This window comes from Methanomassiliicoccales archaeon, assembly GCA_014361295.1.
Classification (GTDB): Archaea; Thermoplasmatota; Thermoplasmata; order Methanomassiliicoccales; family JACIVX01; genus JACIVX01.
Genome location: JACIVX010000001.1, coordinates 1,728,268 through 1,781,021, shown reverse-complemented (window position 1 = coordinate 1,781,021; position 52,754 = coordinate 1,728,268). Strand labels below are relative to the sequence as shown.

At 46.8% G+C, this 52,754-nt stretch carries 55 protein-coding genes and 1 pseudogene (1 of these 56 running past the window's edge); 34 read left to right on the top strand and 22 right to left on the bottom strand.

Going from position 1 to position 52,754, the window contains the following annotated elements; all coding sequences use genetic code 11:
- Positions 1-19: 19 nt before the first annotated feature.
- The 6 genes from H5T41_08895 to H5T41_08870 all read right to left on the bottom strand — a co-directional run bounded on the left by H5T41_08895 (position 20) and on the right by H5T41_08870 (position 6,345).
- Positions 20-1,579, bottom strand: coding sequence for a PAS domain S-box protein (locus H5T41_08895; GenBank protein MBC7108881.1), 1,560 nt, complete (start codon positions 1,577-1,579; stop codon positions 20-22).
- 496 nt (positions 1,580-2,075) lie between these two features.
- The gene (phoU, locus tag H5T41_08890) at positions 2,076-2,738 is read right to left on the bottom strand and encodes a phosphate signaling complex protein PhoU (GenBank protein MBC7108880.1); all 663 of its coding nucleotides are present in this window, start codon (positions 2,736-2,738) and stop codon (positions 2,076-2,078) included.
- A 1-nt stretch (position 2,739) separates the two neighbouring features.
- Positions 2,740-3,522, bottom strand: coding sequence for a phosphate ABC transporter ATP-binding protein (gene pstB, locus H5T41_08885; GenBank protein MBC7108879.1), 783 nt, complete (start codon positions 3,520-3,522; stop codon positions 2,740-2,742).
- Positions 3,498-4,349, bottom strand: coding sequence for a phosphate ABC transporter permease PstA (pstA, locus tag H5T41_08880; protein ID MBC7108878.1), 852 nt, complete (start codon positions 4,347-4,349; stop codon positions 3,498-3,500). Before pstA ends, pstB begins: the two co-directional genes overlap by 25 nt.
- Positions 4,346-5,224, bottom strand: coding sequence for a phosphate ABC transporter permease subunit PstC (pstC, locus tag H5T41_08875; protein ID MBC7108877.1), 879 nt, complete (start codon positions 5,222-5,224; stop codon positions 4,346-4,348). Before pstC ends, pstA begins: the two co-directional genes overlap by 4 nt.
- 140 nt (positions 5,225-5,364) lie before the next feature.
- Positions 5,365-6,345 (bottom strand): PstS family phosphate ABC transporter substrate-binding protein, encoded by a 981-nt coding sequence (locus H5T41_08870; GenBank protein MBC7108876.1) that lies wholly within the window; start codon positions 6,343-6,345, stop codon positions 5,365-5,367.
- A 211-nt stretch (positions 6,346-6,556) separates the two neighbouring features.
- Here H5T41_08870 and H5T41_08865 point away from each other — a divergent pair, with 211 nt between their 5' ends.
- Complete coding sequence (locus H5T41_08865; GenBank protein MBC7108875.1) at positions 6,557-7,567, top strand: phosphate uptake regulator PhoU; 1,011 nt, start codon at positions 6,557-6,559, stop codon at positions 7,565-7,567.
- A gap of 32 nt (positions 7,568-7,599) precedes the next feature.
- On the opposite strand, the pseudogene H5T41_08860 reads toward H5T41_08865, so the two are convergent.
- Positions 7,600-8,004: pseudogene (locus H5T41_08860) on the bottom strand (Lrp/AsnC ligand binding domain-containing protein).
- Positions 8,005-8,169: 165 nt separating this feature from the next.
- On the opposite strand from H5T41_08860, the gene H5T41_08855 reads away from it, so the two are divergent.
- Entirely contained in the window at positions 8,170-8,349 is a 180-nt protein-coding gene (locus H5T41_08855) for a rubrerythrin family protein (GenBank protein MBC7108874.1), read from the top strand.
- Between the two features lie 401 nt (positions 8,350-8,750).
- Here the strand turns inward: H5T41_08855 and H5T41_08850 are convergent, their stop codons facing one another.
- The 4 genes from H5T41_08850 to nifV are packed head-to-tail and all read right to left on the bottom strand — an operon-like array spanning position 8,751 to position 12,697.
- Positions 8,751-9,764 carry an isocitrate/isopropylmalate dehydrogenase family protein gene (locus H5T41_08850; protein ID MBC7108873.1) on the bottom strand — a complete coding sequence of 338 codons (1,014 nt, stop codon included), beginning with the start codon at positions 9,762-9,764 and terminating at the stop codon, positions 8,751-8,753.
- A complete protein-coding gene (locus tag H5T41_08845; GenBank protein MBC7108872.1) occupies positions 9,751-10,263 on the bottom strand; it encodes a 3-isopropylmalate dehydratase small subunit in 513 nt (170 codons plus the stop codon). The genes H5T41_08850 and H5T41_08845 overlap by 14 nt, the downstream gene beginning before the upstream one ends.
- Positions 10,260-11,516: a 3-isopropylmalate dehydratase large subunit gene (locus tag H5T41_08840; GenBank protein MBC7108871.1), complete on the bottom strand. Its 1,257-nt coding sequence runs from the start codon at positions 11,514-11,516 to the stop codon at positions 10,260-10,262. The genes H5T41_08845 and H5T41_08840 overlap by 4 nt, the downstream gene beginning before the upstream one ends.
- An 8-nt stretch (positions 11,517-11,524) precedes the next feature.
- Positions 11,525-12,697 (bottom strand): homocitrate synthase, encoded by a 1,173-nt coding sequence (nifV, locus tag H5T41_08835; GenBank protein ID MBC7108870.1) that lies wholly within the window; start codon positions 12,695-12,697, stop codon positions 11,525-11,527.
- A 16-nt stretch (positions 12,698-12,713) separates the two neighbouring features.
- Between nifV and H5T41_08830 the strand changes: the two genes are divergently transcribed.
- Positions 12,714-12,983, top strand: a complete 270-nt coding sequence (locus H5T41_08830; protein MBC7108869.1) for a hypothetical protein — start codon at positions 12,714-12,716, stop codon at positions 12,981-12,983.
- A gap of 68 nt (positions 12,984-13,051) precedes the next feature.
- On the opposite strand, the gene H5T41_08825 is transcribed toward H5T41_08830, so the two are convergent.
- Entirely contained in the window at positions 13,052-14,089 is a 1,038-nt protein-coding gene (locus tag H5T41_08825) for an mRNA surveillance protein pelota (protein ID MBC7108868.1), read from the bottom strand.
- Positions 14,090-14,408: 319 nt separating this feature from the next.
- Here H5T41_08825 and carA point away from each other — a divergent pair, with 319 nt between their 5' ends.
- Both carA and carB read left to right on the top strand, forming a co-directional pair.
- Entirely contained in the window at positions 14,409-15,488 is a 1,080-nt protein-coding gene (gene carA, locus H5T41_08820; protein ID MBC7108867.1) for a glutamine-hydrolyzing carbamoyl-phosphate synthase small subunit, read from the top strand.
- Positions 15,485-18,724 (top strand): carbamoyl-phosphate synthase large subunit, encoded by a 3,240-nt coding sequence (gene carB / locus H5T41_08815; protein ID MBC7108866.1) that lies wholly within the window; start codon positions 15,485-15,487, stop codon positions 18,722-18,724. Before carA ends, carB begins: the two co-directional genes overlap by 4 nt.
- Here the strand turns inward: carB and H5T41_08810 are convergent.
- On the bottom strand, positions 18,660-19,436 hold the full coding sequence (locus H5T41_08810) for a DMT family transporter (GenBank protein ID MBC7108865.1): 777 nt from the start codon (positions 19,434-19,436) through the stop codon (positions 18,660-18,662). The two genes, carB and H5T41_08810, sit on opposite strands and share 65 nt — an antisense overlap.
- 141 nt (positions 19,437-19,577) lie before the next feature.
- Positions 19,578-20,078, bottom strand: coding sequence for an ACT domain-containing protein (locus H5T41_08805; protein MBC7108864.1), 501 nt, complete (start codon positions 20,076-20,078; stop codon positions 19,578-19,580).
- A 278-nt stretch (positions 20,079-20,356) separates the two neighbouring features.
- Here H5T41_08805 and H5T41_08800 point away from each other — a divergent pair, with 278 nt between their 5' ends.
- The 12 genes from H5T41_08800 (at position 20,357) to H5T41_08745 (ending at position 32,422) form a co-directional block, all read left to right on the top strand.
- Positions 20,357-20,884, top strand: a complete 528-nt coding sequence (locus H5T41_08800; protein MBC7108863.1) for a hypothetical protein — start codon at positions 20,357-20,359, stop codon at positions 20,882-20,884.
- 514 nt (positions 20,885-21,398) lie between these two features.
- Positions 21,399-22,193 carry a class I fructose-bisphosphate aldolase family protein gene (locus H5T41_08795; protein ID MBC7108862.1) on the top strand — a complete coding sequence of 265 codons (795 nt, stop codon included), beginning with the start codon at positions 21,399-21,401 and terminating at the stop codon, positions 22,191-22,193.
- 4 nt (positions 22,194-22,197) lie between these two features.
- Positions 22,198-23,241 (top strand): 3-dehydroquinate synthase II, encoded by a 1,044-nt coding sequence (locus H5T41_08790; protein MBC7108861.1) that lies wholly within the window; start codon positions 22,198-22,200, stop codon positions 23,239-23,241.
- Complete coding sequence (gene aroE, locus H5T41_08785) at positions 23,241-24,707, top strand: shikimate dehydrogenase (protein ID MBC7108860.1); 1,467 nt, start codon at positions 23,241-23,243, stop codon at positions 24,705-24,707. The genes H5T41_08790 and aroE overlap by 1 nt, the downstream gene beginning before the upstream one ends.
- A complete protein-coding gene (locus H5T41_08780; GenBank protein ID MBC7108859.1) occupies positions 24,704-25,576 on the top strand; it encodes a shikimate kinase in 873 nt (290 codons plus the stop codon). The genes aroE and H5T41_08780 overlap by 4 nt, the downstream gene beginning before the upstream one ends.
- Positions 25,573-26,841, top strand: coding sequence for a 3-phosphoshikimate 1-carboxyvinyltransferase (gene aroA / locus H5T41_08775; protein ID MBC7108858.1), 1,269 nt, complete (start codon positions 25,573-25,575; stop codon positions 26,839-26,841). Before H5T41_08780 ends, aroA begins: the two co-directional genes overlap by 4 nt.
- On the top strand, positions 26,838-27,914 hold the full coding sequence (aroC, locus tag H5T41_08770; protein ID MBC7108857.1) for a chorismate synthase: 1,077 nt from the start codon (positions 26,838-26,840) through the stop codon (positions 27,912-27,914). The genes aroA and aroC overlap by 4 nt, the downstream gene beginning before the upstream one ends.
- Positions 27,907-28,983, top strand: coding sequence for a prephenate dehydrogenase/arogenate dehydrogenase family protein (locus H5T41_08765; GenBank protein MBC7108856.1), 1,077 nt, complete (start codon positions 27,907-27,909; stop codon positions 28,981-28,983). Before aroC ends, H5T41_08765 begins: the two co-directional genes overlap by 8 nt.
- A complete protein-coding gene (gene asd, locus H5T41_08760; GenBank protein MBC7108855.1) occupies positions 28,984-30,048 on the top strand; it encodes an aspartate-semialdehyde dehydrogenase in 1,065 nt (354 codons plus the stop codon). It abuts the gene before it with no gap.
- A gap of 72 nt (positions 30,049-30,120) precedes the next feature.
- Positions 30,121-31,284, top strand: a complete 1,164-nt coding sequence (locus H5T41_08755; GenBank protein MBC7108854.1) for a homocysteine biosynthesis protein — start codon at positions 30,121-30,123, stop codon at positions 31,282-31,284.
- A gap of 2 nt (positions 31,285-31,286) precedes the next feature.
- Complete coding sequence (locus tag H5T41_08750; GenBank protein MBC7108853.1) at positions 31,287-31,694, top strand: 4Fe-4S binding protein; 408 nt, start codon at positions 31,287-31,289, stop codon at positions 31,692-31,694.
- The gene (locus tag H5T41_08745) at positions 31,688-32,422 is read left to right on the top strand and encodes a UPF0280 family protein (protein ID MBC7108852.1); all 735 of its coding nucleotides are present in this window, start codon (positions 31,688-31,690) and stop codon (positions 32,420-32,422) included. The genes H5T41_08750 and H5T41_08745 overlap by 7 nt, the downstream gene beginning before the upstream one ends.
- A gap of 130 nt (positions 32,423-32,552) precedes the next feature.
- Here H5T41_08745 and H5T41_08740 read toward each other — a convergent pair whose 3' ends face one another.
- Positions 32,553-32,939 (bottom strand): hypothetical protein, encoded by a 387-nt coding sequence (locus H5T41_08740; protein ID MBC7108851.1) that lies wholly within the window; start codon positions 32,937-32,939, stop codon positions 32,553-32,555.
- Between the two features lie 92 nt (positions 32,940-33,031).
- Between H5T41_08740 and H5T41_08735 the strand changes: the two genes are divergently transcribed.
- The 11 genes from H5T41_08735 (at position 33,032) to pheA (ending at position 42,024) form a co-directional block, all read left to right on the top strand.
- Positions 33,032-33,841 carry a winged helix-turn-helix transcriptional regulator gene (locus H5T41_08735; GenBank protein MBC7108850.1) on the top strand — a complete coding sequence of 270 codons (810 nt, stop codon included), beginning with the start codon at positions 33,032-33,034 and terminating at the stop codon, positions 33,839-33,841.
- A 184-nt stretch (positions 33,842-34,025) separates the two neighbouring features.
- Positions 34,026-34,889 carry an ATP phosphoribosyltransferase gene (locus H5T41_08730; protein ID MBC7108849.1) on the top strand — a complete coding sequence of 288 codons (864 nt, stop codon included), beginning with the start codon at positions 34,026-34,028 and terminating at the stop codon, positions 34,887-34,889.
- Positions 34,890-34,899: 10 nt separating this feature from the next.
- On the top strand, positions 34,900-35,949 hold the full coding sequence (gene hisC, locus H5T41_08725; protein ID MBC7108848.1) for a histidinol-phosphate transaminase: 1,050 nt from the start codon (positions 34,900-34,902) through the stop codon (positions 35,947-35,949).
- Positions 35,946-36,539, top strand: coding sequence for an imidazole glycerol phosphate synthase subunit HisH (gene hisH / locus H5T41_08720; protein MBC7108847.1), 594 nt, complete (start codon positions 35,946-35,948; stop codon positions 36,537-36,539). Before hisC ends, hisH begins: the two co-directional genes overlap by 4 nt.
- Positions 36,536-37,243: a 1-(5-phosphoribosyl)-5-[(5-phosphoribosylamino)methylideneamino] imidazole-4-carboxamide isomerase gene (locus H5T41_08715; protein MBC7108846.1), complete on the top strand. Its 708-nt coding sequence runs from the start codon at positions 36,536-36,538 to the stop codon at positions 37,241-37,243. Before hisH ends, H5T41_08715 begins: the two co-directional genes overlap by 4 nt.
- A complete protein-coding gene (locus H5T41_08710; GenBank protein ID MBC7108845.1) occupies positions 37,243-37,797 on the top strand; it encodes an imidazoleglycerol-phosphate dehydratase in 555 nt (184 codons plus the stop codon). Before H5T41_08715 ends, H5T41_08710 begins: the two co-directional genes overlap by 1 nt.
- A gap of 2 nt (positions 37,798-37,799) precedes the next feature.
- Entirely contained in the window at positions 37,800-38,552 is a 753-nt protein-coding gene (hisF, locus tag H5T41_08705) for an imidazole glycerol phosphate synthase subunit HisF (protein ID MBC7108844.1), read from the top strand.
- A complete protein-coding gene (locus tag H5T41_08700) occupies positions 38,549-39,154 on the top strand; it encodes a bifunctional phosphoribosyl-AMP cyclohydrolase/phosphoribosyl-ATP diphosphatase HisIE (protein MBC7108843.1) in 606 nt (201 codons plus the stop codon). Before hisF ends, H5T41_08700 begins: the two co-directional genes overlap by 4 nt.
- Positions 39,151-39,810: a histidinol phosphate phosphatase domain-containing protein gene (locus H5T41_08695; protein MBC7108842.1), complete on the top strand. Its 660-nt coding sequence runs from the start codon at positions 39,151-39,153 to the stop codon at positions 39,808-39,810. Before H5T41_08700 ends, H5T41_08695 begins: the two co-directional genes overlap by 4 nt.
- A complete protein-coding gene (locus H5T41_08690; protein MBC7108841.1) occupies positions 39,807-41,183 on the top strand; it encodes an aspartate kinase in 1,377 nt (458 codons plus the stop codon). The genes H5T41_08695 and H5T41_08690 overlap by 4 nt, the downstream gene beginning before the upstream one ends.
- On the top strand, positions 41,176-42,024 hold the full coding sequence (gene pheA, locus H5T41_08685) for a prephenate dehydratase (protein ID MBC7108840.1): 849 nt from the start codon (positions 41,176-41,178) through the stop codon (positions 42,022-42,024). The genes H5T41_08690 and pheA overlap by 8 nt, the downstream gene beginning before the upstream one ends.
- A 137-nt stretch (positions 42,025-42,161) precedes the next feature.
- Here the strand turns inward: pheA and H5T41_08680 are convergent, their stop codons facing one another.
- The 3 genes from H5T41_08680 to H5T41_08670 form a co-directional block, all read right to left on the bottom strand.
- Positions 42,162-42,776, bottom strand: a complete 615-nt coding sequence (locus H5T41_08680; protein ID MBC7108839.1) for a pyridoxal phosphate-dependent aminotransferase — start codon at positions 42,774-42,776, stop codon at positions 42,162-42,164.
- 173 nt (positions 42,777-42,949) lie between these two features.
- Complete coding sequence (locus tag H5T41_08675; protein MBC7108838.1) at positions 42,950-43,099, bottom strand: hypothetical protein; 150 nt, start codon at positions 43,097-43,099, stop codon at positions 42,950-42,952.
- 1 nt (position 43,100) lies between these two features.
- The gene (locus H5T41_08670; GenBank protein ID MBC7108837.1) at positions 43,101-43,622 is read right to left on the bottom strand and encodes a flavin reductase family protein; all 522 of its coding nucleotides are present in this window, start codon (positions 43,620-43,622) and stop codon (positions 43,101-43,103) included.
- Between the two features lie 285 nt (positions 43,623-43,907).
- Between H5T41_08670 and H5T41_08665 the strand changes: the two genes are divergently transcribed.
- Positions 43,908-44,696, top strand: a complete 789-nt coding sequence (locus H5T41_08665) for an S-methyl-5'-thioadenosine phosphorylase (GenBank protein MBC7108836.1) — start codon at positions 43,908-43,910, stop codon at positions 44,694-44,696.
- A gap of 103 nt (positions 44,697-44,799) precedes the next feature.
- On the opposite strand, the gene H5T41_08660 is transcribed toward H5T41_08665, so the two are convergent.
- The gene (locus H5T41_08660; protein ID MBC7108835.1) at positions 44,800-45,321 is read right to left on the bottom strand and encodes a flavin reductase family protein; all 522 of its coding nucleotides are present in this window, start codon (positions 45,319-45,321) and stop codon (positions 44,800-44,802) included.
- 188 nt (positions 45,322-45,509) lie between these two features.
- Positions 45,510-45,893, bottom strand: coding sequence for a glycine cleavage system protein GcvH (gcvH, locus tag H5T41_08655; GenBank protein MBC7108834.1), 384 nt, complete (start codon positions 45,891-45,893; stop codon positions 45,510-45,512).
- A gap of 402 nt (positions 45,894-46,295) precedes the next feature.
- Here gcvH and hypF point away from each other — a divergent pair, with 402 nt between their 5' ends.
- Positions 46,296-48,485 (top strand): carbamoyltransferase HypF, encoded by a 2,190-nt coding sequence (gene hypF, locus H5T41_08650; protein MBC7108833.1) that lies wholly within the window; start codon positions 46,296-46,298, stop codon positions 48,483-48,485.
- Positions 48,486-48,828: 343 nt separating this feature from the next.
- Positions 48,829-49,329, top strand: coding sequence for a dCTP deaminase (locus H5T41_08645; GenBank protein ID MBC7108832.1), 501 nt, complete (start codon positions 48,829-48,831; stop codon positions 49,327-49,329).
- On the opposite strand, the gene H5T41_08640 is transcribed toward H5T41_08645, so the two are convergent.
- On the bottom strand, positions 49,297-50,328 hold the full coding sequence (locus tag H5T41_08640) for a class I SAM-dependent methyltransferase family protein (protein MBC7108831.1): 1,032 nt from the start codon (positions 50,326-50,328) through the stop codon (positions 49,297-49,299). The two genes, H5T41_08645 and H5T41_08640, sit on opposite strands and share 33 nt — an antisense overlap.
- Before the next feature lie 9 nt (positions 50,329-50,337).
- On the opposite strand from H5T41_08640, the gene dph5 reads away from it, so the two are divergent.
- Positions 50,338-51,132: a diphthine synthase gene (gene dph5, locus H5T41_08635; protein MBC7108830.1), complete on the top strand. Its 795-nt coding sequence runs from the start codon at positions 50,338-50,340 to the stop codon at positions 51,130-51,132.
- A gap of 38 nt (positions 51,133-51,170) precedes the next feature.
- On the opposite strand, the gene H5T41_08630 is transcribed toward dph5, so the two are convergent.
- On the bottom strand, positions 51,171-52,094 hold the full coding sequence (locus tag H5T41_08630; GenBank protein ID MBC7108829.1) for a hypothetical protein: 924 nt from the start codon (positions 52,092-52,094) through the stop codon (positions 51,171-51,173).
- Between the two features lie 138 nt (positions 52,095-52,232).
- Between H5T41_08630 and H5T41_08625 the strand changes: the two genes are divergently transcribed.
- Both H5T41_08625 and H5T41_08620 read left to right on the top strand, forming a co-directional pair.
- Positions 52,233-52,460, top strand: coding sequence for a hypothetical protein (locus H5T41_08625; GenBank protein ID MBC7108828.1), 228 nt, complete (start codon positions 52,233-52,235; stop codon positions 52,458-52,460).
- Between the two features lie 138 nt (positions 52,461-52,598).
- Positions 52,599-52,754, top strand: the beginning of a protein-coding gene (locus tag H5T41_08620) for an ATP-binding protein (protein MBC7108827.1). The gene runs 1,392 nt beyond the window's last position; only the first 156 of its 1,548 coding nucleotides appear in the window; it begins with the start codon at positions 52,599-52,601; its stop codon lies off the right edge, out of view.

Sequence of the window (52,754 nt, the reverse complement as noted above, 5' to 3'; positions counted from 1 at the left end):
TTCTTTTTTGTGTTAGTTTTTAAGAATTTTTGTTTCTTTGTTTTTTCAGTACCGATTTCACCCCCCCCCCCCCAACCTCTTCTGTAATATCGTGAGCTGTGCAAACAAGCATCCTCACATTGCCTTTCTCGTCTAAGACCGGTACCTTGGTTATCGCGAGTTTTTTCTTTCCCCTTTTCGTGCTGATCCATTCAATGCTTCTATAAATTCGCTTTTCCTTAAATGCAATGTTGTTGCCTTGAATACAGATTTCTGCCGTTTCAGATGGTAAAACATCACGTATTTTCTTTCCTTTTAAATCCTCTTTCGTCATTCCTAAGAACTCTGCACGCGCCTTATTGACGGGTCCATAAGTTTCTGGATCGGTTGCACACCAAATCTGTGTATCAATGCTGTCAAGTAGTGTTTCCAGCTCTCTCGTTTTTTCTTTCAACTCTTCTTCCATCAATTTTCGATCAGTGATATCAATAACATTGCCCAGGATTGCAGGCCTCCCATCGAAATTGAATATTGAGGGAATAAGTTCAACCCATCTCTCCTCGCCATTCTTCTTGAGTGCAATGAACTCGACCCGCATGGGCATCCCTTGTAACTCGCCTCTAAGAGCCCTCTCCGTGAGTGTCTTCAGCAATTGCCTATGACTAGAATGGATCAGTTCTAAATAATCGATACTCATCAATTCTTGCTCGGAATAACCTGAAAGTTCGATCATTCTTCGATTTATGAATTTGAATCTACCATCCTGGAAGATATAAATACCACACGGAGAAGATTCAGTTACGGCCCTATACTTTTTTTCGCTTTCTTGGAGGGCATACATCATTTTTCTTAGCTCCGTCACGTCTCTGGCAGTGAAGATAAATTCGGTTTTGCCTTTTGGATCGATGCTTCCCTTACCAGTGACTTCAAATACCTTCCATCCGTCAATCTTCTGACGGAGCCTCAAATCAAATCGGTCGATGACACCTGGATTTGTCGATAATCGTTCTATTGATCTTTCAAAGATTCGGACGTCATCTGTATGCAACAGTTGTGACAAATTCATCCCTATCAATTCTTCAGGATCATATTCAAGTATCCTCTTAACAGATGGGCTGATATAATTGATTACATCCATCGGGCTCATGATAATGAAAATATCAAATGATTCTTCGATCAGTGATCTAAACCTTCTGGCATTATATTCTAGAGCTTCCTCCATATCGCGTTTGATTGCCGCTTGGCGGATTAGATGGACAAGCTCTGCAAATTGTGATTTCAGATCTCCCCCCTTCTTGACATAGAAGTCCGCTCCTTTATTGAGGGCATCGATTACAACTTCCTCCCTTCCTTTTCCTGTGAAGAGTATGAATGGGATTCGGCTATTCCTTCTTCTGATAATTTCGAGGAATTTAATGCCATCGATGTCGGGCATCTGATAATCACACACAATTACATCGAATCTACTGCGATCGAGTTCTTCAAGTGCCTCCCGCGGTGATTCACAGACAGACACTTCGATATCCGCCTCCCTTTCAAGATAGACCTTCCCGATTTCTAGAAGTGCTGACTCATCGTCGACAAGCAGGACCTTCAACATGACATACCCCGTGCATCATCAAACGATAAATGTAAACGAAAGATGGAGAATTAATGAATTTCTGTAAGATTCTCATCCCTGATAACATGAGGGCGTGAAAATCGTAAAAGCGACACTCAAGATCGAAGTCACTATGTATTGAGAGCTTATTCAATCTTCCCAGTTAACATAGCTAAGGACTCTTTTGATGATTTGAGCGATCTAAGAAAATGTAACCATCATCCTTTCGTCTATTTTTGCAAGTGCACCTTAATGTCACGATGGTGAATGACAATTAGACCAGAACGAAGTCGACTATGAAAAGGTTTTGATTAATACACATCACACCCCAAGGCGTCATCCGATAATGAGATCACACACGTCGAAACGCTTCCAAACTCATGGTAATGGACGGCCGATGTTTGTTCAATGTCTTTTCATGTCGAATCATCTTACCCTACAACCTGTTTGCGCAAAGATGCCTGATGCCCTCATCCGATCTCATCGTAATTTCCTCTTAGATCTGTTTTACCCGGTCAACACGCTCACCGGTTATCATGTAAACGACCCGTTCCCCAATGTTACACGCATGATCCGCAATTCTCTCGAGATACCTTGCGATCAGAATAAAGCGCATGCCCATCGGCACTTTCTTTGGGTCTTCCATCATGTATGTGAGAACCTCTCTGAAAATACTTTCATAAAGCGCATCAACTTCATCATCTCGCGCAAAGAGGTTGAGTGCCTTTTCAACATCTCTTTTGATGAAGCTCTCAACAGCGTCATCGACCATTCTGATCACTAAAGAGGCCATGTGGGGAATGCTGACGAGTCGTTTGAAGTACTTCTGCCCTTCAAGAAAATCGATCACTTCTGCAATATCTCTGGCATACCTGCCAATCCTGTTGAGGTCTGTGATCATTTTGAGAGAGGTAGATACGATTCTCAAATCGCCTGCAACAGGAGAATGAAGAGCGATGAGGTCAATACAATGTTTTTCAATTTTCAAATCCCACTGATAAATCGCATCATCGAGCTTTCTTACTTCATCCTTGAGAGCGAACTCCTCGTTGACGATCGCCCTAATTGCCTTATCTATCGCTTCTCTTGCCAATTTCCCCATCTCAGCGACTTCCTCATTGAGCTTCGCAAGCTCATCACTCAAAACAATCCTTGTCAACTCAACCAAACCTCCCTGTGATATATTGCTCAGTCAACTTTTTTTCAGGCTTCTCGAAAATCCTCCTCGTTTCGCCAATTTCAATGAGCTCTCCCATGTAAAAAAAGGCAGTCGTGTCCGCAACCCTCGCCGCCTGCTGCATGTTATGTGTCACGATTACCACCGTGTAATCCCTTTTCAGATCGACCAATAGATCCTCAATCTTCGCGGTTGCGATGGGATCTAGGGCAGAACAGGGCTCATCGAAAAGAATGATCTCAGGTTTGACGGCTAATGCCCTTGCGATGCAGAGTCGTTGTTGCTGCCCTCCTGACAGATCGTACGCAGGCGCATCAAGCCGATCCTTCACTTCGTCCCACAGCGCCGCTCTTTTGAGACTCCATTCAACAAGCGCATCCAGATCAGTCTTCTTTTTCACGCCGTGAATGCGCGGTGCGAACGCGATATTCTCGTAGATCGACTTCGGAAAAGGATTAGGTTTCTGGAAAACCATCCCAACCTTCTTTCTCACCTCGACGACATCCGCCTTCATCTGGTAAATATCGAAACCATCAATCCAGACATGACCCTTCACGATGCACCCAGGGATGAGATCGTTCATCCTGTTGAGACTTCTTATGAATGTTGTTTTGCCGCATCCCGAAGGGCCAATGATTGCGGTTATTTCATTCCTCTTAATCTTCATCGAGATATTCTTGATCACGTGGTGATCGCCAAAAAAGACATTTAAATTCTCAACAACGATTTCCAGTGCCAAGATTACCACCTGTACTTTTGCCTGTATTTTTTCCTCAGCAATATAGCAATGAGATTCATTCCGATGACCAGCATGAGAAGGATGAGCGCCGTGCCATACTGGATCGGTCTCGTCGCTATGAGATCAGAGGACTGCGTTGCCATCGTATAGAGGTGAAAGGGTAATGCCATGAACTGTGAGAAAATCGAATCGGGAAGACTTCTCATGAAATACGCTGCTCCGGTCATGAGAATCGGAGCAGTCTCCCCAGCAGCGCGGGAAAGCGAAAGTATAATGCCCGTCAGAATACCAGGCATTGCATACGGAAGCACATGATGTCTGATCGTCTGCCATTTTGTAGCGCCCAGGGCAAGTGACGCTTCCCTAACAGATTCTGGGACTGCAAGAATCGCCTCTCTTGCAGCTGAGATGACAATGGGAAGCACGAGTAGGCCGACAGTGAGACCAGCAGCGATGAGACTGAACCCAAAATCCAGGGCCATAACGAAAAGCCCGAGACCAAGCAGACCATAGACGATCGAAGGCACACCCGCAAGATTATGAACGACGATCCTCCAGATTTTCTTGACTGTCGAATTCTTTTCATACTCAACAACATAGATTGCAGAAAGCACTCCAACTGGAACAGAGAACGCGAGAACGATCGCACAGAGATAAAATGTTCCGACGATGGCGGGAAAGATTCCTCCTTCACTCATTCCCTGCTCTGGGAACTGTGTAATGAAATCGATGCTGATACTTCCAATCCCGCCCATGATGATGTATAATAACAGGATGACGAGAGCGAGGACAACAAGCGCGCCACAGACCCTGAAAAAGAGGAAATAGATTCTTTCTTTCGTCCGTCTGTTCAATGATAGACCTCCGTGAATTTTGCAAGGATCAGGTCTGCAATGAAATTGATCGCGAATGTAATGACAAAGAGGACGGCACCCACTGCGAAGAGCGCGTGATAATGCAGACTGTTGAAGCTGACCTCCCCCATTTCAATCGCGATTGCCGCAGTCATCGTCTCGACGGATGAGAGCATATTCCAGGTGATAATTGGTGTGTTGCCGCATGCCATAAGAACGGTCATCGTCTCTCCGACCGCCCTTCCAATCGAGAGCATGATCGCCGCTGTGATGCCAGAAAGTGATGCTGGAATAACAACACCCTTCAAGGTCTCCCACCTTGTTGCACCTAGCGCATAGGCAGCTTCTTTTAATTCCTTGGGCACCGAATTCATCGCGTCCTCGGCAAGACTCACCATGATCGGTATCATCATCACCGCAAGCATGATTGCGCCGTTGAGCGCGTTAAGACGATAGGTATTGTGAAAGATTGCAGAGATCCAGTCCGAGAGAATAACAAGCGCGAAGAATCCGTATACCACTGATGGAATTCCTGCCAGTATTTCTATAGCAGGTTTCAGAAAAGCTCTGATTTTCGGATGCGCTATCTCAGCGAGATAAATCGTGCAACCGATGCCGATAGGGATCGCAATGACGGACGCTCCAAGACTAACAAGAAATGTGCCGCAGAGAAGTGGCAAGATCCCATAAGCGGGATTCGTCGGCGATGTGGGATTCCACACTGGCCCTGTGATAAATTCGATGATACCAATTTCGCCAAATGCCGGAAGCGCCTCAGAGAAGATAAAGAAAAAGACGGCACCGAGGGTGAATACTGTTGTGAGTGTGACAGCAAAAAGAATCGCCTTGATCGCGTATTCCTTTTTACTGTAGATTTCCGTGCGATGCTTTGAATCGCGCCGCGGCTTCAATCCTCTTATGAAGCTTCGGATTCTCAACAGGGCCTTCATCGCCATTCAACTTTCACCCATCGTACCAAGTTTCCGATGTTTGAGGAAATCCGATCGTTCCTCGTTCAACCGAGCTTAGACAGTTCCTCCGCAACTACCTCGGCAGGTAAGGCATAGAAACCGATTTCTTCAGCGATTGGCTGGCCGTCCGTGAGAATCCATGAAATATATTCTTTCACCGGGCCAATCGGTGCACCATTTGTGTATAGATACAGATATCGTGCCAGAATATAGTCTCCGGAAAGAACCGCGCTTTTATCGAGCGGAGAATATCCCTGCGATGATTCATCATTCTTGAGTTCGAGCACCTTGATTCCTGAGGCTTTTTCAGCGTAACCGATTCCTACATACCCTATTCCACCTAGGTCGCTCGACACTGCACTAACTATCGCCGAATTCCCTGTCAATTGCTGCATATCTGTTCTGTAGTCCTCATTCTTCAGCACATGTTCCTGAAAGAACACATAGGTTCCAGAAGTGCTCTGCCTTCCATACGTAACAATCACTCGATCAGGTCCACCGAGCTGTTTCCAGTTCGTGTATGTGCCGTTGAATATCCCGCGCAACTGATCCAGCGTCAATTCCGTTATTGGATTTGACTGGTGCACAATGATGGCGATACCATCGATGGCGACCCGGAATTCAACGGGTGTCACTCCAGCTGCAATTGCCTGATCGATTTCGCTCTGCTTAATTTGCCTGGATGCTTGTGCCACGTCGATGTTTTTCGATATCAACGCTGTAATACCTGTACCGCTCCCTCCTCCTGAAACGATGACTGAAATGCTCTCGTGGTCTTTGTGGAAGCGTTCCGCCCACACCTGACACAGTTCAAGCATCGTGTCCGATCCTTTCTGTTTGATCGTCACGGGTTTCTCGCCGCCGTTCATGACAAGGGCGGCAACCAATCCCACAACGATAACGACCAGAATTATTCCGATTCCAATCAATCCCCTCTTAATCATCCAAATCACTCCCTTGTGCTTTATCGTGTACGGCGTATCCCAGATTGCAAAAGATCTCTCGAGAAAGTTTGTTCGATCCATGCTTCAAATTACAAGATTCTTGTTCTACACTGCAACCGCAACACGATTCCACGGAATCTCAGATTATGGCGGGCTCTTATGTATTTTTCAGAATTAGAATATATTTGGACGAAAAGAATATATAGATATATATTCTGAATAGAGAAACCTATGCAATACTTACATAGGTAAGGCGAATCATTTCACTTTGGATATCATATCGGCGAGGTTGATGAGAATGAATGTGAGAAAAATTCAGAAGACTGGTGTCTCCACAATGACGATCTCACTTCCCAAAATTTGGATTTCCGAGCATCGTCTCAAACCAGGCGATCCTGTGATCGTTCGCATCATGAATGATGGTACACTGCACATCAGTCCGAGCACTGAAAGGGAGGAAGAATCAACAAAGAAGATCATCCAAATTGATAGTGAAGCGAAAGAACATCTCACTAGAAAGCTCGTTGCGGCGTATCTCGCGGGGTACGATATCATTGAAGTGAGAGCTAAGGATCGATTTGATCTCGATCTCAAGAGAACGGTGAAGGATTTTTCAAAGATGGTCATTGGTCCCGAGGTCATCGAAGAAACGAGTAATTCAGTATTATTGCATGATCTATCCGATCCCATGGAGTTACCCCAGCAGAAATGCGTGAGACGCATGCATCTCATCGCGAAGTCGATGCACATCGATGCAATGAGATCTCTTGAAGAAAGTGATGCCGATCTTGCGAGAGACGTTATTGATCGGGATACGGAGATCGACAGACTGTATTGGATGGTCATCAAGCAGTACAATCTCATCCTTAAAGATCGCTACCTCGCGGAGAAAATGAATATCAACGTCTATGACGGTATGGACTATGCGGTCTCTGCACGGGGGATCGAAAGAATAGGCGATCACGCAGAGAAAATCGCGAGGAACACTCTACTTCTGGCCGATTCCGATATTGAAATGAAAGAATACTTAGAAATCGGAAACGCTAGCAATGCTGCGATCGAGATTTTTGATAGGGCGGTCGAGGCACTCTTTTTAAAGAACATAAGGACAGCGAATGAAGTCATCGATCGCGGAAATGTACTCGTTGAAACCTGCGAAAGGATGCGGGCTCGTATCGATTCGTCGATTCCGATTGAACTCATCGCTAAAACGACAGTCATCGATAGCATCACAAGAACAATCATGTACTCGATGGACATCGCTGAAATCGCAATCAACGGTGCTATGAGGAGTCCAGACTAAAAAACGCGGAAGATCCTTTTGATCCTCATTTCTTAATCCTTCATTTTTTCTAGGATAATCGATGGGCATATCTTTCTGACAGCATCGATCGTCCCGATCTTCTCGGTTATGAGTTTAGCGAGTTCCTTTCAGTCCCTCGTCCATATTTCAACCATAATCATGTGATCGCCAGTGGACGTAGCGACATATCTCGCTTCTTTGATTTCGCAGAGCTTCTGCGCAACCTCGAGCAATTTCGAAGGATCAACGTCAATGCTGATGATTGAGACTGTATTGTAGCCGATCTTTGAAGGATCAATAACAATAGTGAATTTTTTGATGATTCCTTTCTTCTGCAGATTCACAACTCTTTTTATGATTGTCGATTCATTTAGCTTCAGATTCCGTGCAATTTCCGTCAATGGAAGACTTACATCCTCTTCCAAGAATTCAATGATTCTTTGTCTAAATTATGGCGCTCGGACTGATACGTGGATCGGTAGACAATCTCCAGATGGGATCGGCGGCGCGTATTATGAAGTCGAGGAAATGTAACCCGCGTTCACTGCAGTAGCGAAACGCCAGGAAGAGAGAGCTGCTCAGAGAACGAACGTGTGGCTCTCGTGGCCGAGAAAATACATACAGGCATGTATCAGAATACAAAGCAGGCGGTCGAAAACGGGAAGGACGTCAGGCTAGACGATGTATACATATGCGATGCCCGTGGCTATACGATTGATGGAGAGGCGCCAGACCGGTGTTCGATCCGTGACGCTACAAGGGAAAGATTCGGGAAGTTCTAGACCGAATAGTGAAAATCTATCTTAGATGATTACGGGACTCTCGTTTATTGATTAATCTCGTTAATGAAAAGAATAGTGGAAAAGCGTACGCAATTTGATTTAAAAATACGACCGAATTCAATAGTTAATAAACCCGTCCGGATCAATACAACATTCATACGGAAGAATATGAGTTTGGATAGGTATCCTATTGACATCCATTGGTTAGTGATGAAAAGGATCTCTAAAGCCAACTGAAGACCTGCTGAAATTTCTAGATTCCCGATAGATAATCTCAATATCATCTTTAAAAAAAATTAACAGCGCAACTGAAAGGAAATTTCGCTGAAGAGAAAGAATTGGATATTATTAGAGAGAACATGAAAAGGAAAGATCCTTTAAAGACGAAATAATGCCAAAAATTATCCCAAAGCGGCGATCACCGCTTCCGTAAATTGCTCGGTTGTTGCACTTCCACCCATGTCAGGTGTCAACACCTTCCCTTCTCCAAGCACCTTATAAATTGCATTCCTAATCTTATCAGCCTCACTTTTCATGCCGATATAATCGAGCATCCACGCAGCAGACAGGATGATGCCAGTAGGGTTCGCGATACCCTTTCCAGCAAGATCGGGTGCGCTTCCATGAGCTGCTTCAAACATGCCGATGTTCTCGCCGAAATTAGCCCCCGGCATGAGCGCGAGTCCGCCGATGAGACCGCCACACAGCTCTGAGAGTATATCTCCATAGAGATTTTGCGTCACGATCACGTCGAACTGTGAGGGATTTGTGACGAGCTGGAATGCGGCATTATCAACGAGCATGTCTCTGAATTTAATGCTTGGATAGCCGGACGCGATCTCGCCAACGCATCTTAAGAAAAGACCATCACCCTTCTTCAAAATATTTGCCTTGTGAACCGCTACCACTTCTTTTCTGTCGTTCGCAAGGGCATATTCGAAAGCAAACTTCGCGATGCGTTTACTTGCCTCGGCAGAAGTGATCTTAACACTCTCTACCGCACCATAACTCGATTCTCTCTCCACGCCAGAGTAGAGACCTTCCGTATTCTCTCTCACGATGACAATATCGACATTGCTGTGGAGTGCCTTGACGCCTGGAATCGATTTGACAAGCCTCACGTTCGCAAAGAGGTTGAGGCGCTGTCGGATTGTTACATTCACGCTCTTGAAGCCAGATCCAATTGGAGTTGTGACTGGCCCCTTGAGAACAACGCCCGTCTCGATTGCCCATTCAAAGAATCTCGGCGGTATCGGTCTCCCGATCTCCTGCATGACCTTCGCACCGGCCTCAACCTTTTCCCATTGGATCTTCGCGCCGCTTGCCTCGACAACCTTCACTGCGGCATCTGTAATTTCGGGGCCGATGCCATCACCTGGAACAAGTACAACTTTTCTCATCTTATCCCTCTTCATTGATTTTGAATCCGCCATGCTTCCTGAAATGCTCGACGAGCCCGCCATCTTCAAGGATCCTGACCATCACGGCGGGAAGAGGCTTCGCCTTGATGATCGTTCCCTTTGCAACGATCCTGATCAACCCCTTCCTAAGATCCACCTGGAGCTCGTCGCCATCCTCGATACTCGAGGTGTCACATTCCAATACTGGCAAACCAACATTAATGCAGTTTCGATAGAAAACCCTTGCGAAAGATTCGGCAATGACAGCTCCGATACCCGCGGCTTGCAAAACGAGCGGCGCTTGTTCTCTGCTTGACCCGCATCCGAAATTCCGCCCTGCGACGATAAAATCGCCGTGTTCGATTTCATCATAAAATCCAGGTCTCAGATCCTCCATCACATGCTTAGCCATTTCGTTTATGTCTAAAGTCTTAAACTTGTACTTCCCCGAAATGATATAATCGGTGTTAATGTTGTCTCCAAATCGATGGGCTCTTCCCCTCAGCAGATTCATTGAAACACCTCTCTAGGATCAGAAATCACGCCGTTGATCGCCGAATAGGCAGCCGTTGCAGGACTCGCCAGATAGATGAACGCCTTCGAATTGCCCATGCGTCCCTTGAAATTGCGGTTTGCTGTCGAAAGAACGTTTTCGCCGTCAGCTGGTATACCACCACCAGTGCCGACACACGGGCCGCAACCAGGCGTAAGGATGACCCCTCCAGCCTTCACGATCTTTGCAAGAATTCCCTCTTCCAACGCCTTCAAATAAATCTCTCTTGAGGCTGGTGCGACGATCAACCTTGTTCGGTTCGCCACCTTCTTGCCATCGAGAATTCTAGCTGCGATGCGCAGGTCTTCGAGCCGTCCATTTGTACATGTTCCGATGAAAACCTCATTGATCTCGACGCCAAGAACATCATCAACTGGCACAACCTGATCGACCTGATGCGGCTTCGCAACCTGCGGTGGAAGTTTAGAAAGATCCTCTTTAATCACTTTTTCATACACTGCGTCATCCGTCGCTTCGACTCCTTTGATCATCTTAGATGTCCGACCCCTGAGATAATCAACGACCTTTCCATCGCATCGCATCAGTCCGACCTTCGCACCTGTCTCAACAGCCATATTAGCTATTGTCATTCGCGCTTCGACGGACAAAGCGTCGATGACCTCTCCATAGATTTCCAGCGCCTTGTATGTCGCACCATCAGCGGTCAACGATCCGACCATATATAACGCGACGTCTTTCGAAAAAACACCTGGCTGCAGAATGCCGTTGTAGATGAGTTTAATCGTTGAGGGCACCTTCAACCACGTTTTCCCACTGATGAGTGCTGCAGCAACATCCGTTGAACCCATCCCTGTTGCAAAGGCGTTAAGTGCACCATAAGTACAAGTGTGGGAATCGGCACCGATGACAATGCTGCCTGGCAGAGCATGGCCCTTTTCTGGCATCAACTGATGGCATACACCCTCGCCCACATCATAGAGAATTGTGCCGTGTTGCGAAGCGAAGCGCCTCATTTCTTTGTGTATATTCGATACACCTTCGACCGGTGATGGCGCATTATGATCGATGACGATCGCGTATCGATCTGGCGCATAGACGGATTTCCCACCCATTTTCTCGAATGCCTGTATTGTCAACGCAGTGGTTCCATCCTGGCTCATAATAAAATCAACTGGCACCACGACGATGTCGCCAGCTTCAACCTGTGCACCAATATGATTTGATATGATATTCTCCGAAATCGTTCCCATCATCTTCACCTTTATGTCTTTTCGAACATGCCAGCCTTGTAATCCTGATAAATATAAACAAGCTCGTTTTCAGAAAGGCTCCGCTTCAGGCTGATCGATGTCGCCCTCACAAGTTCTAGGAGGTCGGTTGCCGTCTTCTCATCGATCTCAATGCCCTTAGACTTAAGAACCTGAATAATCGTGTGCCGCCCCGAATGCTTGCCGATGATGATCTTCCTAGTCATTCCGACTTCTTCGGGGGAGTAGGGCTCATAATTGCTGAGATACTTCATCACACCATCGGTGTGAATTCCCGCTTCATGCGCGAAGCAGTTCGAACCAACGATGGGTTTCCAATCAGGTATTGTTCTACCAGCTGCTCGCGCCACGTACTCTGCGATCTCGCGGAATCGCTGTGTCTCGATGCCCGTATCGATCTTCAGCAAATGCTTCGCCGCCATAACGATTTCTTCAAGTGGAGCGTTTCCAGTCCTTTCCCCGATACCAAGAACCGTTGTACTTACGAAGGTTGCACCAGCCTGAACGCCAGCGATGGCATTAGCCGTCGCCATACCGAAGTCGTTATGTGTGTGCATCTCGATTTCCAGATCGACTTCTTTGATAAGTGAGGCAATCGCATCGAAAGTCCCGCGGGGCTCCAGAATCCCCAGCGTATCGCAATAACGGAGCCTGTCCGCGCCAGCATCCTCGGCTGCTTTGGCAAATTGAATGAGAAACTCCTTATCCGCACGGGAAGCGTCTTCAGCATTTGCCGAGATATAGAGACCATGAGATTTCGCATACTCGATTGATTCAACTAATCGCTCGATAACCCACTCCCTAGTTTTTCTCAGTTTGTGTTCAATATGAATATCGGAAGAGGACATGGAGATCGCAACCGCATCAACATCGCAATCGATGCTGTGCGAAATGTCTTCGATGTTTGCCCGATTCCAACCCAAAACAGACGCATTGAGGCCAAGTTGCGCGATTTTCTTGACGCACTTTTTCTCATCACCACCCATTGCTGGAATTCCGGCTTCGATTTGCTGGACACCGATCTCGTCAAGCAGCTTTGCAATTCTAATTTTCTCGATATTCGCAAAGACGATGCCTGCAGCCTGTTCTCCATCCCTCAGGGTGGTGTCACAGATATTGATCGGACTCTTGCTCAATTTGGCAATGACCAATTGCTTATCCTTCATCATCTCACATGCCTCTTTGATTTCGATTCTTGTAATTTGCAGTCAGGGAGCAAATGGCAGGGTCATCGAACAACATATAGATAGTTCTTTCCGCACTATTGTTCAAATATTTACCCAATTTGATAGTTATTCGACATATATTCAAGCAAATAGTCCATTTATGGACAAGATCCCTCCAGCGCAACTTGAATGCCCAGAAATCAGGGCAATTGCACTACAACAGGGACTGTCATTCGTTTCTATGCTAATAGAAAAATCATATAATAATGTTGCCCTGAATGATTGAAACGATTTAAAATTAACATCTTGATATGGGGTTGTTTATGGAAATAAAGAATCATTCAATTCTAAATATCATTCAATTTTAAATCGCAGAAGGGCCGCGATTCCGCCGAGTCCCTTGAGTTTCTTACCTGCCTCATGATGCTCGCTGACGATCACGACAGTGCCCCGTGCCTCCTCGACTTTCTTGATGATGTCCTCCATATAATTTTCCCTCAACAATGAATCGACGATCAGAAGGATCCGAACAGCACCAGAGGTGACAGCGTTTTCGACGTTGCGAGGACCATACGCCACAGGGCCATTTCTTGCGATTTCCGTCAGAACTTCCTCAACGAGTTTCGTTTCCGCTGCCACTCTTGAATCTTTCAAAACGTCAGCGCCTATGCCTTTCTTCATGATCTCATGAATTCCCGCCATTCCAGCTTGACCAGTATGGAAAATAAAGGATTTCGTGAAAATCTCAGGTGCACGTCGCTTTCCCTCAGCAAGAAGCGCTTCCTTCGCGAAACCAGGACCGAGTATGATAACTGGCATCTCTCCAGTATGAACCTGTTTAAGCTTGTCGATCACATCACCATAAAAATCCTCTTTCTCGCTTTGCTCATACATCTTTCCGGCAGATTGACGCGTTATTCTGGCAATCTCCTTGATACCGAACTGAGTGAGCATTGCGACGAGTGCTTCATCGTATTCGATCGATACAAAAATCAAACGCGGGCGTCGCGTATCTTCGACGGCCCTCTGCAATCTTTCAAGCGCTGATCGAGGCCAATTATCCTTCGTGATCGTAACAACTTCGCCTTCTTGTAAATTGAATGTATGATGGGAACCGAGGTCTTGAGGACCTTCCACGATCGTACCAAGAATTCTCAACCTCGAATCGCTTTCATGGAATTCGAGTTTCTCGACAGCAATGGTAAGCGTCATTCTTTTTTTCTCTCCCCGTTCAGACCTCAGCTTATCGGTCTTGATCTCCTCCCGCCTGAAAGTTGAGCCAGTAATCCGATCGCCTGGACGGATAATATTATAAAGATGCCAGAGATCATCAATGGAGTCGATCTGAACCTTGATCTTTCCGCTTTTTCTGTCCTGATGAAGAATCTTCATAGTCGGAACAAGATATCGAAATTCATAATCATATCTTGTTCTTCCGCACTCCTATCTTTTAGTCATTGGGTTCGCAGTTTCCGCATGAAACCACGAAGTGCTGATGGAATTTGAGGAGATGACATTTGGTGTGCCTGAGTTCAATTACCTGAATACCACTAAATAAGGAAGCAAGGAGAATACCAAGAGCCCGAATTCCTAATAACAATGTCAGTTCCCATGTCTTTTAAGCATGTCCAAGCCTAGACAATTCCATTGAATATTGTCCGATCGTCGGGGATAAAGGTTAAGTACCGCACATCTATACCTTCACCCTCTGATGGATTCGTGTCGCCTCATCCTCGAAGATGGAAGTGTTGTCGAGGGTGTTGGCTTTGGTTTTAAGAAGACGGTTTTTGGCGAAGTCGTTTTCAACACCGGGATGACCGGTTATCAGGAGAGCCTTACCGATCCGTCTTATAAAGGGCAAATCCTGATCATGTCCTTTCCCTTGATCGGGAATTATGGCGTCAATGCGCATGATTTCGAATCGGAAAGGGTACAAGTTAGTGGTTTCATTGTTAGGGAGATTTGTAAGGAGCCGTCTCCGATGTACGGCGGAAAGACGCTCGACGAGTTTCTCAAGGAGTTCGAAGTGCCAGGCATATACGGTCTTGATACGAGAGCTCTGATCATCAAGATCAGGGAGCATGGAACGCTCCGTGGTGCAATCTCGTACGAGGAAGACGTGGAATCTGTTTTAGAGAAGGTCAGAAGAATGCCATTTCCAGCAGCGTACAATCTCGTTGGAGAAGCGAGTGTGAAAAGGATCATCAGGCATGAAAAAAAGAATGCAAAAACGATCGCGCTCTTCGACTGCGGATGCAAAGGCGGGATTTTAAGAGAGCTGAAGAAAAGATTTACCGTCATTCAAATCCCGTACGATACACCTGTAGAATTCTTCAGAAACAATGATATTGATGGTGTCGTCATTTCAAACGGTCCGGGCGATCCTGCACATCCCGCACTCAGAGAGACAATCATTAAAACGATCCAGAAAATCAAGGAAGATTATCCAATTATGGGGATATGTCTCGGCAATCAAATTCTTGCGCTCGCCTTTGGCGGACGAACTTACAAAATGAAATTCGGTCATAGAGGTGCGAATCAGCCTGTCAAATTCAGGAACAAGGTTTTCATCACATCACAAAATCACGGGTACGCGGTGGACAAAGACAGTTTGGTCAACGAAGGATTCCAGGCAGACCAGATTAATGTCAACGATGGTACTGTCGAAGGAATGAGGCACAGGGAGCTCCCAATATTCTCCGTCCAGTATCATCCCGAGGCGTCGCCAGGACCAATGGACACTTCGTTCCTCTTCGACGAGTTTGCCTCGATGTTGGAGGAGATGCGATGACCGAGAGAAAACCGAAGAAACTGATGGTCATCGGCTCCGGCCCAATTGTTATCGGTCAGGCTGCAGAATTTGATTTTTCTGGCTCGCAGGCCTGCAGATCTCTCAGGGAGGAGGGGTTCGAAACCGTTCTCGTGAATTCAAATCCAGCAACGATACAGACAGATTTTGAAATCGCGGATCGAGTGTACATTGAACCGCTTAATGCTGAGACGATCGCAATGATCGCTGAGAAAGAGAAGGTCGATGGTATCCTTTCGGGCATGGGAGGGCAAACAGCACTCAACATCTGTTCGGAGCTCGCAGAAAATGGAACACTTGATCGACTTGGCATCAAACTTCTTGGCACCCAGCCCTTAGCAATCGCTCTCTCTGAAGATCGAGAACTTTTTAGGGACACAATGAAGAGAATCGGTGAGCCGATTCCAAAAAGTATCGCGGTGCGGAACATTGATGATGCAAAGAAAGCTGCCAGTGAATTAGGGTATCCCGTGCTCGTGAGACCGGCTTACACTCTCGGCGGTACGGGCAGCGGAATTGCTAGGAACGAGGAGGAACTTGAATCGATTGCGGGCAAGGGGCTCATCTATTCACGCATTCATCAGGTTCTGATCGAAGAGAATGTCCTCGGATGGAAGGAATATGAATATGAGGTTATGAGAGATCGCAACGACAATTGCATTATCGTCTGCAGCATGGAAAATCTCGATCCAATGGGCATCCATACGGGGGAAAGCATCGTCGTCGCGCCCGCTCTCACGCTCAGAGATATTGATCATCAGAGACTCAGGAGCGCGGCAATTAAGATCATAAGGGCCCTAGGAATCGAAGGGGGATGCAATATCCAATTCGCATTCAACCCTGATACCAAAGAATACAGGGTCATCGAAGTCAACCCCAGGGTTTCGAGATCCTCAGCACTCGCATCGAAAGCAACGGGATACCCGATCGCAAGGGTCGCCGCAAAAATTGCCGTCGGTAAAACGCTCGATGAGATCAAAAACAGAATCACTGGAAAGACCTATGCAGCATTTGAACCTGCAATCGACTATGTCGTTCTCAAGATCCCAAGGTGGCCTTTTGATAAATTCAGGACGGTCGATCGAAGGATAGGTACTCAAATGAAGAGCACGGGAGAAGTCATGGCGATCGGTCGGACGGTTGAAGAAGCAATCATGAAAGCCGTTAGATCCCTCGAGATCGACAAGATGGACCTTGAGCCGGAAACTTGGAGTGATACAGAGCTGGAAGAAGAACTCGCATATCCGACTGATAAGAGATTGTTCGCGATTGCCGAGGCAATCAGGAGAGGCATGAACCTCGAAAGAATCGCCGACCTGACGAAATGGGATATATTTTTCATCAAAAAAATCAAGAACATCATCGATATGGAGGAGGAAATCAGAAACGCCAAAGAAATCAACAAGGACCTCCTGCTCAGGGCAAAGAGAATGGGGTTCCCCGATGAAAGTATCGCGCAACTCTTAAAAACATCGCCCGAGGAAATCAGGAAGCTGAGAATCTCTCTGGGTATCGTGCCAACGTACAAGATGGTTGATACTTGCGCGGCCGAATTCGAAGCTGCGACGCCGTATTTCTATTCAACCTATGAAACACATTGTGAAGCGAAGAAGTCGACAAACAAAAAAGTCGTTATTGTCGGCGGCGGGCCAATCCGAATTGGACAGGGAATCGAATTCGACTATTGTTGCGTCCATGGCGTTATGGCACTCCAAGAGGAAGGTATCGATGCCGTGATCATCAACAATAACCCAGAAACGGTCAGCACAGACTATGATATTTCCAATAGATTGTATTTCGAGCCGTTAACGCTTGAGGATGTTCTCAACGTCATCGAGAAGGAAGATGCAGATGGCGTTATTCTGCAATTTGGGGGTCAAACAGCTGTCAACCTCGCTGTGCCTCTTCAGAAGGCTCTTGAAGGTCGCAAAACGAGAATTTTGGGAACAAGTCCAGAAATGATGGACGTTGCGGAAGATCGCAAGCTTTTCTCGGCACTCATGGATCGCTTGGGAATCAAACAACCAGCATCTGGAACAGGATACTCATTCGCGGAGGTTAAGGATATCGCCGCGAAAATAGGTTATCCAGTGCTTGTTAGACCGAGCTATGTGCTTGGCGGCAGAGCGATGGAAATTGTTTATAACGAAAGAGAACTCGAAACTTATGTCACTTCAGCTGTCAAGGTCTCAAAAAAGCATCCGATTCTTGTTGATAAGTATCTTTCAAATGCGATCGAGATTGACGTGGATGTCGTCTCCGACGGCGAAGACGTTTTTATTGGGGGCATCCTAGAACACATCGAGGAAGCGGGTGTGCATTCGGGCGATGCGACGATGGTCATCCCGCCACAAACTTTGTCGAAGCAAATCATCGATGAAATCATCAGCATTACTGAGAAAGTCGCGCGCGCACTCCAGATTAAGGGTTTGATGAACCTTCAGTTGGCGGTCAAGGACAACGAAGTTTATATGCTTGAAGCCAACCCCCGCGCCAGTAGGACTGTACCTTTCGTATCAAAGGCGATTGGTATTCCACTCGCGAAGATTGCGACGAAAGTCATGCTCGGCAAGACGCTGAGAGAACTGGGATTGGTCGGCGTTGCCTCGTTCGGCCACGTCGCAGTTAAAGCGTCAGTCTTTCCATTTCTGAAATTACCGGGCGTTGACAGCATCCTCGGACCTGAAATGAAAAGCACAGGGGAGGTCATGGGGATCGGCGAGAGCTTCGAGGAAGCTTGCTACAAGGCATTCATCGCCGCTGGCTACAAGCTTCCCTTGAACGGCAGCGTGTATATTACCGTCAGCGATAAGGATAAGGAGGCTGTGCTTCCGATCGCAAGAGAACTATGGCAAATGGGCTTCACAATTTATGCAACTAAAGGAACCTCGACATTCCTCAGGAATCATGGAATACAGACAACAACGGTCTACAGAATCAGCGAGAACATTGCGCCCGACGCTCTTGGCCTCATGAGAAAAGGGGAAATCGATCTCATCATCAACACGCCGACTGAGAGCTCAGGGGCGAGAAGAGATGGCTACATGATGAGACGCCTTGCCGTTGAACTCGAAATTCCTTTCATCACTACAATTCAGGCGGCAAGAGCGACGGTCGGCGCGATAAAATGGGCAAGAAAAGGAAAAATCGATGTCAACGAACTAAGGAGTTATCACTCGCCTTCAACACCAATCTCGATTTCCACGCAGCAATCATGATTCCGATTACGACGAGGGAGCCACCAAAGATCGCAACCACCGATGGGGTTTCCCCAAGGAATAAAGCTGCAAAGAGAGTCGCACCGATAGGCTCTCCGAGAAATGAGATGCTGATGAAAGTCGCCGGCAGATATTTTAGAGAATAGTTGAAAAGAGTGTGTCCAAAAATCGTAGAGACAATTGCAAGACTCAAGAAAATTGTGAGTTCATGTACAGGATAAGGCCAGAGTGGTGCGTTAGTGATCAAACATGCCATGAATAAAAAAATCGAAGAAAAAGAATATACAATAAAGACATACGCAATGAGACCCATTTTCTGCCTTATCACCCTTCCAGAAATGATGTAGATCGCTGCAGCAACCGCACCTAGCAACGCGAGGAAGTTTCCCATGTTCTCGCCGATTCCCCTATTCCCTGAGTATATGAGGGTAACACCAGCAAAACCTACTAATGCACCAATAATCCAGTGGTGTATGGGTTCACGAAACAGTATACTAGAAAGGATGCAAACGATGAGTGGGTGAGATGTCACAAGGATAACAGCATTTGCGACCGTTGTCATTTTTACTGCAGAAATAAAGAAGAAAAAATGAAGGGCGAGCGTAAGTCCTACGATCGAGAGAGAGATGAATTCTCTGCTGGAGATCCCTTTTAATTCCGTTTTTGATATATTCAGTGCAAATGGGAGCAGAATGAGTGAGGTCAATCCCATACGATAAGCAGCAATTACGATAGGAGGAGCATCGCTCCATCGGACAAAAATAGAGGAGAAGGAAATGCCGATGATGGCAATGAATGCGCAGATATAGGGATTCAGGCGGATTTCTCGATCGATTGTAATCGAACAATCCCCCTAATGGATCAGGATACTGCGAACCCCACGGCAGGCTTTGATTGCGGGGATAAGTTCTGGAGGTACGGGACTTTCCGTAATAACATAGAGACGCGGCTCTTCCGAGAGTTCAGGGTCATCGACGATTGCTTGTCTAATACTGATACCTGCGCTTGCAATAACTCCCGCAACGTCCGCAAGTATGCCTGGCATTTGGGCGTCGACAGGGATGATTTCAATCGCGCTCCAGCCCATGACAGGGGCAACATCTTTCAAAAGGGCAGTAGGGCGCAATTGAGAGTATACATTGAGGAGCTCATCGTGAGACATGATCGTTTCAACTGCTGCTCTGACGATCCTCCTATCAACGCCTGCCGCTCTAGCGACAGCGATATCCGCAACTTCTACATCACCACAGAAAATTGTGTGATTAGCGACGCGCAGCCCATACTGAAGAAGGAGCTTGGCGACCTTTGCCTGCGACGGATATCGTCCGAAATATTTTGCCAATGAACGCCACATTTAGTTAATACAATGTGGTTCCAATAGAAAACGCTTTCCAATTTAATGATTAATGATGAACAGTTAAGTGCTCTGTTGACCTCATAAGGTATCTGAATTGGGGGGTATGGTGCATCTGATCGCCATACGAGTAACTGACAATCGGCGTACGCCAATAAGGGTTGAGATTTTCTTTTCTACCAAGCGAACAAATTAGAATCATTTTTAACTACAATCCAATAAAAATTAAATAATCAGTATTTCGATCGCCATCAAGGATGATATCTTGAATTTCAAAGATGATGAAAAAATACAAGGAAATGCCAAAAAAGCCGTTAAAAGCTACAAAAATCGCGGGAGGCGTGATTGTCGCGGTTTGCGTGATCGCGCTCATTTTCATTTTCGCGGATATCTACGGCATAAACTTCTGGAATTTAAGCCCCGCTCGAGATCTTGAAGGCACCTGGGAAAGTACCTTTGATTGTATCTATTATGAGCTTGACCCATTTTTCGAAGGCACAAGAGAAGTCAAAGTCTGGGGAGAGTTTAGCATGCAACTGCACCAAGACGGGAATTCTGTTAGCGGTATGATGGATATCGTGCCAGCATCGTATGAGTATCTCACAGAGTACCATATTCCTCCAGTAAACCATCATTTCCATTTCACAGGATCCGTTGAGGGTGGCAACTTAACTATCACCTCTGACGATACCGCGCCTTGGGCTATTACGATTAGATTCGCGTTCACGAGCGACATTATGACCGGTACAATCTCAGGAAATATGATCGACTCAGATCCAAACGCAATCGTTCTTACAAAACAGTGAAACAATAACGAAGAGTCTGCTGACATCAAGAATTGCAGAACAGTTTGCCAAAGCAGTTCATATGAAAGTAGAGCGAGAGTCGCAAGCCGTCGAGCTCGACCAATTTTTAGATTTATATTTGCTCCATTTATCAACGTGTAATTCCATTATATGACGACTGGTTTGGCGACCTTCAAACCACAACTCGACGCATTATTTGATCAGTGTGAGGCAGCACTGCAGCATCCCACTACTTCATGACTGAATATTTTTGTGCCAATCGATCCTAACGGCGCATGAAGAAAGAGCTAAAGAGACTAAGGATACTTCAAAAAATTCTTTTCTTTCATTTCCTCCGAATAAATTGATTTCTTGGGCCAATTTGGAAGGCATTTCAATCATTCTAGAAAATTCTTAATGACTGAGCACATTGAGATCGGTATTCAATATATCCTGCAAAAATGGCTAATTGAAGTAAAGATCATAGAAAGAATTATAAGCGTGCTAAGTATTGTCACGCTCCGCCCGAGGTGGTATTGTGCTTGGGAAAAGCATACGCATGGAACGAATTATGGATAGGAAAACAGGACGGGCCGTGATAGTGCCGATGGATCACGGTATTTCACTCGGCCCGATCGATGGATTAGTTGATATGAAAAGAACAATTGATATGGTAGCGGAAGGCGGCGCAACAGCCGTCGTTCTTCACAAAGGAATTGTTCAATATGGTCACCGTTCATTTGGCCGAGACATTGGATTAATTGTTCACCTCTCTGCAAGTACAAATCTTGGCACCGATCCAAATGAAAAGGTCATCGTGACGAGCGTCGAAGAGGCGATCAAACTCGGTGCTGACGCTGTCTCGATTCACATCAATCTCGGATCGAATACCGAGTCCCAGATGCTGAGAGATTTTGGAGAGATCGCGAGAAAATGCAACGAATGGGGAATGCCCCTGCTCGTGATGATTTACCCCCGAGGAAAAAATATCAGAGACTCATTCGATGTTGATTTGGTAAAACACTGCGCAAGGGTAGCCGCGGAACTCGGGGCCGATGTCATCAAGACGAATTACACTGGTGATATCGATTCATTCAGGGAAGTTGTCAAAGGTGCTCTCGCGCCGGTTGTCATTGCAGGTGGTCCTAAGATGGATTCAGACGAGAGGCTCCTCCAAATGGTCAAGGACTCCATCGAAGCTGGAGGAAAAGGCGTCTCGATCGGCAGGAACGTCTTCCAGCACAGGGACGTTGTCGGAATCACAAAGGCAATTTCAAAAATCGTTCTGGAAGATGCAAGTGTTGAGGAAGCGATGAAAATACTGACGTGATCTAATGCCTGGAGACCGGAAAGGAAGGATTATCTGGGTCAGCGCAACAGAACCATCATCTCGAGATGAGAGAAAAAGGATCGTAACGACAGCCCTGGAAAGCGGGTTTGTCGATATTCTCATCAGAGAAGAAGATGAAGAATTTAAGAAGCTTGGGAAGTTTGATGCTTTCACCCTCAGAGGAGAAAAAATATTTCTCGACGAATCCCTCGTCGGGCAAGTTCTTACGATCAAAAAGGCCGATGATCTTAGGAAGGCGAGCGAACTAAAAGACAAGATTGAATTTATTGTTATCAAGACCCTTGACTGGAAAATCATTCCACTCGAGAACTTGATTGCGGAATTTCAAAGATCGAAAACGAAACTTCTTGCTTCAACATCAAATCCGGAGGAGGCAAAATTGTTTGCAGAGACCCTCGAAGTCGGCGTCTCGGGAATTGTCATCGAGCCGAATTCCCCGAAGACTCTCAAGGAGTTTCGTGGCGCCGTTTCAAGGGAGCTGCCACCAATCAAGCTGACAGCGGTACCTGTCAGCAGAATTGTACCACTGTCGCTGGGGGACAGAGTGTGTGTCGATACGTGCTCGCTACTCAGGGTAGGAGAGGGCATGCTCGTTGGCTCGCAGTCTGCCTGCCTTTTTCTCGTCCATTCAGAGAGCCTTGAAAGCGAATATGTCGCTTCGAGACCTTTCAGAGTGAACGCTGGAGCGGTACATGCGTATATTCTCGGCCCTGATGGAAAAACAAGATATCTTTCCGAGGTCTCCAGCGGTGATGAACTGCTCGCAGTCGACATCAGCGGGAACTGCAGGACTGTTGTTGTTGGTAGGGCCAAGATTGAGCGACGACCTCTCATTCTCGTCGAGATTGATGCAAGTGGAAAGAAATACACGACGATTCTTCAGAACGCCGAAACGATACGGCTTTGCACACCAGATGGTTCAGTTTCGGTGGCAGAATTGAAAGAAGGACAGAAGGTGCTGGTGAGACTTGAAGAAGGCGGAAGACACTTTGGTCATGCTATTAATGAAACGATCGTGGAGAGATGATGAGACTTTGCGTTTCAATTACCGAAAAAAACCTGGAAGATGCGCTGGTCGTCACCAGGAATATTCTTTCAAAGTCACCAGATTTAATTGAAATTAGGTTCGACCTTATGGATTCTTTGCCGCATAGACTCGATGGATTCAAAGAAATTACGATTCCTAAAATCGCTACACTGCGGTCGGCACACCACGGTGGAAACTTCAAAGGTACTGACGATGAGAAACTGAAATTCATGACAAAGGCGGTAGAATCGGGATTTGAAATTGTCGACATCGAGTCCGATTCGAATTTGGTGAAGAAGCTCAAGGATGCGGTTGGAAACGCGAAAATCATTTGCTCCACGCACGATTTCAATGGTACACCAGATGCATCATCGATTATCGAGCTCCTCGTCAAGAATGCTGCGAGGAGCGACATTGCAAAAGTCGCGTTCCAGGTTAACTCAATTCGTGATCTATCTTCTATCGTCAACGGGGCGGAAGGTTTCAAAGAAACTGGAAACGAATTTGTCATCATTGGGATGGGGGAGCTTGGAACGCTAACGAGGATTCTGGCGCCCAAACTCGGATGCGCCTTTACCTATGTTGCGGTGGAACCTGGAAAGGAGGCGGCGCCAGGTCAACTCGATATCGATACAATGAGATTCCTTGGCGACGATCCGGTAATCACAGGCATTACCGGCTACCCTCTTTCGCACACCATTTCGCCGTTGCTTCATAATGCGGCCTTTCGGGCTCTCGAAATTCCCGGGAGATATTTGACCTTCCCAGCAAAGGAGGATGAGTTGGAAGATCTTGTGAATCTTGTCATCGACCTCGGAATCCAGGGATTCAATGTCACGATTCCGCACAAGGAGAATATTATTCCTTACATTGATAAAATGGACAGCAGTGCTTCACAAACGGGGGCAGTTAACACAGTGCTCAACAGGGATGGTACCCTGATTGGATACAACACCGATCTCTATGGCGTTGAGATGACTTTTAGGAAGAACGGTGTGGAACCTTTTGAAAAAGAAGTTCTCATCATCGGTGCTGGCGGCGCGGCAAGAGCCTGCTGCGCGTATCTTCTCGAAAAAGGAGCGAAGGTTTATGTCGTCAATCGGACACGGGAAAGGGCGGAGGCGCTGGTTAAGGACTTCAGGAAGAAAATAGAACTTCTTGATATGGCGGAAATTGAGCAAAGGAAATTCGATGTGATCATCAACTGCACCCCACTCGGTATGAAGGGATTTCCGGATACGACGTTAGTAGATACCAAAATATTCTCACAAGGTCAATTTGTCTTCGACACGATTTACAATCCTCCGAAGACCAAATTCCTCGAGAGCGCGGAGCGTCGTGGCGCCTTAATCTCATCTGGTCTTGAGATGCTCGTCGCTCAAGCTGAGAAGGCATTTGAGATTTGGACAGGTGTCACGCCACCGCACGAAATCATGATGGCCGCAGCGCAGGAGGCGCTGACATGAGAGGAGAGGCGTTTGCTCACGGCGCCGCAACAATCGTCAACGCGATCGCCACAGGCAAGGGCGCGGCGTTTGGCATTGGACTGAAGACTTGGGCAGAGGTAGAGATTGTTTCGGAGAAAGGAGTTGTCGCGGAGATTGAGGGATTCGAGCACGAGGACCCCACGCTGATCAGAAACTGCGTTGAGACGGTGCTCGCCCATTATTCTCCCGATAAAGAACTTGGGGCAAGGGTGAAAACAAGATCAGAGATTCCGATTTCCAGAGGATTGAAGAGTAGCAGTGCAGCGGCCAATGCTGTCATTTTGGCAACATTGAAAGCGATCGGGGCGGAATACGAAAGCCTTGAAGCGATAAAGATCGGCACTAGGTGTGCAATTAAGGCGGGAGTTTCGATCACAGGCGCACTCGACGATGCCTGCGCTTCCTTTTTCGGCGGAGTTGTGATCACGGACAATCGCAACGAAACGATCATCAAGAGAGGGTTGATGCCTGATGGTTTAAAGGTTCTGATCCATGTGCCAGATTTTCAAATCAGAAAGAGCCGATTGCCGCTTGACAGAATCAAATCGATGAAAAATATCGTGGAATTCGCATACGAACGCGCGCTTATGGGTGATTATTTTACGGCAATGACCCTTAACGGGCTGGCTTATAGCGCTGCACTCAACGTCGATCAGGACATTGCGGTCAGGGCTTTGAGTAAAGGAGCAAAAGCTGCAGGTTTATCTGGAACCGGACCCGCAATTGTTATTCTAATCGATGAGGAACAACTTGATGACTTTCTTGGCGAATTCGAAGATGTGAAGTTTATCGTGACCGATATTTATAATGGAGAGCTGTGTAGTCACGAGAAGGGAGATTGGCAATGAGACTTCTTGTTAGACCATCAAGAATCGACGGGACAATCCCGTCTTCGCCCTCAAAAAGTTATACGCACAGAGCGATGGTGCTTGCACAGCTTGCCGATGGCAAATCAACGTTAAGACGGGTTCTGCTGAGTGGTGATACAATCGCGACGCTCCACGCAATCCAGTTGCTTGGTGCCGAGGTGACGGTCGAAGGCGACATCTGCACGGTGAAAGGCGGGGAATTCGTATGTCCTGAGGATGTTATCGATGTTGAGAATTCAGGAACAACGATTAGACTCATCGCTGGCGTCGCGTCGCTATTGCCATGCATCACAATACTGACCGGTGATGAATCAATCCGCCGCAGACCAATGCAGCCATTGATTGATGCATTAACAGAGATGGGAGTCTACTGCGTTTCCACGAAAGGCGATGGTCGAGCACCTCTCGTCATCAGAGGACCAAATCAGGGAAAAGTCGCTCACATCAGGGGTGACGTGAGTTCGCAATTCATTTCATCTCTGCTGATCTCTTCGCCGCTGAAAGAAGTCGATACGGATATCATCTTGACGACGCCCCTAAAGTCCAGACCGTATGTAGAAATTACGATCGAGATGATGAAAAGGTTCGGCGCTGAATGTTTTGAATCGCAAGAGGGCTTCCACGTTCCTGGTAACCAAGAATACAGACCCTGTGATTACACGATACCTGGCGATTATTCCTCCGCTGCTTTTCCGCTTGTTGCGGGAGCGTTGGCTGGTAAGGTATCAATCACAGGCCTTGATCTTGAAGATCGCCAAGGGGATAAGTTCATCCTAGAAATTCTTGAGCAATTTGGAGCGCATGTGGAACGGTATCCTTCGAAGATCACCGTTTCGGCTGGCGAACTTGAAGGAACTGATATCGACATGTCCAATTCGCCAGATCTGTTCCCAATCGTCTCTGTGCTTGCGGCTGTTGCAAAAGGAGAAACAAAGCTTTACAACGCAGAACACGTCCGTCTGAAGGAAAGCGACAGGATCAGCACGACCGCAAGTTTCCTCAAATCGATGGGCGCGCATATCGAAGAGAAGAAGGACGGCTGTTTGATCCGAGGACCGAGCAAATTGCGTGGCACGATTGTCGATTCTCACAGCGACCACAGGATTCTCATGGCAGCGGCCGTAGCGGGCCTCGTTGCAGAAGGTGAAACGATCATCACGGAGGGAAAGTGCTACGAGATCTCGTATCCATCGTTCCTGAATGACATGCGTGCCCTTGGCGCTTCAATGGAGTTGATCGAATGAACACGATCGGCACCGCCTTCAGGCTCACCCTTTTCGGGACAAGTCACGGGCCCTGCATCGGATGCGTGGTTGATGGTTGTCCGCCGGGCCTGAATATCGATGAAGAGATGATCCAGAAGGAGCTTGATCTGCGAAAACCTGACGTTGAAGTCGGAACCGCAAGGATGGAAGACGATCGTGTCCAAATCCTTTCTGGTGTTATCAATGGAATCACAACAGGTGCCCCCATCACTCTGACTCTAATCAACAAGGACGTCGACAGCTCGAAATACGAAATCTTCAGAAGAATACCAAGACCAGGGCATGCTGATTACCCTGCCCTGATGAAATACGGAAAATTTCATGATCTTCGGGGCGGAGGCCAATTTTCGGGCCGGATGACGGCTGCAATTGTCGCGGCTGGTGCCATTGCGAAGGAATTGCTTAGGCAGATCGAGGTGAGGATCGCGGCATACACGCAATCGATTGGAAAGGTTAGCGATAACGATGAACATTCCTTTGACGATATTCTCAACGAACGACTAAGGAATTCTGTCAAAGCTGCCAATAGCGGTCTTGCCAACTTGATGAAAAAAGAGATTCTGAATGCAAAGGAAGATGGAGATAGCATAGGCGGTATCGTAAAGTGCGTTGTCGTTGGTCTTCCAGTCGGCGTCGGCGAACCGTTCTTCGATACTCTAGAAGGCGAACTAGCGAAGATGATATTCGCAATCCCAGCCGTCAAAGGCATCGAGTTCGGAGCTGGCTTCAGAGCGGCAACGATGAGAGGTTCGGAGCATAACGATCCCTACGTCATCGAAAAGGGCAGGATCTCAACCCTGTCGAACAATGCTGGTGGCGTTCTAGGAGGGTTATCGATAGGAATGCCGCTTGTGTTCAGAGTGGCATTCAAGCCGACAGCTTCGATCAGAAAAGAGCAGAGGAGCATCAACATCGAGAGGCTCGAACCAGCAACCCTGAAGATCGAGGGAAGACATGACCCCTGCATTGTGCCGAGGGCGGTTGTCGTCGTCGAAGCGGCGACAGCGATCGTCCTTGCGGATCTGTGCATGCGTGGTGGTTTCATTGACTGACCGACTTGAACAACTTCGACAGCGGATCGAGGAGATTGATAATGGTATTATGAAACTCATAACCGAGAGAATCGAAATAGGAAAGGAGATTGGGCGCATTAAGCTCGAAAATGCAATGCCTTTGCGAAATAAAGAAATCGAAGAAAAAGTCATTTCGAGATATATTAACTGGGCTTCGAAGATTGGTATCAGCGAAAATTCAGCACGAAATCTATCGTCCATTCTCATCGACGAAACGATCGAGGCACAGTATAGAATGATCAAGAGCGAGAAATCCTCGAACGTGCTCGTGATTGGCGGTGCAGGAAAAATGGGAAACTGGCTTTGTAGATATCTTGCCGCGAAGGGACATCGCGTTATCATTCACGATAAGATCAGGAGCGAGTTGTTTCCCTTTGTTGAGAGAATCGATGATGTCGTATGTAATATGGATTTCGTTATCATCGCAACACCGATCTCAACGATTGAGAATTGCTTAAAGGAAATTATCGCTAAGGAACCAAAGGGGGTCATCTTTGACATCTCCTCGATTAAAACTCCAATCATCAATTCACTCAAAGACGCGGCCAAGAGGGGATACGCCATCTGCAGCGTGCATCCGATGTTTGGACCCAACACGAATTCAATCTGGGATAAGAATATCATCGTCTGCGATTGCGGTTCAAAAGAGGCAGTTGAAGCGGCCGTTGATCTAATTGGAAGGTCAACTACAAGAATTATCAGAATGCCGATTGATGAGCATGATCGGCTAATGGCCTATGTGCTTGGCATGAGTCATGCACTCAATATCGCATTCATCAACACGCTTACAAGAAGCGGATATAGCATGGAAATGTTAAAGAATGCTGCATCAACAACTTTCAGCAAACAGTTGGCCACGAGCAGGGACGTCGCAAATGAAAATGCTCATCTCTATTTTGAAATCCAACACTTCAATCCATATAATGTCATGGCACTTGATCAACTCGTTCAATCGCTCGACGAAATTAAAAAAGCCGGATTGAACGATGATCGAAGCGAATTCCTTAATATCATGGAAAACGGACGCAAGTATTTGGGAGGGGAGTGAATGGACAAAATCGATGTTGCCGTGCTTGGTGCGACGGGTATGATAGGTCAGCGATTTGTTCAGCTTTTAGAAGACCATCCATTTTTCGAAATCAAAGGGCTCTATGCATCGGAACGCTCGGAGGGCAAAAGGCTTGCTGAGGTGTTAAAGCTAAAAGATTATACTTTCAAAGAAGAAACCCTCGAGATGATCGTCGAGCAGATTGATGTTGACAAAATCGCAAAGGACGTGAGATTAGCATTCAGCGGGCTTCCGAGCGATATTGCAAAGGAGTACGAGGCTTCCCTCGCTTCGAGAGGTGTTGCCGTCTTCTCCAATGCCGCTTCTCATAGAATGAGGGATGATGTACCTCTTCTAATTCCGGAAGTCAACCCAGATCATCTTGCGTTGATTGAAAAGCAGCAAACCTACAGGAATGGCGGTTTCATCGTGACAAATCCGAATTGTTCGACGACTGGTCTTGCCCTTCCGCTCAAAGCGATCGAAGATGCGTTTGGCATAGATTTGGTTGTGGTTTCCACTTACCAGGCGGTTTCCGGCGCTGGATACCCCGGAGTTCCTTCACTCGACATCCTCGGGAACATTATCCCTTTCATCAAGAATGAAGAAGAAAAAATGGAGAGTGAAATCCTCAAACTTCTCGGAAAACTGACAGATCGAGGCGTCAAATTCGCTGATTTTGAGGTCCTCGCGAATTGCGCGAGAGTGCCAGTTATCGATGGCCACCTGGAATCAGTGACACTCAGGTTGAAAACGGACCCAACACCGGAAGAATTCAGAAGCGCCCTCGAAAGGTTTACGAGTGAGGCGCAGCGACTTAACCTTCCGACAGTTCCGCGTGTTCCTATTATTGTAAGATCCGAAATGGACAGACCTCAGCCATTGATGGACGTTTATGCGGGAGAGCCTCGAAGAGCAAGAGGAATGGTTGTAACGGTTGGAAGAATTCGAAAAAAGAATAATTATTACAAGATGTTCATCCTTTCACATAATACCATCAGGGGTGGTGCAGGCGGATCAGTCTCAAATGCCGAGCTCGCGTATGCGAAGAAAATGCTTTTCTGAGGACATATGCAAAGGTATAAATCTTAACAATTGTTACCATCATTTTACCTTCATCGACCTAGCGGTGATTGGATGAAAAGAACCTACGAGGAAATTAATGAAAAAATCAAAAAGGGCGACGTCGTGGTAATGACCGCAGAAGAGGTCATTAAGGTTGTCGAAAGCCAGGGGCTAGAAAGTGCGACGAAAGAAATTGATGTAGTCACGACAGGCACTTTCGGCGCCATGTGCTCATCAGGTGCTTTTCTCAACTTCGGTCACGCAGAGCCTCCGATAAAAATGCAGAGAGTGTGGCTCAATGGCGTTCCCGCTTACACAGGACTCGCCGCCGTCGATGCTTACATTGGGGCTACTGAACTCAAGGAAAACGGAGATCTGGATTACGGCGGCGCGCATGTCATCGAGGAATTAATTGCAGGGAAACCCGTTCATCTCAGGGCAACTGCTTACGGAACGGATTGCTATCCTAGGCGTAGCATTGAAACGTACATCTCCCTGAAAACGATCAACCAGGCGTATCTCTATAACCCGAGGAACGCGTATCAGAACTACGCAGTCGCGACGAATTCATCAGATACTACTCTTTTCACGTATATGGGGAAGCTCCTACCGAACTATGGCAATGCAACGTTTAGCAGCGCTGGGCAGCTCTCTCCATTGCTTAAAGATCCGCTCTGCAGAACGATTGGAATAGGCACAAGGATTTTCATTGGCGGGGCAAAAGGATTCGTTGCATGGGAAGGCACACAATACAACACCACGGTTCCGACGAAAAATGGCGTGCCGTTGCGACCTGGAAGGACACTTGCCGTCATTGGTGATATGAAAGAGATGTCAACAGAGTTCATCAGGGCACTTTATTTCCACCGTTACGGCGTTTCGCTTGCTGTTGGCATCGGTGTACCGATTCCTATCTTGGACCAGGAAGTCATGAAATTTGCATCCCTCAGCGACAAGGATCTCTTTGCGCCTGTGCTTGATTATTCACTTCAATCAAGGAACAGAAAGCCACTGAAAGAGGTCAGTTATGCAGAATTGAGAAGCGGGTCGATCGAGCTCTTCGGAAAGAAGGTGAAAACCTCATCCCTTTCAAGTTACTATAAAGCAAGGGTTATCGCAGAGAAGCTGAAGAAGATGATTGAAGAAGGGGAATTCCTGATTTCTAGACCAGTTCAGCCATTGCCAGAGGAGCGATCGTTCAAACCGCTCGACATCAGATCGAAAGAGGAGGTGTGATCATGGTGAAGAAAAAATACCTCCTGAGCTTCACACCCGCGATCGTTAATGAGCCGCTCACGTACAAGATGATCAAGGAATACGACCTCCTGGTCAATATTTTGCGCGCCGAGGTCAGCGAAAGAGGTGGAAGGCTTCTAATTGAAGTTGAGGGGAAACCCTCGCAGATGAACAAAGGAATTTCCTTTTTGAAAGATGCGGGTGTTGAGGTTAGGGAACTGAACGAATACGTGAACAGGGATGAAGATCGTTGCACTGATTGCGGTGCTTGCCTCTCGATTTGTCCAGCCGACGCATTTGAGATGGACAAGCAGACATGGAAAGTGCTTTTCAAAGGAGATCGATGCATCGCATGTGGCCTTTGCATCGATACCTGCCCACCGAGAGCAATGAAATTGCGGATATGGTGACAAAGAAACATTTTGAAATAGGAGAGACGGCCGTCAACATCATTGCAGAAGAACGTTTCATTCCTGCGGCAGAGGCCTCGATCTTTAGATCGAGAGAAGAGATCATCCGCTTCGCGCTCTCCGACCCCTTTTTCCTTGTGACGCTCGAACCATACGAGCCGCCTTCGTTTGCTCCTCCAATTGTGAGGAGAATGTGCGAAGTTTCGAGAAAGGCTGGCGTGGGACCTATGGCCGCGGTTGCCGGCATTATCGCAGAAGAAGCTGTTAGGGCCATGATGGCTGAAGGTGCAGACCACGCTATCGTCGACAACGGTGGCGACATTGCAATGAAACTGAAAGTGCCTGTAGAAATCGGAATCTACGCAGGCGATCACTACAAAAGAAAGATCGGATTCAGATGCGAACCGAGAGAAGGAATCTTTGGCATCTGCACATCCTCAGGAAAGATAGGACATTCGATTTCATTTGGCATTTCTGACGCCGCCACAGTTGTTGCGGAAGATGTAGCCCTTGCAGATGCATGTGCGACACTTCTTGGTAATCTCATTAAATCAGATGATGAGGAAGTTGTGCGAGCGGCACTAGACAAAGTTTGCTCGATAGAGGGGGTCGAAGGGACGATGGTCATTGTAGAAGGTAAGGTGGCGCTCAAGGGCAGACTGCCGCAGCTCATTAAGACAGATTTCTCGGAAAAAGCAATTTCAAAAATCGAATTCGCGTTCAATTAAACGATTGACCGATAACTTGTATCAATAAACAGATTCTAGCTGCAGGATGAAAAGCATCGCTTTTGAAGCTTCTCGTGTACAAATTGATACAAAAAAATAATTAAAAAAAAGGGGGAGCGGAGGGAAGCGCTTAGACGATGCGCTTCCCAGCCTCTTGAGAAGCACTTTGATTCCAGATTTCGATGGGTTCGAAAGTCCAGACGCCTCTTGCCTTAAGATTCATCTTTGCAAGTCGCTCATTCATCGTATTGACCAATTGCCCAGATGTTTGGAAATCTTTCACCTTGGCTTTGATTTCGTATGATTTCATACCGCTGACGAGAAGTATCGAAGCTGTCTCATTCTTCTCTTTCATCGCTTGCAGATTGTTGCTGGTCCTCTGCATGAGTACCGCTCCGACGGCGAGCGTATCGGGCGCTGGCGCAACGAGACTTCCTACATGGATTACATGGACCGATCCTTTCGGATCCTTTGTCCCCAGAATTTTCGTCGCATTTGGATCATTAATGATCTTCATCACTTCATCCGGAATTTTCGCCATTTTTCCACCTAAGAGGAGAGTGTCTTTCGAAATATATAAGTATTATGAATTAATACAATTTTATACCAATGGAAAGCGAACAGATATTGAGAGAATTGAATTCATTGAGAAAGGAAATCGAAACGCTCAGTGAAACACTTCTCCACATTCGATATGATGATTTTAAGAGTACTTTCATCCGACAAATCCAACAGATTTTCAGCGATGAAAGTCAAAAATTGTTGAAGACTGAAATGTGTCGCTTCGATATTTCATCAAATTGTTCAAGGAAGAGTGAATGTATTAGCAAGATTGAAAAGGTCGTTAACGAAACAATCAGACTCTTCCAGAGTGACAAAATCGATGCAGCGCTCGCATTAATTGAAGAAATAGAAGCAATGATTTTGGGGTCATCTTCGCCCTGCCTCGACCCACAGTGTTCGAAGTTTGCTCTCGACTTCCTGCACCAAATTAAATGCTATATCGCGATATTCAATGTTTTTAAAACGCGCGTGGGTGCCGATACAAAGGGGAACGAGAATAAAGTGATTCGCGCTCCATCAGGTTTTTCCCCCGAGCAGGTTGAAATGATTTTGAGTCCCCTTTCAAATGCGTGGCGAATCAGGATTCTGGAACTTCTTTCAACCAGTGAAAGGACATTTTCTGAAGTGAGCCGTCAACTCGGTCTGAGAACTGGACACTTGCAGTTTCATATGAAGCTCCTGAGAAACGGCGGATATATTGACATAAACAGAAAAACACATGTCTATTTCATCACTCCAAAAGGGATCGCTGCGCTGAGGGGAATCGAGCAAATTCTGGAGCTTATCTCAATATCTAAGAATCATCAGGATTTTGAAAGAATGCTAAAAGACCAAGAAGAACATACTACCAAATAAGATCGAGAGCCAGGAATTCGATGACAATTTGACCGATGCAATCAATGAATAACAAAAAACATTGCCAGTCAAAATGAAATTCTTTTCGGCCGTTATTTTCCTTGATCGTTTTTTGTCAGAACGATCAAATAATATTGTTAAAATAGTGATTCCACATTGAGGGAGGATTGCTACAGGTGAACATATGGCATTGCGGGTCGCCTTACCGAATAAGGGACGGTTAAGCGAGCGATCTGTCCAGATCATGAAACAGGCGGGTATTGAGATCGAGGACGGATCGGAGCGAAAGCTATTCGCGTCGGTGAAAGAGAGAGATCTCGAAGTTATGTTCCTGAGGGCTCAGGATATTGTGCGATTTGTGCATCAGGGAGTTGTTGATGCTGGTATCACAGGAAAAGATCTTGTTCTCGAGGCCGATCTCGATGTTGTTACGCTCGTCGAGCTTAATTACGGATACTGTAGACTCGTGGTCGCTGTACCTGAAAACACCAATATTAATTCGATCGAAGAAATCAAAGACGATTCGACCGTTGCGACCTCGTTTCCAAATCTAACCCAGCGTTTCTTTTCAAAAATGGGGAAGAGGGTTAAGATTTCGGTCGTTTCTGGTGCGACGGAGGTGACACCGCACATTGGCGTCGCTGACCTTATCGTCGATCTCGTTTCAACTGGCTCCACGCTCAGAACACACAGACTCAAAGAAATTGCCACAATTGTTGAGTCTAATGCCGTTCTCATAGGCAATAAGGAGAGTGTGAAGAACAAGAGGAAACAAATCGATGAGTTATCAGCGGCGATCAAGAGTGTATCGGATGCCGAGAACAAGAAATATTTAATGGCGGATGTGCCGGTAAAAGCCCTTGACGAGGTCAAGAAATTTCTTCCTGGTATTGCAGGACCCACGATCATGAACATCATGGGCCGAGACGATGTCGTTGCGATTCATGTCGTAGTTGATAAGGATAAGGTGTACGACGCTGTCATTCGACTCAAATCACTCGGAGCGACTGGCATTCTCATCGTACCAATCGACAGAATGGTACCGTAGGTGACATACGATGATCGAAAAGTGGATTAAATCGACGCTGCGCGACATCTCTCTGTATTACAGTCCGACTGTGAGAGCGTTCAGGATGGACAATAACGCGAACCTTTTTGGACCGAACCCGGTTATAATGGAAGTTCTGCAGGAATTGACCAACACTGATCTCAACAATTACCCAACGACCTATTCTGATGATTTAAGAAGAGCGCTTGCTGGATTTTATGGCCTCGAAATGAACAATTTCGTCGCTGGAAATGGATCTGACGAGATCCTCGATGTATGTATCAAGGCGTTCATCGAGTCTGGAGAGAAAGTTGTTATGCCCCACCCGACCTACGCATTGCATGCGTTTTTTGTCAAAGTCAATGGTGGGATTGTGGTCAACGTGGACCTCGACGAACGGTTCCAATTGGATCCTGAGGCGATCAATGCAACAGAAGGGAAAGTCGTCCTACTCAGCACGCCGAATAATCCAACGGGAAATAGCTTTAGAATGAAAGATGTGAGGGAGATCATCGAAGGCGTGGATCGTCCTGTGATCGTTGACGAGGCTTATGCTGAATTCTCGAATCAGTCCTTCGTTCCGCTCGTCAACGAATATGATAATCTCATCGTTACGAGAACATTTTCTAAGGCTTACGGACTTGCTGGCCTGAGAATTGGATACGCGATCGCGAATCCTCATCTTGCAAATGTCCTGCTGAGGGCGAAGACACCGCTGAGCCTCAACATCATCAGCGAAAAGATAGCGATCGCCGCACTAAACCGACAGGACTTTGTGATGAAGACCGTGGAGGCAGTCAAAAGGGAGAGAGAATTTGTGTCTAAAGGACTGATGGCGATCGGATTCAAAGTCTATCCTTCCGATGCAAATTTCGTACTGGCAAAATCGCCAATAAGCTCGGAAACTCTTGTTTCAAAACTCGCACAAAAGGGCATCCTCATCAGGGATTTTGGAAAAGTCAGGAGGCTGGAAAACTGTGTGAGAGTCACCGTCGGGACGAGGGAAATGAACGAACGTCTTCTCCAACTGATCAAGGAGGTGCTTGAGGAGTGCCGGTGAGGATTACGATCGCCGATTACGGTGTCGGTAATTTGCACAGCATCAGAAAAGCCCTAGAAAACTGCGGAGCTGAAGTTTCAATTGCCAGTGATTTGAATTTACTTCTCGATGCGGAATGCATTGTTTTGCCCGGTGTTGGTGCCTTCAGCCGAACTATGGAAAGACTTCTTTCGATCAAGGATGAGATCGTAAGACGATTGAACGAAGGGACACCTTGCTTGGGAATCTGCATCGGGATGCAGATTCTATTCGAAGGTAGCGAAGAGGGTTCAAGACCAGGTCTGGGCTTTATGAAAGGCCGAGTTATCAAATTGAAAGCAAACAAAATTCCGCACATGGGGTGGAACACAGTCGCTGGCGAAGATTCAATTCTCCACGGCATTGACTCGAAATTCTTCTACTTTGCTCACTCCTATCGAGGCGATCCTCAAGAAAACATCATCGTCGGAAGGACGCACTATGGTGAGGAGTTTCCCTCAATAGTCAGAAAGAGAAATACCTACGGAACACAGTTCCATCCTGAAAAGAGCAGCACATATGGTCTCAAATTCTTATTGAATTTTGTTGAATTCGCGGAGGGGTGCCTTTGATCGTCCTGCCGGCGATCGACATCATGAACGGAAAAGTCGTGCAACTCGTTGGTGGCGTTCCTGGCACGGAGCGAATCGTACTCCCTGATCCAATTGCGGTAGCTCACGACTGGGAAGATAGGGGCGCGCCCGGCCTCCATGTCATCGATCTTGACGCAGCGATGGGGAAAGGAAGCAACCTTCCAATCATCCGGAGAATTCTGGCGGAAATAGAAATTCCCATCCAGGTCGGAGGAGGAGTCCGATCGGAATCGATGATCGCTGATTTAATATCATTTGGTGCCTCAAGGGTTATCACAGGGACGAAGGGGATCCTTGACCGTCCCTGGCTTAAATGTATGGCAGAGAAATGGCCAGGTAAACTGATGCTCGCAATCGATGTGCGGGAGAGTAAAGTCCTCATTAAAGGTTGGCAGGAGCCAACGATGATCACTCTGGACGAGATCTTTCGGAATATCACAGCGCTCCCTCTTGCCGGTGTTCTCTACACGGACGTCGATGTCGAGGGCAAGAACGCCGGAATCGATGCAACAAAAACAAAGGCATTCATCGATCAATGCCCTCACAATGTTTTCGTCGCCGGCGGAATAAAGAATAGAGAAGACATCAATTTACTCGAGAAACTCGGTGCGTGTGCCGCGGTCGTGGGAATGGCCATGTACACCGGTGGGATCGCTCCGAGTGATGTCTGGAGGCGGAGATGATGAAAAAAAGAATGGCGAACCTCAGCAGGAAGACGAAAGAGACTGATATCGAGATCTCGATAGTGCTCGACGGTAGTGGCACTGGTCAGATTGAATGCGAAGATCAATTCCTCCGCCATATGCTTGAGACCCTCGGGAAATATGCGTCGTTCGATCTCATGATGAAACTTGTAGGGGACAATGAACACCACCTCATTGAGGACGCGGCGATCGCTCTGGGCATGGCCCTCCGACAAGCGATTCATGATACACCCGTTGAGAGAATTTCGAGCGCAACTGTTCCAATGGACGATGCATTGGTCACCGTCGCGGTCGATCTAATCGATCGCCCATACGCAGACATTGAATGCCCCAATGATCTCTACCGCCACTTCTTAAGAAGTTTTGCAATGGCGTCAGGGATCACACTTCATGTGATCGTCCAGAGGGGATTTGATGAACATCACATCATCGAGGCGACATTCAAGGCGCTTGGATTGGCGCTCAAGAATGCGGCATTACAAAGAAAAGATATACTGAGCACGAAGGAGACGCCTCGAATCAGGAGGGAATGACGCTGCTGGCCAAGAGAATCATTCCATGCCTTGATGTGACCGAAGAGGGTGTTGTCAAGGGTGTCAAATTTCAGAATCTCCGGGGCGTTGGGTATCCGCCCGATATGGCCGCAGAGTACGAGAAGCAGGGAGCAGACGAAATCGTCTTTCTCGATATTTCTGCAAGCGTGAAAGGAAGAAAAACGCTTCTCGATGTTGTCAGAAAGACAGCGGAAAAGGTTTTCGTTCCCTTGACGGTCGGCGGTGGAATCCGAAGCCGTGACGACATGCGGGATGCGCTGCTCGCTGGTGCAGACAAAGTGTCGATCAACACCGTTGCCGTAGAAAACCCCGAAACGATTACACTGTGTGCGGAGGACTTCGGAAGGCAGTGCGTTGTTGTCGCGATTGACGCGAAAAGGGAAAAAGATTCGTGGCTCGTCTATACGCACGGAGGAAGACGGCGGACATCTCTAGATGCAATTGACTGGGCGATTCGAGTAGAAGAGCTCGGAGCAGGCGAGATTTTGTTGACGAGCATGGATGCGGATGGGACTCAGAACGGCTATGATATCGAACTAACGGCAGCGGTGAGTGAGGCGGTTGGTATTCCAGTAATCGCTTCGGGAGGATGTGGTACGCTCGAGCACATCTATGAAGTCTTCTCTCAAACCGATGCAGATGCCGCGCTGGCGGCCTCGATCTTCCACTACGGCATCTACACTGTTCGGCAGGTCAAAGAGTATTTGCAAGAAAGGGGGATTCTCGTCAGATGATTTCGAAACTCAAATTCGATGAAAATGGTCTCATTCCCGTTATCGTTCAAGATGCAGAGACAAACGAGGTCCTAATGATGGCCTATGCGAACGAGGAAGCTTGCCAAAAGATGATCGAGACGGGGAAAACACACTTCTACAGCAGGTCGAGGAAGAAACTCTGGATGAAGGGTGAGACTTCGGGCAACGTGCAGGATATCGTTTCTATACAGACGGATTGTGATTTAGATACTCTCCTCGTGAGGGTTCGCCAGACGGGCAACGCCTGTCATCTTAACAGACCTTCATGCTTTGAGGAGGTCATTTATGGCGATACGAGGAGTACCGCCGCAATTATACCAGAACTCCGCAGGGTGATTCGAGATAGGAAGATAAATCCCAAAGAAGAGAGCTACACATCTAAATTATTCAAAGACGAGGACAAGCTGCTGAAGAAAATCGTTGAAGAGGCGACAGAGCTAATTCTTGCTGCGAAAAATGGTGATCCCAAACAAGAAGCGTGGGAGACCGCAGACCTCATTTACCATTTCATGGTTTTACTTGAGAAAATGGACCTCCCGATCACGGAAGTTTATAGAGTTCTTTCGGAGCGAAGAAAATGAGGATCGATCTTCATACACATACACTGCTGAGCGATGGCGAACTTCTTCCAATTGAACTTGCAAGACGAGCGGTCGCGAAGGGACATCGGGCGATCGCTTTGACCGATCATGTTTCACTTTCGACAATGGAGAGAGTTATTAATGAGACACGAAGAGACTGTCATCTCGCTTCAGAATGGGACATTGAAGTCATTCTCGGCGTTGAATTAACGCATGTACCGGCTTCGAAAATAGATGTCGCGATCACCGAAGCGAGAAGACTCGGCGCTCAGCTGATCGTCGTTCATGGCGAAACAATCAGTGAGCCCGTCGAGCCAGGAACGAACAGAGTTGCCGTGAGTAATCCCGAGGTCGATGTGCTTGCTCACCCTGGCTTTATCACACTTGAAGAAGCCCAGATCGCAAAGGACAACGGAATCGCACTCGAAATCACTTCGAGAAGTGCGCATTCAGCGACGAACGGCCATGTTGCAAAAATCGCTAGTGAAGTCGGTGCAAAGATGATCGTCAATACAGACGCGCATTACGCGAAAGACCTGCTCAGCGAAGAGGAGGCAATCGTGATTGCGATGGGTGCTGGCCTGGCGAGGGCAGAGGCTGAAAGAGCGGTGAGAGATAACCCAGTGGAAATCATCAGGAGGGTGAGGGGGCGATGAAAGTCATGAAATTTGGTGGCAGCTCGTTAACGGATGCCAATTCGATGCTCGGCGTCGGGGAAATCATCGCCTCAGATCAAGAGCCAAAGGTCATCGTCGTCAGTGCTGTTCAGGGTGTGACCGATTCGATTGTCTCATTCGTTTCTAAAACGAGAAAGGACGAAGAAGTGGAGGCTTTCGTCAGTCAATTGAAAGAAAGACACATGGCAATCCTCGGCGGTGTTGTTAACGCCCTCGACGTAAAGCAGCGTGCGATCGATCTTCTGCTTGAGAGACTCGCAAAACTCGAAAAAGTCCTGTATGGTATCTCCTACCTTGAAGAGTTGACACCCCGATCATTGGATCTTGTGCAGAGCTTCGGGGAGAGGCTTTCGGTCGTTCTTGTTGCTGCGATGTTACAGGATATGGGATTGAACGCAACCCCGATCGATGCTGATGAGCTCGGCATCGTGGCCGTTGGTCCATATGGCAACGCAGTCGCTGATCTCCAAGAGACAAGACGGAATATCGCACCGAAACTCATCGCAATGCTAGGCAGGCAGGAGGTGCCTGTTGTTACAGGCTTCTTTGGAAGGACGAAAGAGGGCCACGTCGCAGTTTTTGGGAGAAATGGCAGTGATTACAGTGCCAGTGTCATTGCAAATGCGATTGGTGCACAGGTACTTGAAATCTGGAAGGATGTAGATGGATTCATGAGTGTTGATCCAAAATTCGTCCCCGAGGCGGTGACAATCGAAAATCTTTCATACGATGAGGCCGCCGAATTATCGTATTTTGGCGCGAAAGTATTACACCCGAGAACTGTCGAGCCGGCGCGAGAGAAAAACATCACGATTAAGGTCAAGAATGTCTTCAAGCCAGAAAAGGAAGGAACGACCATCAGGCCGAGTGGTGTTGAGAGAGCAGGTACCATCAAGAGCATTTCATATATGAAGGACATGGCAGTCATCAAAGTGTACGGCGCTGGCGCCGCGCATAAGTTCGGCATCCTTTCGAGTATTTCGCAGAAATTAAGTGATGCTGGTGTCAACATCTATTCAATCGCAACCTCGCAAACCTGCATCGCGATGCTTGTCGACAAAAAATCGCTTGAGCGCGCCGAAAAAGCGCTTGAGGAACTTGAAACGGGAATTGTCGATAGAATCGAGTCGACCGACGATATCGCCCTCCTTTGTGTCGTCGGTGAAGGACTTGGCTACAGAAAGGGGATCGCCGCTAGGGTCTTCACCGCCGTGTCAAAAGAAGGGGTCAGCGTTGGGATGATTTCAGCTGGGGCATCAATGGTTGCGTATCACTTCACGGTTGATGCAAAGGATCTTCAAAAAACAATAAGAGCTGTTCACGATGAGTTCTTCGGAGGCAAACATGAATAGCAAGGAATTGAAGCGAAAAGTGGCGTTCCAGGGTATTCGGGGCGCTTACAGTGAAGATGCCGTGTATAGGTTCTTTGGCGAAGGGACTAAGACGCTACCCTGTCCCGAGTTCGAGGACGTTTTCGAAGCGATTAACCACGGGGAAGCAAGCCATGGCGTCGTCCCAGTCGAAAACTCGATCGAGGGGAGTGTTACGAAGGTCAACGATCTCCTCCTCGAAAACGATCTAACGGTTGTCGGGGAGATCATTCTGCTCATCCGCCACTGTCTCATCGGGCATCCTGATGCGGAGATTGAGGATGTGAGAAGGGTCTATAGTCATCCTCAGGCACTCGGACAGTGCAGGAGTTTTCTTTCAAGGTATCCTCACTGGGAAAAGATTCCGGCCTACGACACGGCTGGGAGCGTTGAACTGGTAAAAAAACGAGGGATGAAAGAGGAGGCGGCGATCGCGAGTGCGAGGGCCGCCAAGGAATACGATATGAAAATCCTCAAGGAAGGAATTCAGAATAGCCACAACAATTACACGCGGTTCTTTGTCATCGAGAAGACCGCAATGCTGAATCCATCTGGCGACAAGACCTCGCTCGTCTTTGCGACTAAGAATGTGCCTGGTGCCCTCCATTACTGCCTTGGTGCCTTCGCTGACAGGAATGTGAATATGCTCAAGCTCGAATCGAGGCCTCGGCGAGACAAACCGTGGGAATATGTCTTCTATGTGGACATCGAGGGGCACTTCGACGATCCGAATGTCAAGTCTGCGCTCACTGAACTGATGAGACGTGCTTCGTTCCTCAAGGTACTCGGCTCATATAAGAGGGCGGAAGTACCAACAGAGTGATCAAACACCAAGATTGTCAAGCGCCATCGATATATTTTCAAAAGTCCGGATTTGAAGTCGGCGGTTGTACAGCTGAAAGTCACTCTGATGTGATCGCCTATGCCGAAGTAACGACCAGGGCACACCGCCGTAGAGAATCAATCGAGGAGATATTCGATGAACTTCATATCGCCGATCCCTTTTGGCAGTTTAAAGAGAGCCATAAGTCCTCCCTGAGGAAACTTACATGAAACTCGGTTTTCCTCTTCGAGCCATTCCTTTAAAACCGCGAAATTCCTCATCGCGATGCGTAACATCCGTTCCCTGAACCAATCTCTGCGCTTGATCGCTTCGATGGCGACGGCGACCGATCGCACGGGAAGACGATAAGCAACGTATAGCCTCAGAAGATCGATTCGTGATGCGATCTCTGGCGGCGCGAGCACCCATCCAACCCTCAGATCACCGAGTCCGTAAAGTTTGGTGAGGCCAGAAACAGAAATTGCGTTATCGTTAAGAGTCGCAACGGGATCTGGTGGGTCACCATAGTGCATCTCTCGGTATATCTCATCGCAGATGACCGCGGTTTTCTTTCTCGAAGTGATCTCGAGAATGCTCATAAGGGCTTCATTTGAAAGCGAGGAGGCGCTTGGGTTATGGAGATTTGTAAAAACAACAGCCCTTGCCCCTCTTTCTATACATTCTTCAATTTCTTTCTCGAGAAAATGAAAATCATGAGAAGGATCTCTGGTTAGATTGAAGACGTTGCAAATGGAAGTGGCGAGTACTTAATCGGCATGTATGTGGGAGATTCAATCGCAACAAGATCGCTCGATTTCAAAATTGTCTGAAATGAGAAGTAATTGGCATTCTGTGCGCCGAAGCACGGGGCGACCTTTTCCTTTTCAACACCATAGGTTGAGGCGATGAGTTCGATCAGCCTTTCCTAAAGTTCATAATCATCAATATCGTACTGGTCAACATGGGGGTTGAAACCGTCGGCGTAAGGAGACGGGACGCCGCTATGGTCAAGATTGATCCTTGCGCCCTTGCATCTGATCAACCAATTCTCCAGATCGAAAGGAGGAAGGTCCACATTACCTCCTCCAGATCACCTCGCCGGGTAGCCTAAATTCTCCGCCCCAGTAAAGAAGACCTTTGTCCCGTGTGTAATCCTTAGTGGCCTCAGCGTGCACGATTTCGCCAAAGAACCATGTCCTGTCACCGATATCAAGAGATCCTGTTTTTTTGCATTCCATAACGACTAGACATTCGCCGATGCAGGGTGATGCAATCTTTTTTCCCTTCACCGGCGTGAGATTCGTTTCTTTGAATTTATCAACGTCCTTGCCAGATTTGGTTCCGCAGAACATGACTTCCTTCACAAGTTCTTTGCCTGGTAAATTGATTGAGAAATCATCGTATTTTTGCATCAATTTGTGGCTGTGTCTTGAAGGCATAATGCCAACGCCAACAATCGCAGGCTTAAGAGACATAGCGTGCACGATACCGACGGTGATGATATTCCTCTCGCCATTTCCCATCGCAACAAGTGCAACGGGAAACGCGGGGAATGCTTTGATCGCATCACCAGCAGTGAGCTCAACTTTCTGTTCCATACAAACAACCTCCTCTAATTAATATCTGCTTCCTGCTTGAAAAATACTTCTATCAATTTCCATCCAGTTGATTGTTTCATACTATTCCCGATCGTACTGGAAAGTCTCACATATGCCGAATAGAGAGATTCTTTCATGAGTAAATGTTAGCAATGGAATGACCAGAGAAGGCGCATCGATTCACCATGGATGATTTCTTAAATTAGAAACAAGTATAACTCGACCGCAAGCTTATTCATCACAAATCCGATTTCATCTTGGAAACAGCAATCTAGGGTGTTCAGAATGGATAGAGTGCGTATCGCAATCATCGGAGGGACTGGTGTCTATGAAGAAGGACTTTTCAAAATCAAAAAGAGTGTGAAATTGAATACACCGTACGGACCGCCATCCGATGATATTCAGATCGGCGAATTAGGTGAGACGAAGGTTGCCTTTCTTTCAAGGCATGGAAAGAACCATATTTATCCACCTCACAGAGTCAATTACAGGGCAAACATCTGGGCATTGAAGGAACTAGGCGTTGAGAGAGTCATTTCTCCATGCGCTGTTGGCTCGCTCAAGGAAGATTACAGGCCAGGCGAAATTGTTATTGTTGACCAGTTTATCGATTTCACGAAGCGCAGGGATTACACATTCTTTGATGGCGCAAAGACGATTCACATCGGCGCGGCGGATCCTTTCTGCCCGGAATTGCGCCAGCTTTTCATCGAACAAGCAATGAAAGAAAAAATCCTCTTTAAGCCTTCTGGCACTTACATCTGTATCGAAGGGCCACGTTTTTCCACACGTGCGGAAAGCCGAATGTTCAGGAATTTTGCGGATATTATCGGCATGACGCTCGTTCCAGAGTGTCAACTGGCTAGGGAATTGGAGATGTGCTACGTGAGCCTTGCAATGATCACCGATTACGACGTCTGGGCAGAGAAACCAGTTGACACAGCCACTGTTTTAAGGACGATGAATGAGAATATCGATAAGATCAGACGACTCATCATCAGAACCTTGCCGTTGATTCCCAAAAAAAGGGAAAAATGCGAGTGCCCTAAAACACTTGAACTAGCCGGAACGTGAAAGTGATCAGTGCGTATGATCAGTTCGCCGATTCAATCTCAGACACAAGAGAAGCTTGTCACCGTTATTAAATCGATGATAGAGAATTCGATCTATCTTAATGCTACACCTGATTGCCTATTGACCAGAAGATCCCATCTCGACGCAGCAGAGCGCGATTCTGATCATAGTCAGCTGTTACGTCTCCATGTATGATTTGACCGGGAAACCAAATATAATCTCCTTTTTCGAAGGATTCAATCTTTTTGCATTCACCATTCATGATGCATTCCTCGATCTTCGGAGATTTTATTCTGAAACCAGGGACGGGTGTAAGCGCGCATGCTTCGAATTTATTGACTTTACTTTCTGGTTTTGATCCACAACATACAACTTTGTCGACGAGCTCGATACCAAGAAAATCGACCGAGAAATCATCGTTTTCTTCGGCCAGTTTGTAACCATACCCTGACGCAGTCACACCGATGCTAATAATCGGCCGTCGAAATGAAAAGAGGTCGAACATGCCGACCGTGATGATGTCTAGATCTTTCTTTCCGATCCCGACGAAGACGACTGGAGAATACAGGAGCGTATTCATCGTTTCGACAGCTCCTCTGCTGTTTTTTTCTTCCGATGTGTTCATAAGAATACTGGTATTCCCATGGCAAAAGAATGTTTAAATAAGTTCTCAGACAACTGCATTTTTATAAAAACAATTTCCATAACCGAGAATTCTAATTGATTACCATTCCAATGTTGTAGATCAACTCAAATCACGTGATATTTTTTATGATTTTGTTAAAAGAGTATGAAGTCAAAAAGAATTAAGTATCATTCGCCAATCGATTTCCTGTAACCTTCCGCATCCAAGAGATCAGAAAGTTCGGAGGGGTCGCTGATCTTGATCACCGCAATCCATCCCTTACTATAAGGTGATTCGTTGATCAGTTGCGGAGACTCCTCTAACTGGACGTTCGATTTGACGACCTCACCAGAAACAGGACTGTAGACTTCAGCAACTGTCTTGACACTTTCGACAGCTCCTAGTACATCCCCTTTTCTGACAATGGACCCGATTTTTGGCACTTCTGCATAAACGATGTTTGCAAGTTCATTCTGCGCGTGATCAGTGATACCCACTATAGCAAAATCGCCATCAACTCTTACCCATTGGTGCTCCTTCGTGTATTTCAGGTCCTCAGGAACATTACTCATATTCTCGACCAGCTGACGATATTGAAATCCTTTCTTTATACATTTTGTAAAATTTTTTCGGGAGATCACCTGTACAATTTTGCTACTCTTTAATGAAGAATTGATTCTGAGGAGAGCGACAAATTCGCCAGAATCCTGGATCGAGTTAGGCGCCTCGATCAAACATTTGGTCATTCCGATTTGTCCAACCAATTCTGCCGAACGGCAAGATTCATTGATCGAATAAATATTCCCAAAGTATAATAAATCAGCTTTTGATTACAATTTAGTCCCGCTCTGCCACTCTTTTTAGTGCCAAATACTTCTTCAATTTTGTATAAGAACGGAAGTTGCAATAAGACACGAGAACTTAGGACGATAATTGCATATAATATATGATTCCTGCCCGTTACTCTGAGTTGAATGCGCATCATTATACGGGGAATCGTCCAGGGTGTTGGATTCAGACCTACTGTTTATCGAATAGCGAATGCCCTGGGCCTCAACGGATTTGTCCAGAACAACGGTTCTAACGTGATTATTGAAGTTGACAGGGACGGAGAAATTCTCCTGGAGGAATTGAAGAGACACCTTCCGCCACTCGCTCGAATAGATTCAATCGAAATCATCAACGAGGATGATAAAGTATGTAATACATTGTCGGGTTTCAGGATTGTATCAAGCAGTGAGGGAGAGCGTGGCGTCTCTATTCCAACCGATACAACAATATGTGAAGATTGTAGAAACGAAATCTTCGACGAGGGAAACAGGCGATATCTCTATCCATTTACCAATTGTACTGTGTGCGGTGCTCGATTCAGCCTAATCAGTAACGTGCCCTATGACCGCATTCATACCTCAATGGATGAATTTCCAATGTGCGAGGAGTGCAGAAAAGAATATGAGAATCCAACCGATAGAAGATTTCACCACCAGACGATCAGCTGTCCAAGATGTGGGCCACGATATTATCTTGTCGATTCACACGGCCATAGGATCGATGAAGACCCGATCAGAAAGTTCGCGGAGATGCTACATCGTGGCGCCATTGGTATCGCGAAAAGCTGGGGCGGCATGCATATCTGCTGTACCCTTGAAACCCTTCCGCGATTACGCGAGTGGTACAAAAGAAAGGAGAAACCTTTTGCTGTTATGTTCAGGGATCTCGACGCAGTCAAAGAATTAGCAGAACCAACACCTTTCGAGGAAGAACTATTGACATCGCACAACAGACCAATTGTTCTTGTCAAAAAAAGGGAAAAGAAAATCAATGAAGTGATCGCGCCTGGTCTCGGGAATATCGGTGCCTTTTTGCCATACAGCGGAATGCATCATATCCTATTTCATCATCTCAATGAAAACGCGCTCGTGATGACCTCGGCCAATGTGCCTGGAGAGCCGATGATTCTTCAGGACAGCGATGTCTTTTCAATGAATGCGGATTGCTATCTGCTCCACAATCGGAAAATCATCAATCGGTGCGATGATTCAGTTCTCAGGACTTTCAACACCGACATTTACTTCCTGAGGAAGTCCAGAGGCTATATCCCGTCGAGCCTCGATATTGGTATCCGTGGCACTTCTGTTGGACTCGGAGCTCAGGAGAACATCACGGGAGCGATTGCATTTGATGGAAAAATTTATCCAACGCAGTACATCGGCGATGGTAGCTCACTCGGTGTAATCGAATTCCTCGATTCGGCAATCAAATTCCAGAAAAAACTCCTTGGCATCGAAAAGATCGATGCAATCGGAATTGATCTGCATCCAGGATACACAACGAGGAAACTTGGTAAGGAGCTCTCAGAAACTTGGGGTGCTCAGCTTGTCGAGGTACAACATCATCATGCTCATGCTGTTTCGCTTCTTGTCGATAGAGGTCTCGAGGAAATCGTTGCACTGACGCTCGATGGGACTGGTTATGGGGCTGATGGAAAATCGTGGGGCGGCGAAGTTCTTTACGCGAACACAGAAGGATACGAACGAGTAGGACACCTGCAGGAAATCCCCTTGTTAGGAGGAGAAAAAGCCGTCAGGGATCCGCGCAGACTGGTCTTTGCTCTGTGCGAATTGTCAGACATTGATACAGAGCTTTTTGATGATGAGAAAACCATAATTTTCAAAAAGATGATGCGCACCAGCCCACTCACCACAAGCTTCGGAAGAATACTCGACGCGCTCTCCTGTTATTTTGGTATTTGCTGTTCTAGGACATACGAAGGTGAGCCTGCAATGAAACTTGAGCGACATCTTGAAGTCGGAAAAAGAGAGATCAAATTCAAACTTGAACGGGAAGGAAACGTGATCAAAACAGTTCCGCTTTTCCAGCAACTCGTTCATTCCTCAGGCAGGAGAGAAGATAAGATTTACAGCTTCGTTTACACGCTGCTGGAGGGACTTGTTGAGATCGCTGCTGAGGAAGCATATGTGCGGGGGGTCAAGGCGATCGGTCTAACTGGCGGGGTATCTTACAATTATACAATCTCGACGATCACGAAAAGACTCGTTGACGCAAAAGGACTGAAATTCGTTTGTCACAACGCAGTCCCAAACGGAGACGGAGGTATCTCGACAGGGCAGTGCGTTGTGGCTGCGAGAAAAGCGGTCGTTTGAGCCTGACGAAAATTTCTTCGAGTGTAATTCAAGATTTATTTGAAGAATTCGCATATAATCTCAGTCTTTTTTCAAGACAGTCTCCATATAATCCAAGTTCTTCTCGATATAGCGCAGCATCATTCGTCCTGCCGAGTCAACATTGATCTGTTGCAAATCATTAACATTTTTTTGGATCGTATGGGATTAATTAGAATCATACTAAAATGAGAGATCATTGTTCATGAATATACGCGCTTTAGAAGACGATTGCATCCGATTGCATCGGCGAGCTGAATTTCGCAACAAATAGTAACCCGATGATCAAGAATAGATTTTTATGAGAGGATGTGATGAACTTTCTATGTGCATATTATCGGACGGGGAGATACTCGATTTTCTGAAGTCTGGAAAGATCATCATTGAGGGGTTTTCTGACGATTCTTTGACACCAAACGGGTACGATCTAAGAGTTTCGGAAATCCTCTTACCCTCTTCAGGACAGATTTGTCGGGAGAACGTTGCGATCATTCCTCCGAACAGCATGTTCTATGCCTCAACGATCGAGGCGATCAAGTTGCCTAACGACATTTCTGCACAGCTCTGGCTTCGGACATCATGGATTAGAAAAGGAATTATGGCGAGTTTCGGAAAGGTCGACGCAGGATTTCATGGATCCCTCACATTCACCGGATTCAACGCTTCATCATCCTCGATCGAAATTCCGATTGGATCGAAATTCGTTCAGATTGTTTTTGAAAAGATGAGCACGCGGGCTAAAATGACTTACGAGGAGAGAAGCGGTCATTATCACGGACAGAGAGGTATCACGCTAACCCCGCTTGAAAAGAAGAAGATCGAGTGAATAGACGCTCGCTGCAGGAGAATAGCTCTTCAACTCCTCACACCTCAAAACCTCAATCAAACAACCCGCCTTCATACATTCGGTTCTCACCGATTCAACAAAGGTATGTTCCTTTGATTTGTCCGATATGAAGTATGTATGCAAGATGCCGTCTTCTTCGAGTTTGTTCAACGCAGTCATAATGAATTCGCCTGCAGAATGCGGGAGATTCATCACAATCCGATTGGCTGGAGGCAAATCTTCAATCGCCGTCCTTGCATCTGCACATATCGGGACAATCCGATTTAAATGATTTAGGACGATATTCTTTCTGAGATAATCAATCGCGTCGACGTTGAAATCAATCGCGTAGACGATTCTCGGCATTCCGTACTTCCGAATCATGATCGAGAAGGGACCAACACCAGCAAACATATCAATGACGATTTCTTCATTTCTGACAAGGGATGCGATTCTCCTTCGTTCTGAGGCGAGTCTTGGATTGAAATACGTCTTTTTCATGTCCACTTTGAACTTAAGACCGTACTCCGTGTGAACTGTTTCCGTTCGATTCTCGCCAGCGATGATCTCCAATTCCATGATCCTCATCTCACCTTTGATACCTTTGTCGAGTGCAACTGTCTTAATGTGTGGAAATGCCATCATGAGAGCGTCGCCAATCTCCGATTTGTATGGCAAGAGTTCATCTGGAAGCTTGATGACGGCAATATCCCCTACGATATCAAATGAACTCGGGAGCAGAGGAACAAGAGATTGAGGGATTTTCGCATACTGTTTGTAATCGCCCTCCCTCGTTTTCCTCTCTTCGAAATTTGCTATTTCGATCTTTTCTTTTAGATCGGCTGGAAGGTCTGCCAGGCGCTCAAAAATGATCGGAAAAAGAACATCACCTCCTAACCTAGCAACTTTAAGCGACCTGTCCAGCAATCCTGACTGTAAAAGTTTTTTACGGACGTACTCTGCTTTACTAGCATCGACACGAACAGACCAGGACCGCACGGTGATTCAATGGGTGAATTGATATTTGTTGGTTTAGGATTAGCAGGCTCTGACGATCTGACGATCCAAGCACTTGAAGCGATCAAGAAGTCCGACATCGTGTTCGCTGAATTCTATACCTCGAGGCTCATCGATTTCAACGTTGAGGATCTGGAAATGAAAATAGGGAAAAAAATTATGATTCTGACAAGAGAGGAAGTCGAATCTGGGAAAGAGGTCATTGATGCCGCGAGACAGCACCGCGTTTCCTTTCTCACGGCAGGAGATCCGATGACAGCGACAACCCACCTTGACCTGAGACTGAGAGCTTCTGAATCTGGAATCAGTACACGATTGATTCACGGCGTTTCGATTTACACCGCATGCGCATCCGCCTTCGGATTGCAACACTATAAGTTCGGCAGGACCGTCACACTCCCTTTTCAAGAGAAGAATTACCATCCTTCGAGCCCTTATGAGCATTTACTGGAAAACAAGAAAATGGGCCTTCATACCCTCATTCTCCTTGACATCAGGGTAGCTGAAGGGAAATACATGACCGCTGCGGATGGCGTGAAATGGTTACTCGATATGGAAGAAAGAATCGGAAAGGGTTTAATCGATGAGAGAACACTGCTTTGCGCAGCCGCGCGAGTGGGATCGAGGACTGAGAAGATTGTGGCTGGATATCCGCAGAATATTTTAAACGAAGACATGGGCCCGCCACTGCACACCCTCATCATGCCAGGAAAACTTCATTTTATGGAGGCACGTGCACTTGTCGAATTCGCAGGTGCACCGAAGCAGATCCTGGATAGTTTGTAAAAAAATTCAATCGAAATTCAAGTTGATCGGTGACTTCATTACGAAAGCGGTTGCGGAGGAGTGCCCAGCAGAGCCGCAACTCTCACCTTTCCTTTAAGCGACGGATCGGCGTAGCATGCGCATTTGATCGAAGCCTTCGGAAGTCTCCGTTCTGTCTCTTCCGATATTCTCTTTATGAGAAAATCATCGATCTTCTCAGAGGAAATTATCAACAACACGGCTCCCACATTTTCAATCGAATAGCTACACCATGGAGAATCAAGGGCGTTGTAAAGTGCGAGAAGTTCTTGAGAAGAAACAGCTGTACCTACACAAAAGACCGCGTGTTTGAACGATGAAAACATTGCTCTGAGATCGTGCAGATCCTCCCTCGTGAGCGCTCTTTCCATGCCCAAAGCAGGAAGTAACATGACTTCATCCATGAACCTGAATGCATTGTAGAGCGGGAGATGTGGAGCGGTTCTCAGCAATCGATCATTCTCGTACACAATGACCATATCCGATGCATAGAGGGCATTCAAGAGGCCTCTTGATGCCAGATTTCGACGATCCCTCCCCTCGACAGAAAAAGGAATGGCAAGGGACATGACGATAAAATCCGACATTCGTCTGCATATATGCGCGATTGCTGGCGCCACATATGTGCCTGTTTCCCCGCCGAGACCAGCACATATATAAAGAATTTCAGATTCACCAATCGCTTCTAGAATCATTTCTTTCAACCGATAGTCGATTGAGGCGAGTGTCCTCGGATCAGTGCTCTGCAGAATCGAAAGATGTTTCTCATTGATGACAAGGCGTTTGCTTTCAGGAATCTGTCTTACATGATCGTTAGACGTGCAGACAGCAATGTTTTCAAAACTCGAATCCAGAAGTACGTTACAACCTGCGCCTCCCACGCCAACGACCTTAAGCCTTGGGCGCTTTGTTTTCTTCGCATCATAAGAGGCCGTTGTCAACATGCGTCCAACCCATTCACCAGGGTGATGAGATTCATGACAAATGAAGATTTGCCGATCGGCATTGTTAGAAAAATCATCGCCTCTTAAATTTACGATCAGAGAAATTTCGAGCATAGCCTTAAGTAGAACAATTAACCAATGGGTGGCAATGTCTGGCGAAAAGAAAATATTGAAACGAAATCGACGCGACCTTTTGGATGCTTTTTCGATGTCTACGGGTATCCTGGGACGATGATAGAAGAATTGACTTGCGATAACTGCCCGATTAGTCCAATGGTCTGCGATTACAGAGGACAGACGACAATCAACAGGCTAGCAGAGATTATCTCCGCCCAGAATAACGTCAAAATCATTTCCGATCCTTGATATTCAGATCTCGTTCGTTGCCTTTTTCCTGAAATAAGAAAACATTTTCCCTCTGAACAGGCATTAGCGAAAAGCATATGGTGATTGAGCCGGTTTCGTGGATCGACTATCGAACTCAACCAGGGTGGGGATTGGAAAATGCACATCGGTAGAGTCGTTGGCAACAGAGTTATGGAGATCAGATTCCGCACGAGATTTACTGAGAATTTACAAGTGGGAGAACTCCTCGTCATCGAAGAAGAAGGTGAGGAGATCAGGTATTTTGTCAGGGTCATGGACGTCGAACATGGTGCG

Bases quoted from the DNA above. Each gene is read 5' to 3' on its own strand.
- H5T41_08895 (MBC7108881.1), bottom strand. From the start codon at position 1,579: ATGTTGAAGGTCCTGCTTGTCGACGATGAGTCAGCACTTCTAGAAATC.
- H5T41_08870 (MBC7108876.1), bottom strand. From the start codon at position 6,345: ATGGATCGAACAAACTTTCTCGAGAGATCTTTTGCAATCTGGGATACG.
- H5T41_08865 (MBC7108875.1), top strand. From the start codon at position 6,557: ATGAGAATGAATGTGAGAAAAATTCAGAAGACTGGTGTCTCCACAATG.
- H5T41_08850 (MBC7108873.1), bottom strand. From the start codon at position 9,764: ATGAAGAGGGATAAGATGAGAAAAGTTGTACTTGTTCCAGGTGATGGC.
- H5T41_08845 (MBC7108872.1), bottom strand. From the start codon at position 10,263: ATGAATCTGCTGAGGGGAAGAGCCCATCGATTTGGAGACAACATTAAC.
- H5T41_08840 (MBC7108871.1), bottom strand. From the start codon at position 11,516: ATGATGGGAACGATTTCGGAGAATATCATATCAAATCATATTGGTGCA.
- nifV (MBC7108870.1), bottom strand. From the start codon at position 12,697: ATGAAGGATAAGCAATTGGTCATTGCCAAATTGAGCAAGAGTCCGATC.
- H5T41_08825 (MBC7108868.1), bottom strand. From the start codon at position 14,089: ATGAAGATTCTTCATCAGGACAGAAAAAGCGGAAAGATCAAGGTTCAG.
- carA (MBC7108867.1), top strand. From the start codon at position 14,409: ATGGATTCGTGTCGCCTCATCCTCGAAGATGGAAGTGTTGTCGAGGGT.
- carB (MBC7108866.1), top strand. From the start codon at position 15,485: ATGACCGAGAGAAAACCGAAGAAACTGATGGTCATCGGCTCCGGCCCA.
- H5T41_08810 (MBC7108865.1), bottom strand. From the start codon at position 19,436: ATGGGATTGACCTCACTCATTCTGCTCCCATTTGCACTGAATATATCA.
- H5T41_08805 (MBC7108864.1), bottom strand. From the start codon at position 20,078: ATGTGGCGTTCATTGGCAAAATATTTCGGACGATATCCGTCGCAGGCA.
- H5T41_08800 (MBC7108863.1), top strand. From the start codon at position 20,357: ATGATGAAAAAATACAAGGAAATGCCAAAAAAGCCGTTAAAAGCTACA.
- H5T41_08790 (MBC7108861.1), top strand. From the start codon at position 22,198: ATGCCTGGAGACCGGAAAGGAAGGATTATCTGGGTCAGCGCAACAGAA.
- aroE (MBC7108860.1), top strand. From the start codon at position 23,241: ATGAGACTTTGCGTTTCAATTACCGAAAAAAACCTGGAAGATGCGCTG.
- H5T41_08780 (MBC7108859.1), top strand. From the start codon at position 24,704: ATGAGAGGAGAGGCGTTTGCTCACGGCGCCGCAACAATCGTCAACGCG.
- aroA (MBC7108858.1), top strand. From the start codon at position 25,573: ATGAGACTTCTTGTTAGACCATCAAGAATCGACGGGACAATCCCGTCT.
- aroC (MBC7108857.1), top strand. From the start codon at position 26,838: ATGAACACGATCGGCACCGCCTTCAGGCTCACCCTTTTCGGGACAAGT.
- asd (MBC7108855.1), top strand. From the start codon at position 28,984: ATGGACAAAATCGATGTTGCCGTGCTTGGTGCGACGGGTATGATAGGT.
- H5T41_08755 (MBC7108854.1), top strand. From the start codon at position 30,121: ATGAAAAGAACCTACGAGGAAATTAATGAAAAAATCAAAAAGGGCGAC.
- H5T41_08750 (MBC7108853.1), top strand. From the start codon at position 31,287: ATGGTGAAGAAAAAATACCTCCTGAGCTTCACACCCGCGATCGTTAAT.
- H5T41_08745 (MBC7108852.1), top strand. From the start codon at position 31,688: ATGGTGACAAAGAAACATTTTGAAATAGGAGAGACGGCCGTCAACATC.
- H5T41_08740 (MBC7108851.1), bottom strand. From the start codon at position 32,939: ATGAAGATCATTAATGATCCAAATGCGACGAAAATTCTGGGGACAAAG.
- H5T41_08735 (MBC7108850.1), top strand. From the start codon at position 33,032: ATGGAAAGCGAACAGATATTGAGAGAATTGAATTCATTGAGAAAGGAA.
- H5T41_08730 (MBC7108849.1), top strand. From the start codon at position 34,026: ATGGCATTGCGGGTCGCCTTACCGAATAAGGGACGGTTAAGCGAGCGA.
- hisC (MBC7108848.1), top strand. From the start codon at position 34,900: ATGATCGAAAAGTGGATTAAATCGACGCTGCGCGACATCTCTCTGTAT.
- H5T41_08710 (MBC7108845.1), top strand. From the start codon at position 37,243: ATGAAAAAAAGAATGGCGAACCTCAGCAGGAAGACGAAAGAGACTGAT.
- H5T41_08700 (MBC7108843.1), top strand. From the start codon at position 38,549: ATGATTTCGAAACTCAAATTCGATGAAAATGGTCTCATTCCCGTTATC.
- H5T41_08695 (MBC7108842.1), top strand. From the start codon at position 39,151: ATGAGGATCGATCTTCATACACATACACTGCTGAGCGATGGCGAACTT.
- H5T41_08690 (MBC7108841.1), top strand. From the start codon at position 39,807: ATGAAAGTCATGAAATTTGGTGGCAGCTCGTTAACGGATGCCAATTCG.
- pheA (MBC7108840.1), top strand. From the start codon at position 41,176: ATGAATAGCAAGGAATTGAAGCGAAAAGTGGCGTTCCAGGGTATTCGG.
- H5T41_08670 (MBC7108837.1), bottom strand. From the start codon at position 43,622: ATGGAACAGAAAGTTGAGCTCACTGCTGGTGATGCGATCAAAGCATTC.
- H5T41_08665 (MBC7108836.1), top strand. From the start codon at position 43,908: ATGGATAGAGTGCGTATCGCAATCATCGGAGGGACTGGTGTCTATGAA.
- H5T41_08660 (MBC7108835.1), bottom strand. From the start codon at position 45,321: ATGAACACATCGGAAGAAAAAAACAGCAGAGGAGCTGTCGAAACGATG.
- gcvH (MBC7108834.1), bottom strand. From the start codon at position 45,893: ATGAGTAATGTTCCTGAGGACCTGAAATACACGAAGGAGCACCAATGG.
- hypF (MBC7108833.1), top strand. From the start codon at position 46,296: ATGCGCATCATTATACGGGGAATCGTCCAGGGTGTTGGATTCAGACCT.
- H5T41_08645 (MBC7108832.1), top strand. From the start codon at position 48,829: ATGTGCATATTATCGGACGGGGAGATACTCGATTTTCTGAAGTCTGGA.
- dph5 (MBC7108830.1), top strand. From the start codon at position 50,338: ATGGGTGAATTGATATTTGTTGGTTTAGGATTAGCAGGCTCTGACGAT.
- H5T41_08630 (MBC7108829.1), bottom strand. From the start codon at position 52,094: ATGTTGACAACGGCCTCTTATGATGCGAAGAAAACAAAGCGCCCAAGG.
- H5T41_08625 (MBC7108828.1), top strand. From the start codon at position 52,233: ATGGGTGGCAATGTCTGGCGAAAAGAAAATATTGAAACGAAATCGACG.